The organism is Streptomyces sp. NPDC048523 (genome assembly GCF_043199815.1).
Classification (GTDB): Bacteria; Actinomycetota; Actinomycetes; order Streptomycetales; family Streptomycetaceae; genus Streptomyces.
In genome coordinates, this window is the sequence record NZ_JBICWQ010000002.1 from 622933 (window position 1) to 680603 (window position 57671).

Sequence of the window (57671 nt, forward strand, 5' to 3'; positions counted from 1 at the left end):
TTCTTCGGGAGGGGCCAGCCGATGCGGGCCGCGCGTTCCGTCAGCGCGTCCGCCGGATCGCCCCGGTGGCGTTCGGCCAGGAGTAACTCCATCAGGCGGCGCTGGAGACGCAGGCGCTCGCCCGCCTGCCTCGCCGCGGCCTCCGCGTAACCCCGGACCGACTGGTCGACCAGGCCGTCCAGGTACTCGTAGCCCGCGTCCACCAGCTCGTACATCGCCGGCGGCGGGATCTCCACGCGCTGGCCGATGTCGGCGAAACGGCGCCAGGCCAGGCGTACGCCCATGCGGTAGATCGCCTGGAGCGAGTCCAGGCTGCGGCCGTTCAGGCCCTCGCCGCGGCCGAACTCCTGGAAGACACCCGGGGGGACCGTCGGACGGCCCTCCGCCGTCTCCAGGTGCTGGACGAAGACCTCGATCGCGCGGCGGATGCCGACCAGCGCCATCGGTTCGCCGGACTCGTCCAGGACCACCGGCAGATGCGGGTACTCGCGGCGGATCTCGCGCAGGATCTCCTCCGCGAGGGCCGGCGCCTCGGACATGGCGATGGCCGCGAAACGGCGGACCTGGAGGCGCGGAACGTCATGCCAGGCCGAGCGGGCGTTCACGGCTGCCGGGCGGGCGGCCACGGGTCAACTCCCCTGGTCCGTCTGCTCGTAGGTGATCAAGGGTGTGTTGGGCTGCTCGGGCGTCGCCTCCAGCAGCGCGACGATGCCGAGCGCGGCACCGAGGGCGAGCAAAGCGGCGACCACCACGGTCAGTGCGGCGGCGAGCAGTCTGGACATCGCAGGGGCGCCTCTCTCGAGCGGCTCGATCCGGCGTACGTCCCCACCCGGAACGCGGAACCCATCGGGTTCCCCGACCCGGCACCCACCCTGCCTGTCGGCCCAGTCTCGACAAGAGACTGACAATCCGTCAAGACGTTGACACCCCGCGCTGAAACGCCATACGGTCTCCGGCCCAAGGGCCCTGTCGTCACACTCCCGCCTGCCGAGCGACGCCTGGCACGCCCATCTGCGGCGTTGTCGTCGGTTGCCGACGCTCCGCGTCGACGCCCTCCTCCGCCTTGCAGCTGCACGCACCAGACGCCGCTCGGCCCGCCCTACGGGCGGACGACGGGAGTGTGACGACAGGGCCCAGAGCGGCCCGAACTCCGTCATCTCACGCCCCTGGAGTGTCCGGATGCGCCGTACAGCCTCTCCAATCTCCCTGATTCTGCTGGGACTCGGCACGTTCTTGCTGGTACTGGCGCCGTTGCTCGCGTGGTACGTGGCACCGCGGGCGGCCGTGAATCCGATCAACATCGACCAGACCGCGGTCTACCGCGGGACGGGCAGCGTCTTCGACACCGAGAAAGTGAAGACGGTTCCCGATCAGCGGATCACCGTCACCCAGCGGGTGCGCGCCGACGTCGAGGACAGTGAGCGCAGCGACGGAGCCGCGGTGTGGGACGTCACCACCACCGTCGACACGGACAAGTCGCTGCCGGCCTCCGACCCGCACGACGCGCTGGAGTTCGTCCCGCACCGCTGGGTCATGGACCGCAAGACCAACAAGCCGGTGCACTGCTGCGGCGAGAAGCCGTACATCGAGGGCGAGGCCTACCTGAAGTTCCCCTTCGACGTGCAGCGACGCTCCTACCAGTGGTGGGACAACTCGCTCGGTTCGACGGTGACTTTGCGTTACCAGGGTACGAAGAAGGTTCAGGGGTACACGGGTTACCGGTTCACCGGCACGGTCGCCCCGGCGAAGGTCGGGACACGGCTCGTGCCGGGCACGATCGTGGACCAGCCCGGCCGGCCGCAGGTGCTGGCCGAGGAGTGGTACTCCAACCACGGCATCGAGCTGGTCGTCGACCAGCGCACCGGCCGGGTGGTCTACGCACAGGTGGGCCCCAAGCGCACCCTGCGGGCGCCCGGCGCGAAGAAGGACGCCGTGGTCCTGCTGGACAGCCCGAAGATCGCGTTCACCACCGCGACCCAGAAGGAAGCGGTACGGCTGGCCAAGCGGGACAGCGGTCAACTGCGCGCGGTGGGCGAGACGTTGCCGATCGGGACTGCTGTGGCTGGATTCGTACTGGCTGCCGTGGGGGTCGTTTTGGTGGTACGGGGACGCAGGCGCCCCGAGTCCACCGATATGAGCGGTACGCCCGAGCCCGTCCTCACGAAGTGACTGGACGTCAGCTCTAATAAGCCCGGAAATTGTCACGTACGTGAGTAGCCACGGCGTACGGGTGGGCGAAAACTGTGCCACCCCACCCAAGCACAACCCGTCCACACCCTCCTCCTAGGAAGCACTCAGTCCCCCCACAACCAGCCTGAAAGACACTGCTGAGTTCCGCACCCTGAGACGAGTTGGAGCACCCATGCCCCAGCACGTGCCCCACCAGCTGCGCAGCGCGCTTCCCCAGGCGTCGCAGCTGCAACCCTCTTCGCACGGCCCGCACCACTCTTCGGCGCTCCCCCCACCTCCGCGCCGAATCGTTTTTCTCGCCCATCGTGACCTCGACAATCCGGCCGCCGGCGGCTCCGAGCTCCTCGTGGACCGGCTCGCCGACGGACTGACCCGCCTGGGCCACCAGGTGACCCTGCTGTGCGGCGGCCCGGCCTCCTACCGGGACTACCGGGTCGTGTCGGCGGGTGGCGAGTTCGGCCACTACCTGCGCGCCCGTACCGCCTTCGCCCGCCAGGTCGGCGAGACGGACCTGCTGGTCGAGGTCTGCAACGGCATGCCGTACCTCGCGCCCCTGTGGCACCACGGCCCCACGCTGTGCCTGGTCAACCACGTGCACACCGACCTGTGGAAGATGCGGTTCGGCGGGCCCCTGGCGCCGGCCGCCCGGATCGGCCGAAGACTCGAACACTGGGCGCTGGCCGGTGCGGCGGCCCGGCACCGGAGTCTGCTGGTCGCCGTGTCTCCCTCGACGGCACACGCCCTGCGGGCGATCGGTGTCGAGCGGGACCGCATCCGGGTCGTGCACAACGGCGTCGAGGAACCGGAACCGCTGGTCCGCCGCTCGCCGGAACCGCTGTTCGTGGCCGTGGGCCGGCTCGTCGAGTACAAGCGGATCGATCTGCTGCTGAGACTGTGGGAACGGGTGCGGCCGGTCACCGGCGGCCGTCTCGTGATCGTCGGGGACGGCCCCGAGCGGTCTCGGCTGGAACAACTCGCCGGTCCCGGCGTCGAGTTCACCGGACACGTCACGGAGGCCGAGAAGCACCGGCTGCTGTGCGAGGCATGGCTGCTGCTTCATCCCTCCGCCGTCGAGGGGTGGGGACTGGTCGTCACCGAGGCCGCCACCCGCGAGACGCCGACCATCGCCTTCGACGTCCCCGGACTGCGGGACTCCGTCGTGGACGGGGAGACGGGTGTGCTCGCGCGGGGTGAGTCCTCGTTCGCCGCCGCCTGGTGCACCCTCGCCCTGTCGGGGCACCGCCGTGAGCTGATGGGCAAAGCTGCCCGGGACCGGGCGGCCCGGTACCGCTGGGACCGGACCGTCAGACAGTTCCGGGCCGTTGCCGCCGAGGCGGTGAGGGGCTGGGGACCGTGACGCGGCCTCGGGCGAAGGACCCCTCTCTTCGGCGTTCCCTCACTCTCTTCCGGGCCTTCCTCCACGAACAGGACGACCCCGAGTCCTGCTACGCGCTGCTCGCCCGCGACGCCGTCGACCAGGTCGAGGCCTACGACGGTCCCGTCGCCGGCCGTACCGTCGTGGACGTCGGCGGCGGGAGCGGGTACTTCACCGAGGAGTTCCGCAGACGGGGGGCCGACGCGTTCCTCTTCGAGCCGGACGCCCGCGAGCTGGGTGAGAAACCGCCCGACTCCACCGTGATCGCCGACGGTTACCTGCTCCCCCTGCGGGACGGCGCCGCCGACGTCACCTTCTCCTCCAACGTCCTCGAGCACGTGGCCGATCCGGAGATCTTCCTGAGCGAGCTCGTCCGGGTGACCCGGCCCGGTGGGCTGATCTACGTGTCGTTCACCAACTGGCTGTCCCCGTGGGGCGGTCACGAGTGGGCGCCCTGGCACTACCTGGGTGCCGAGCGGGCCCGCGCCCGCTACCGGCGCCGTACCGGAAAGGCCGCCAAGCACACCCTCGGCGAGAACCTGTTCGCCGTGCACATCGGCCCGACCCTGCGGCTGGTGCGTGCCCGGGACGACGTCACGGTCGTCTCGGCGCGCTCCCGCTACTGGCCGTTCCTCGCGGAGACCGTCGTACGGGCTCCCGGCATCCGCGAGATCGCCACCTGGAACCTCCTCCTCATCCTCCGGCGGTGTCCACCATGACGACGTCCACGGTCCAGGCCCCTCCTCCGGCAGCCGTGCCCAGCACCGCGGTCATGTCGGGTCCTCCCGAGGGCCCGCGGTCGCGGAGCTGGCTGCTGGGGTTCTGGGCCGTGGTCTTCGTGCTGTTCCTCGCGGTGCACCCGGGCCGGCAGACCTTCGACACCAAGCTGGGCGTCACCACGGACCCCGGGCGGTTCCTCGCCGACCTGGGGCAGCTGTGGCACGACCAGGGCTCCTTCGGCGGCATCCAGGACCAGTACGTCGGCTATCTGTGGCCGATGCTGCCGTTCTACTGGCTGGGCCACGCCCTGCAGTTGCCGGTGTGGCTCGTGGAGCGGCTGTGGCTGTCGCTGATCGTGTCGGTCGCCTTCTGGGGCGCGCTCCGGCTGGCCGAACGGCTGCGCATCGGCAACGGTCCTGGAAGGCTGCTGGCCGCCGTCGCGTACGCGCTGTGGCCGACCTTCACCATCGTCATCGGCTCGACCTCCGCCGCCGCCCTGCCCGGCGCCTTCCTGCCCTGGGTGCTGCTGCCGCTGACGAACGAGCGCCACAGCGCCCGGATCGCGGCCCTGCGCTCGGCGCTCATCATCCCGTTCATGGGCGGGGTGAACGCGGTCTCCACCCTGGCCTCTCTGCTGCCCGTCGGGCTGTATCTCCTGTCCCGGCCGCCCGGACCCCGGCAGCGCAAGCTGATCGCCTGGTGGGTGCCGGGCGTGATCCTGGCGACGGCCTGGTGGGTGATCCCCCTCCTGCTGCTCGGCCTCTACGGCGAGAACTTCCTGCCGTACGTCGAGAGCGCGCACACCACGACCGAGACGATGTCGGCGACGGAGGCCCTGCGCGGGGCCGGGAACTGGGTCGCCTATCTGCACCTGGGGGAGGCGTGGCTGCCGGCCGGCTGGACCGTGGCCTCCTCGGTGATCGTGATCCTCTGCTCGGCGTTCGCGGCCGGGCTCGGTCTAGCGGGGCTGGCGCGGCGGGACCTGCCGGAGCGGCGGTGGCTGGTGCTGACCGCGCTGACGGCCGTCCTGGTGCTGCTCGCGGGGTACGGCGGCGCGTTCGGCGCCCCCTTCCACGGGGTGGTGCAGGACTGGCTGAACGGCGGTCTCGCGCCCTTCCGCAACATCTACAAGTTCCAGCCGGGGCTGGCGCTCGCCCTGGTGCTCGGCCTCGCCCATCTGGTGGGGGTGGCCTCCGAGCCGCGCGGGGCGAGAGCGGTCAGGGGCCGCCGGTACGCCCCGCTGATCGCGGCGGTCCTCGTCCTGCCCGGCCTGATGTGGCCGTATCTCAACGGCTCGATCCTGAACCCGGGTTCCTTCCAGGAGCTGCCCAGGTACTGGCACAGCACGGCCGACTGGCTGGAGAAGTACTCCCCCGACTCGCGCGCCCTCGTCGTCCCCGCGACCGCGCACGGCATCTACACCTGGGGCTCCCCCATCGACCAGCCCCTCGACGTCCTCGCCGAGTCCCGCTGGGCGCAGCGCGACTACGTCCCCTTCGGCACCCCCGGCAACCGGCGCGCGACGGACGCGGTCGAGCAGGCGCTGCTGACCGGCGGCGAGATCCCGGGCCTCGCCGACTACCTGAGCCGGGCCGGCGTCTACTACGTCGTCGTCCGCAACGACCTCGACCCGGACCAGATCGGCACCGTGTCGTCCTCGGTCGTCAAGCTGGCCCTCGAACAGTCCGGCTACGAGCGGGTGACGGGCCTCGGGCCGCTCATGACGGGCGGGAAGATCGCGAACGACACCCCGCTCCAGATCGAGGGGCTGTACCCGAGGCAGCGGGCGGTGGAGATCTACCGTCCGGCGAGCGAGGACGTGCCGCGGCCCGGACAGGCCGGCCTGCTGCCGGTCGCCGACACGGCCCAGGTGTCCGGCGGCCCCGAGTCACTGCTGCCGCTGGCGACCGAACTGCGCGGCAGGGCCACGGTGTTGACCGGTGACAACCACCCCGGGCTCGGCACCCCGGCGCTCCAGATCGTCGGTGACGGACTGCGGCGCGCGGACACCCGCTTCGGGCTCGTCAACGCGAACACGTCGTACACGTACACCAGCGACGAGCGCAACGCCTCCGGGGCCGCCCAGGACGCCGGTGAGAAACCGCACCAGATCCTGCCGACGACGGGCCAGGACCACCAGACGGTGGCGGAACTGCGCGGCGCCCGCTCGGTGACGGCGTCGTCGTACGGCAACTGGCTGTTCCACCTCCCGCAGTTCGACCCGGTCAACGCCTTCGACGGCAACCCGGACACCGCCTGGGCGGAGGGTGTCGCCGGCTCGCCGGACGGGCAGTGGCTGCGGATCGGGTTCTCCGATCCGGCGTACGACATGCCCTCGTCGTTCAAGGTGACGCCGTTGCCGCAGGACAGCGTGCGGTCGGCGGCGACCAGGGTGCGGGTGGAGACGGAGAACGGCTCGCGCACCAGCCTCCTGCGGGCCGACGGGTCGACTCAGAGCATCAAGGCCCCTCCGGGTACGACGGGTTGGATGAAGCTGACGATCGTCGACTCGGTCGCGCGGCGGACCGGGCTCGCCGGGGCCGGGTTCTCCGAGATCGACCTGCCGGACGTGCAGGTGACCCGGCTGCTGCGGCTGCCGGCCGATGCCGACGCCGCGGACTCCGCCGCCGAGGTGGTCTCCCTGCACCGGGTCCCCGACCCGGCCGGGATCTCCCCGACCGGCACCGAGGCCGGCCTGCACCGCCGCTTCACCACGGCGGCCTCGGGCACGTACTCGGTGACGGCGAGCGCGGTGCCGATCTCCGGGGAGGAGCTCGACAGGCTGCTGTACGAGGTCGCCCCCGACCAGCGCAACCGCATCACCGCGACCGCCGACTCCACGGCGACTCTCGGCACCGGCCTGTCCGCCCGCAACCTCACCGACGGCGACCTCACGACGGCCTGGATCGCGGGCGACCGCCCCACCATCCACCTCAGCTGGAACGGCAAACAGCCCATATCCGAGGTGGTGCTGGCGGCCGCGGGCGGCCTCTCCACCCGGCCCACCGAGGTCGACATCACCTCACCCGACGGCGCGACGGTCGCCGGGGTCGACGAGAACGGCGCGGTGCGTTTCCCCGCGATCACGACCGACCGCCTCGACATCACGATCACCAAGACGGCCCCGCTGGTCCTGCACAACCCGGTCGCCGACGAGGACCTCCAGCTGCCGGTGGGACTGACGGAGGCCTACCTCCCGGCCCTCGACCAGTACCGGACCCCGCAGCCGAAGGCCGACCGGACGTTCTCCCTGCCGTGCGGCAAGGGCCCGGTGATGGCCATCGACGGGAAGCTCTACCAGACGGGCGTGTCGGGCCGGATCCGCGACCTGACCGAACGGCGGGAACTGACCGTGACGCTCTGCCAGTCGGGCCGTTCTGGCGCCGAGCTGTCCCTCCCGTCCGGTGAGCACGTCGTCGAGGGCGGGGACGCCGGCCCGCTCGCCCTGACCGACATCACCCTGACCCGCGGCACGGTTGCCGAACCGACCTCCCTGTCAAGGGAGTTGCGGATACGGGACTGGCTGGGCGACCGGCGCGAGGTGAACGTGGGCTCGGGCGCCGCCTCCTACCTCACGACGTACGAGAACTACAACGACGGCTGGAAGGCCACGCTGAACGGCAAGTCGCTCACCCCGCTGCGGCTCGACGGCTGGCAGCAGGGCTGGCGCATCCCCGCGGGAGCGGGCGGCACGGTGAAGCTGTCGTACGAGCCCGCGACGACGTACGACGGCGCGCTGATCGGCAGCGGGGTCGCACTGGTGGTACTGGTGGGCCTGGTGCTGTGGCGCAGGCGCTCCCCGAACCCCGACGAGCCGCAGCCGGTGCCTCCGGCGCCGGGGGTGTGGCTCGGGGTGGTGGCGCTCACTCTGGTGGGCGTGGTGATCGCCGGGTGGTTCGCGCTGCTGGTGCCGGCCTTGGCGCTGCTCGCGTCCCGACGGCACGGGTTCCTGGTGCCGATCGCCTTCGCGGCCCTGGCGGGGGCGGGCATCGCCGCGGCGGTGGGCGCGGGAGAGCCGGTGGGCGCTTCGCACGGGGCGTTCGGGCACGTGGCCCAACTGCTGGCGCTGATCGGCCTGTTCGCGGCGCTGGTGAGCGTGGGTGAGCGTGAGACAGCCCCCGAGTCCGAGGCGCCGACACAGCAGCTGCCGCCGGTCGAGGCGAGCAAGGGGAGGACGGAACCGACATGACCCCACCGACACGCATCCCGTTCCCGGTGGTCGACGAGGTCTCCCGCCACTGCCTCCAGGAGGAGGAACCGGAGACGGTCCACATCGAGGTGCACCTGCCGGGACGGCTGGACCGGTCACGGCTCCGGAAGGCGTTCCTGGAGGCCCTGCACCGGCACCCGCGGATCCTGATGCGGGAGGCGCCGGGGGGCCGGTACCGCCGCCGCTACGAGTGGGAGCTGACGACGGAGCCGGATGTGGAGGTGGTGAGCTTCCCGGAGCCGGGGCGAGATGCATTGCGGGACGCGCGCACAAGGGCCCTGGTGGAGGCGCCTCCGCTGTCACTGTCCCCACCGATACGCCTGGAGGTGGTGGAGGGGGCGGGCCCGGCGGAAGGCAGCGAAGCAACAGACCTAGTTGGGCTGCACCCACTCAAGGGGCGCGGGGAACGGCGCGACCAGCCCCCGCCTGGCCGCAGCCAAAATACGACCGTCCTCTTCCTCACCATCAACCACACCGCCCTCGACGGCCCCGCCTGCCTCCGCATACTCGCCACGGCAGCCGAAATCTACGGCGGCAAGGACAACTCCCCGACACCCGCGCCCACTCGCCCACAAGAACCCCCCGCACCCCCCGAGAACGCCCCCTCCAATTGGTCCCGCCCCGCCCGCGTGGCGCAAGGCACTCCCGAGAACTCCCCCGGCAACGGCCTCCTCGTCACCGAACTCGCCCTCCCCCACCGCCCCAAGGGCTCCCCCTACACGGTCAACGACCAGCTCATGGTCACCACGGCCCTGACGATCGCCCACTGGAACAAGGAACACGGACAACCACCCCGCCCCCTCCGCATCACGATGCCCGTCGACGACCGCCCGAGGGACACGACGATGCCGATAGGGAACGGCACCCGCCTGGTGGAAGTCCCCTTCGCGCCGGACGAGTTGCGGCACGGCCCCGACGACATGCCCGCGTTCCTGCGCCGCACGGCACAACGCACGCGCGCCCTCAAGTCCCTCACCCGCCCCCAACTCGGCCACGGTGCGGGCCTGCTGACCGCCCCGGTCACCCCGGTGGCCTGGCGGGCGGCCCTCACCCGGGGCCTGCGCAGAGCCGCCGCCCCCTGGACCTCCACCACGCTCCTCAGCAACATCGGCCGCATCCCGTACCCCTTGGACTTCGGTGAGGAGGCCGGGCGCGCGCACGCCGTGTGGTTCTCGGCACCGGCGAGGATGCCCCGCGGCCTCACCGTCACGACCGCCTCGACCGCGGGCCGGCTGCACCTCGCCCTGCGCTGGTCACGGGCCCTGCTCAGCCACGGCGACGGCGCCCATCTGCGGGACCTGTTCGAGCACTACCTGCACACCACGGAGGTGGCCCCGTGAACACCACCGCACCCCCGCGCCGCAGCCTCAGGGACTTCTACGAGGACCCGGCCGTCCCGGTCGCCTCCGGCACCCCCCGCTCCCTGCGCCAGGCCCGCATGCTGGCCGGGGCCCTCGGCACGGCCGGAACCGCCGCGCGCACCGTCCTGGACATCGGCTGCGGCGACGGCACCGCGGCCGCCACCGCGGCCCCGCTCCTCACCGGCCACCGCATCGTCGGCGTCGACTGGTCCCAGGATGCCCTCAAGCGGGCCCGCAGCAGGCTGCCGTACGCCGTCCGCGGTGAACTCACCGGCTCCGGGCTGCCGTTCAAGGACGCCTCGGTCGACGCCGTGCTGTTCAGCGAGGTCGTCGAGCATCTCGTCGACCCGGACTCGGCACTGGACGAGATCCGCCGCATCCTGCGCCCGGGAGGCCATCTCATGCTGTCCACACCGAACCTGGCCGCCTGGTACAACCGCGGACTCCTGCTGGCCGGGGTCCAGCCCGTCTTCTCGGAGGTGAGCCTGCGGGCGATCCACGGGCGGCCGGGGCGGGAGGTCGTAGGGCATCTGCGGCTCTACACGGCCCGGGCGCTGCGGGAGTTCGTCGCGGCGGCCGGCTTCGAGGTCGTACGGCTGGAGGGGGCGCCCTTCCACGGGGTGCCGCGTCCGCTGCGCGCCCTGGACCGGCTGGCGTGTGCCAGACCGTCGCTCGCGTCGATCCTGCTGCTGCACGCGCGCAAGACCTAGGGGGCGTGGACCATGTGGTGGGGAGTGGCGGCGGCCCTGTTGGCGAACACCCTGTACAGCGTCGGATTCGTGCTGGAGAAACGGGCGCTCACCGCCCTGCCGGAGGTGACGATCCGGCAACCGGTCAAGCTGCTGGGGCTGGTGCTCCGCAGCCCCCTGTGGATCGGCGGCTCGCTCTCGCTGGCGGCCGGGTTCGGGGCGCAGCTCGCGGTGTACCGGACGCTGCCGATCGCGGCAGCGCAGGGCATCTTCGTCTCCGGTCTGGTGCTGCTGGTGCTGCTGTCGGCGCGGCTGCTGGGCGAGGAGACGACCGGGCGGGAGCGGTACGCCCTGGGCGCGATCCTCGCCGCGCTGCTCATGGTCGTGCTGTCCCTGAAGGAGGGTTCCGAACACGTCAGCCGGGACGCCCCGTACCAGCTGATCCTGCTGGTGTGCGTGCCGTCGCTGGCGGCGGGCGTGTGGCTGTACGGGTCCGCCGAGCGGCGCACGAGACACCGGCACCGGATGCCGACGACCGGTGTCGAGTACGGCGTGGCGGTGGGTCTGCTGTACGGGGTCAGCTCGCTCGCGATCAAGGGCGTGTCGAGTTATCTGACCTCAAGTGGGCTCGGCGGCGCGGTAGTTGAGCTGTTGGCCTCTCCGTATCCGTATCTCCTGTTGTTCACCGGGGCGTTCGGTCTGGTGATGTCGCAAGCGGCGCTGCAGCGCTGCCGGGCCTCGCTGATCGTGCCGGTGTGCACGACGGTGACCTGCCTGTACACCGCGGTGCTCGGCACGCTCTCGTTCGGCGAGTCCCTGCCCCACGATCCGCTGCGGCTCACGCTGCGGCTCGCGGGCACGGTGCTCGCGGTCGGCGTACTACTGAGCATGCCCAAGCACGATCCGGCGCCCCAACCGCCCATCGGTGCCAAGGAGTTGACGCCCCCATGAACCCCGACGACCCGCTGCTGCAGATCCTGGCGTGCCCGCTCGACAAGGGCCCCCTGCACCTCGTACCGCCCGACGACGTCCTCTACAACCCCCGGCTGCACCGCCGTTACCCGATCGTCGACGGCATCCCGCAGCTGCTGCCGGCCTCCGGTGAGCAGGTGACGGACGACGAACACGAAGACTTCCTGAAACGGATGACTCCATGACCGCAACGGCCCGTACCCTGGCGGCGAGAGTGGCCCCCCATCTGCCCACCCGGCTCGTCGCCGCGGCGGCCCGGGCGGTGTATCCGCGCTTCGAGCCGGAGCTGGCACGCCTGGCCGAGCTGTGCCCGGCGGACTGCCGGACGGCGGTGGACGTGGGCGGCTGGTACGGGCCGTGGACGCGCCGGCTGGCCGGGCGGGCGCGGCAGGTGGTGACCGTCGAGCCGGTCCCGCATCTGGCCCGGCTGCTGACCTCGGCGGCCCCGGCGAACGTCCAGGTCGTCCAGGCCGCCGCCACGGACCGCCCGGGCACCGCCCGGCTGTGGCTGCCGCCCGGCGACGAGGGCGACCGCGGGGTGTCCTCCCTGGTCCGGCGGGACATCCACGGCCGGGCGGTGGACGTCCGCTGCGTCACGCTGGACGAACTGGGCCTGAAGGACGTCGGTTTCATCAAGATCGACGTGGACGGGAGCGAGCTGGCGGTGCTGCGCGGGGCGACGGGAATCCTCGCGCGCGACCGACCGGCGCTCTTCGTCGAACTGGAGTCCCGGATCCAGCCGATCGCGCCGGTGGTGACGTACTTGTCCCTCCTCGGCTACGACGGCTGGGTGCTGCCCCGCGCCACCTGGGTCCCGCTGTCGGGCTTCCCCCTGGAGGCCCACCAGGAGACGGCCTCGTACGTCGTCGACCAGGGGCTGTTGCGCCGGGTCCTGCCCTTCGTCCAACGCCCGCGGTACATCAACTCGGTGCTCTTCCTGCCCGACGGCCGGCGCCCGGGTGTCAGTGCGGTGGGGGACGATGGAGAACATGCCCTCCGGAAAGCCCCCGGCTAGCCCCTTCACCGTCCACGACTTCCAGCTGGTCCTGCTGCGCCGCATGGCCGACCACAACCCCGACCTGGTGGAGGGCGCCAGACACACCCTGGGCGCGTCGATCGCGGACATGCGGGAGGCAAACAAGCGCTGGCAGGCGATGGTCCGCTCCCCGCGGGCCCGGGCCGCCGCGTCCCGGTACCGCTCGGTCCTCGGCACCCCCGAGACCGTCCTCACCCGCACGGTCGGCGACCTGGAGTGCGAGGCCTGGCTCTGGCCCGTGCCGCTCTGGCCCGACCACCGCTTCGAGATCCTGCTGGCCCCGAACGGCTCGACGGTGTGGAACGAGTGGCTGGTCAGGGCGCCGGAATCCAAGGGCCCCGACCTGCGCACCCTGGAAGACCTCACCCCCTGGTCCTGCACGGTGGACGAGGCGGCCCGGGCCTTCCCCCCGGCCCGCCCCCTGGAGGGCACGGCCCCGACCCGCTGGGGCCTGACGTTCACGGCCCCGGACGGGAAGGGCGTGCGCCGGGAGGTGGTGGCGGAGTTCACGTGGGGCTTGCTGCAGAGGCTCGCGGTGCGCTGATCGCCCCTTCAGGACAACTGTGAAGTCGTCGATCACGATCCTGCCGCCCGGGGTGAGGAGGCGGGCCGGGTCGGCCGGCGTGTCGTCGGGGGCCTTGCCGGTGCCTCCGCCATCGAGGACGAGGAGGCCGTAGGGGCCGTGATCCCTCGATGCGCCGCCAGTCGCCCTGGAGGATCCGCACGCCGGGGCGGTCGGCGAACACCTCGGCGGCGACGCGGGCCCGCGCTTGCTCGCGCTCGACGCTGAAGAGCCGTACCCCTTCCCGTGCCCCCGAGGCCGGCCACGCCGTGCCCACCCCTCAGCCTGTGCCCGGGAGCGGGCGAGTCAGGTCGTCGTCTTCACCACGTCCGCCACCACGCAGCTGACGTTGTCCGGGCCGCCCGCGGTGTTCGCCGCGTCGATCAGGGTGTGGACGGCCGTGTCGGGGGCGGGGGCCGTGGTGAGCAGGTCGCGGATGGTGGTGTCGGGGACGACGGCCGAGAGGCCGTCGGAGCACAGGAGGTAGCGGTCGCCGGGTTCGGCGTCGTGCAGTTTCAGGTCCGGGGTGCCTCCAGCGGTCGTGAGTGCCTTGAGGAGCAGGGCGCGCCGGGGGTGGGTGACGGCCTCCTCCGCCGTCAGCCGGCCCTCGTCGACCAGGGACTGGACCACCGTGTGGTCGTGGGTGATGCGGAAGAGGGCGCCGCCGCGCAGGAGGTAGGCGCGCGAGTCGCCGATGTGGACCAGGGCGAGGCGGGAGCCGGTCCAGAGCAGGGCGGTCAGGGTGGTGCCGTTCTCGTCGGTGCCGTCGGCCACGTCCCGCACCGCCTCGCTCGCCCCGTGCACGGCGTCGGCCAGGAGGTTGAGGACGTTGCCGGCCGGGAGCTCCGCGCTGTCCAGGAACCGCAGTGCCGCCACGGCCGCGCTGCTCGCGGGGGCGCCCGCCGGGCCGTAACCGTCGGCGACCGCGAGGAGGCGGGCGCCCGCGTAGGCGGTGTCCTGGTTGGCGGGGCGGACCCGGCCGGGGTCCGAGTGGGCGCAGTAGCGCAGTTCGAGCATGGTGGTGTCCTTCCTCGGCGTCGCCGTCAGCTCGTCGACGAGGAACGCGGCGAGGTCCCGCCGTACGGCCGTCTCCGCCTCGACCTGCGCCCAGTACGCGCGGATCTCGCCGGCGGCGGCAGCGGGCGGGAGCGCGCACACGGTGCGGATGCGGGCCAGCGGCATGCCGAGCCGCCGCAGCCACGCCACCAGCCGGGCCTGTTCGAGCTGGGCCGGGGTGTAGTAGCGGTAGCCCGTCTCCGCGTCGACGCGTGCCGGGCGCAGCAGCTCCAGCTCGTCGTAGAGCCGCAGCGCCTTCGGCGACAGACGGCACGCCCGCGCGAAGGCCCCGATCGTCAGCCACTCCATACGGCGTCCTCCGTTCCTCGCTCCTGATGGTGGGGCTTCACCGAGGGGGAAGGTAAACGGGTTGCCGCGGTTTCCCCCGCTGCGGTTAGCCTGCGGAACGAGCCTCCATGGGAAAGGACCCCCGCCGTGCCCCGAGTCGCCCTCGTCACCTACGACCCCCACCCGGAGCCCAGCAAGGACGCCGACCTGCCCGTGCTGGTGGCGGCGCTGCGCGAGGCCGGAGCGGAGGCGGACGCCGTGTTCTGGGACGACGGCGGCGTCGACTGGGCCGGCTACGACCTGGCCGTCATCCGGTCCACCTGGGACTACACCTGGCGGGCGGCCGAGTTCGTGGCGTGGGCGGAGCGGTGCGGCAAGGTGACACGGCTCGCCAATCCGGCCCAGGTCGTGCGCTGGAACACCGACAAGCGCTACCTCGGGGAGCTCGCGGAGGCGGGGGTGCCGGTGGTGCCGACCCGCTACCTCGCGCCCGGCGACCCGGCCGACCTGCCCGCCGACCACGAGTACGTCGTCAAGCCCACGTCCGGGGCGGGCGCGCGGTACGCCGCCCGGTACACGCCGGACCAGCACGACAGTGCCGTACGGCAGCTGGAGCGTATGCACGCGGAGGGGCTGACCGCGATGGTGCAGCCGTACATGCGGGCGATCGACGCGGGCGGGGAGCGGGCGCTGCAGTTCTTCGGGGGCCGGCTGCTGCACGCCAGCCGCAAGCGGGCCGTCCTCGCCCCCGGTACGGCCTTCGACGCCACGAAGGTCGCCCATCCGGGGCTGGAGCCCTGGACGCCGACCCCGGCCGAACGCGCCGTCGCCGAGCGCGCCCTGACCGCCGTACCGGACGCGCCGGAGCTGCTGTACGCGCGCGTGGACCTCGTCGACGGGGAGGACGGGCAGCCGCGGGTGATGGAACTGGAGCTGGTCGAGCCGAACCTCTTCCTTTTCCTGCACCCGCAGTCGCTGCGGCCGGTGGTGGAGGCGGTGCTGGCGGCCGCCCGAAGGTAGACCGGGCAGGCTCCCGACCGCACCCCGAGCAGCAACGACAGTCAAGGAGTACGACGCGTGTCCTCTCTCTTCCCGGCCCTGACCGGTGCCGCGGCGGACCGTCCCGCCCTGCGGTTCGGTGACCGCTCCCTGACGTACGCGGAACTCGCCGCCGCGACCGGTGCCCTGGCCGGTCGCCTCGCCCGGTACGACCGGGTGGCCGTCTGGGCGACCGCCGAGCTGGAGACCGCGGTGGCCGTGGTGGCGGCGCTGGAGGCCGGTGTCGCGGCGGTGCCGCTCAACCCGAAGTCCGGCGAGAAGGAGCTGGGGCACATCCTGGGCGACAGCGCGCCGGGCCTGCTGCTCGCCGCACCGGGCACCGAACTCCCTTCCGCTGTCGGCGACTTGGCGCGCATCGACATCGACGTGCACGCCACGGGCGAGCCCGCCCGCGACAACTCGGCGCAGGACGGCGACCCCGCCCTGGTCGTCTACACCTCCGGCACCACCGGCCCCCCGAAGGGCGCCGTGCTCCCCCGCCGGGCCGTCGCCACCACCCTGGACGCCCTGGCCGACGCCTGGCAGTGGACGTCGGACGACACCCTCGTGCACGGCCTGCCCCTGTTCCATGTGCACGGCCTGGTGCTGGGCGTCCTCGGCCCGCTCCGCCGCGGCGGCTCGGTCCGTCACCTGGGCCGTTTCAGCACGGACGGGGTCGCCCGCGAGCTGAACGACGGCGCGACCATGCTCTTCGGCGTCCCCACGATGTACCACCGCATCGCCGAAACCCTCGCGCATGACCCGGAGTTGGTGCGGGCCCTGGCCGGTGCCCGTCTCCTCGTCTCCGGCTCGGCGGCGCTCCCCGTGCACGACCACGAGCGCATCACGGCCGCGACCGGGCGCCGGGTCGTCGAGCGCTACGGCATGACGGAGACCCTGATGAACACGAGTGTGCGTGCGGACGGCGAGCCGCGCGCCGGGACCGTGGGCGTACCGCTGCCGGGTGTGGAGCTGCGGCTGGTGGAGGAGGACGGGGCGCCGATCACGTCGTACGACGGTGAGACGGTGGGCGAGATCCAGGTGCGCGGGCCGAACCTGTTCACCGAGTACCTCAACCGGCCGGACGCGACGGCGGCCGCGTTCACGGCGGACGGCTGGTTCCGTACGGGGGACATGGCGGTGCGGGACGCGGACGGATACGTGCGGATCGTCGGCCGGAAGGCCACCGACCTGATCAAGAGCGGCGGTTACAAGATCGGGGCGGGCGAGATCGAGAACGCGCTCCTCGAGCACCCGGGGGTGCGGGAGGCGGCGGTGACCGGGGAGCCGGACCCGGACCTGGGCGAGCGGATCGTGGCGTGGATCGTCGCGGCGAACCCCCAAGCACCGCCGTCGCTCGACGAGTTGGCGGACCATGTGGCCCGCCGCCTGGCCCCGCACAAGCGGCCCCGGGTCGTCCACCACCTCGACTCCCTCCCCCGCAACGACATGGGGAAGATCATGAAGCGGGCCCTGCATGGCTGAGCGTCTGTCCGCCCGCGAGACGGTCGCGCTGCTCACCGACGATTTCTCCGAAATCCCTTACCCCGAAAGGCAGTCCAGGCCCGACGGGCCCCTCGCCTGGCAGGGCTACGACGCCTCGCGCGCCCGCGCCGCCGGACGTACCGGCGAGCAGGAGTCGGTCATCTGCGGCACCGCGCGCGTCGAGGGCACCCGGGCCGTCCTGATCGCCTTCGAGTTCGGCTTCCTCGGCGGTTCGCTGGGCGAACGCACCGGTGACCGGCTGGAGGCGGCGTACCGGTACGCCCGCGAACACCGCCTGCCGGTCGTCCCGTTGGTGGCCACGGGGGGCAGCCGGATGCAGGAGGGCATGCTCGCCCTGACCCAACTCCAGCGCGTGGCCCGCGAGTCGGCCCTCACCCGGGCGGCGGGCCTCCCCCAGATCGCGGTACTGCGCGACCCGACCACGGGCGGCGGCTGGGCCACCCTGGGCGCGGGCGCCGACGTGATCCTCGCCCTCCCCGGCGCCCAGGTCGGCTTCGCGGGCTCCCGGGTCCGGCCTCCGGACGCGGACCCGGCGGCGTACACGGCGGAGGCGCAGGTGGCGGCGGGCGCGGCGGACGCGGTCGTACGGCCGGTCGCGCTGCGGGAGACGCTGGGCAGGTGGCTGCGCCTGCTGGCGAGACAGTCGAGCGGAGACCTCGGCGACGGGACGGCGGACGGTCATAGCGTGGCGGCGTCGGGTCGCCTCGGCGACAGGGCCGCGGCCGGTCAGACCGCCACGCCGCCGAGCACACCCCACGACGGCGCCGCGCACAGTCGTACCGCCAACTCGGCGCCCGTCCCAGCGCCCCCGGCGCCCCCCGCGCTGCCCGCGCTGCCCGCGCTGCCCGCGCTGCCCGTCGAGCCTGCCCCCGTTCCGGACCCGCTCGGCACCACCGACCTTCCCCCCACCGGGTGGGACGCGGTCCGTCGGGCCCGTTCCGCCGAGCGCCCCCGCGCGGAGGCGTACCTGGACGCCTACTTCACCCACCGCGCGGCCGTGTCCGGTGACCGTTGCGGCGGTACCGACCCGGGCATGCTGTGCGGCTTCGGTGAGCGCGAGGGCCGCACCATCGCCTACGCCGCCCAGACCGGCACGGCGACCCGGCCCGCCGGCTACCGCACCGCCACCCGTCTGATCCGCCTCGCGGACCGGCTCGGCATCCCGGTGCTCACCCTGGTGGACACCCCGGGCGCGGCCAACGACGCGGAGGCCGAACGCCAGGGCGCGGGCGCGGCCATCGCCGACCTGTTCACCACGGTCGCCTCCGCCCGGGTCCCGATCACCACCCTCCTCATCGGCGAGGGCGGCTCCGGCGGCGCCCTCGCCCTGGCGGCACCCGAGGCCACGTACGCCACACCGGACAGCTACTTCTCCGTCATCGCACCGGAACTGGCGGCGGCGATCCTGAAGCGAGCACCGGAGGAGGCCGAGTCGACGGCGGACCAGTTGCGGATCCGGCCGCAGGATCTGGCGGAGCTCGGGGTAATCGCACCACCCGAGAAAGACCTCGGCCGTGAGCGACCCCCGGCCCCCTGACTCCGTATCACCCACCTTTACGGGACGCTTACATAAGACACAAGCGACAGAAACCCCCCATTCAGCCGCACCCCGCCCGGCCCCCTAATACAGGCGCCCCCTCCCCCACCCCCGCACGATGCCACTAAGCCCCGCCACCCGGCGGGGCCCACGGTCTGTGCTCTCGGGAGGACCTCCATGACCGCCAGTCTGGAGCAGCTGCGCCGCTGCCACTTCGCCGTCGACCTGGGCGCGGCGCGGACGCGGGTGTACGTGAAGGGGGCCGGACTCGTCGTCGACCAGCCGTCGGCCGCCGCCGTGAACACCCGTACCGGCGCGCTGATCGCGGTCGGTGAGTTCGCCGAGAAGATGACGGGCCGCACCCCCGACTACATCCGCGTCGTGCGGCCCGTGTCCGGCGGCACCGTCGTGGACATCGAGATGGCCCAGCGGATGCTGCGCCACCTCCTCGGCGACAAGATCCGCCGCAATCTGCGCCGCAAGCCCCGCCTGCGGGCCGCCGCCTGCACCCCGCACGACGCCGACCCGCTGGCCCAGCGTGCGGCGATCGAGACCCTGGTGGGACTCGGGGCGCGGCGCGTGGAGCTCGTGGACACCCTCATCGCCGCCGCCGTCGGCTGCGGACTGCCCGTCGAGCGGCCCGAGGCCACCATGATCATGGTGTGCGGGGCCGCCGCCACGCAGGTCGCCGTGCTCTCGCTCGGGTCGATCGTGACCGCCGAGCGCGTCCCGGTGGGCGGCGAGGCCGTCGATCACGCGATCGTCCAGCACCTGCGTCACGAGCACGAGCTGATGCTGCCCAGTCAGTCCGTACGACCGCTCCAGCTCGCCCTCTCCGGCAACGGCCTCACCCCGCAGGGTCCCGCCTCCACCGAGATCCACGGCCGGGACGTCGCCACCGGCCTGGCCCGTTCCGTGCGAGTCGACACCGCCGCCGTACGGGACGCGATCGAGACCCCGCTGACCGCCGTGCTCGACGGCATCGGCCGGGTGCTGCGCAACTGCCCGCCCGACCTCGTGGCCGACCTCGCCGACCGCGGGATCATGATGGTCGGCGGCTCCGCCCTGCTCCCCGGGCTCGACCAGATGCTGCGGCAGGCCACCGGGATGCCGGTGCACATCGCCGAGCGGCCCGACGTCTGCGCCGTACAGGGTCTGGGGTACATGCTGGAGGGCCGGATCGAGCCGATGTCGCTCGACCCGCTGGCCACCTGAGGCACGACGGGCGCCACGGCCCGCGCCCCCGTGAGACCCCGCCAGACCCCGTCAGACCATTTCGGGCACCAACGCCGTGCCCTCGGGATGGAACCGTTCCAGTCGTCGCGGCGGCACGATGCTCGGCAGCAGCATCTCCCACATGAGGGTGGTCTCCTCGGTCAGGCCGGCCCGCCCGCTGAGGACCTGGGAGCTGAGCTGCAGTCCGGTCCAGGAGCCGACGATCAGCCGGGCCACCCGCCCGGGGTCGAGGTCCGCCTTGACGTCCCCGCGCTGCTGGGCCTGGACGAGGCACTCCCGGAAGAGCTCGATCCACCGGGTGTACGGCTCGCTGACGATGCCCGTCCTGGAGCTCTGGTCGACGACCAGCCGGATGCCGGCCCGCACCCGGACGTCCGCCACCAGCCGCCGGGCCATGGAGTGCACGATGTCGATGACGGTCTGCACCCCGGGTCTGCCCGTGTCCGTGACGGACTCCAGGGCGGAGAACTGCTCGTCGACGAGGGCCTGGGCGAGCTCCTCCTTCGAGCCGAAGTGGAAGTACAGCGCGCCCTTCGTCACCCCGGCCTCCTTCACGATGTCCCCCAGCGACGTCGCGTGGTACCCCTCGGCGTCGAAGGCACGGGCCGCCGCGTCGAGGATGGCCGACCGGGTGACCTCCGCGCGTTCCTGTCCGACCATGCGTCCCACCCCTGCCTGTGTCACGACGTGCTCTGGTGATCAGTTTGTCTTCCCGGCTCCACAGGAAACCAACCGACTGGTACTTGGGAGTCGTCGGCGCGCACGCCGGGCGGGACGGGGTCGCACCATCCCTCTCCCGGCACTCACGGCGCCAAACGATTTTCGCCGGACCGCGTCCGACGAGCCCGGTGTGAGCAGGTGCGCCCCTGCATGCTCCCCGCCGGTCGCGCTACGGTGGAGTTTCCGACGGCTGGGGGAGGCTCTCTCGTGACGAGCGGAACCGCGACGACCCGACAGGCCGCAAGCCGTCCCACCGTGACCACGCCGGCTCCTGTCTCCGTCACCCGGATCGGCGTGACCGGCCACCGCTCCATCCCCGGACCGGTCCTGCCGGGCGTACGGGCGGAGATGCGCGGACAGCTCGGCGGCGGCGCCCTGGAGGCCTTCACCTGTCTCGCGGCCGGCGCCGACCAGATCTTCGCGGACATCGCCCTGGAGAGCGGTGTCCCGGTGACGGCGGTGATCCCGGGCATGGACTACGAGGCCCACCTCGACGACGACGCGGCACGCGCCGGGTACCGCAGGATCCTCGGCGCCTGCGCGCACCGCGTCCAGCTGCCGCCCGAGCCGACGCACGAGGAGGCGTACTTCGCGGCGGGCCGCTGGATCGTCGACCACTGCGACCGTCTGGTCGCCGTGTGGGACGGCCGCCCGGCCCGGGGCCGGGGAGGCACCGGCGACGTGGTGGCCTACGCGCGCCGGACGGGAGTCCCGGTGACCGTCCTGTGGGAGCCGGACGTGCGCCGCGAGCCCTGACGGCGCGTTCCCTGACTGCCCGTCAACTTCCGAACCTGCCCAGCCAGTCCGAGTGCTGCGGTGACACCAGCCGCTCCGCCTCGGCCACCGCCAGGGCCCACCGGTCCTCGGTCACGGTCGTGCTCATCTCGACCCGCAGGGTCTCCAGATCCTGCTCGACGAGCGAGTGCGCGTAGGTCAAGGGCCGGTGCCGGCGCACCTCCTGCCAGGCCACCCCGGCCGCCGCGGACGCGCTGAGCACCCCGGTCAGGTCCCAGCCGCCGAGCATTCCGGCCGCCCTGAGCACGGCGGCGAGCAGGGCCAGCAGGGTCAGTACGGCGGTCACCGACGACCACTGCACGGAGGCGCGGTGGGCCTGCGCGGCACGACGCCGGTACCAGGCGTGCTGTTCCATGAGCCGCTCGCGCAGATAGACGTCGCGCCGCACCGCGAAGGGCTTCGCCCGCACCCGCCGCATCACCGGCGTGATCTGGCCCTCGCCACGAGCGTGGGCGCCGTTCCTGGAGTCCTCCCAGCCCACCTTGCGCATCTCCCTGAGCCGTTCCTCGACCCGCTCCGCGAACAGCGCGTCCGCGTTGGCCACTTGGGAGTGGAAGATGCCCCCGTGCACCATGTACTGCCACGCCAGGGACTTCAGCATCTCGGCGACGGCACGATGGGCCTGCCAGCGTGCGCGGGCACGGCGGCGCGTGGTGTGCAGACCGATGCCGATGGTCAGGGCGTACAACAGCGCGGCCAGGAGCGCCGGGACATGACTGTCCAGGCGCTCGGCCAGCATGGCCGAGGTCGTGGCGGCCAGCAGGACGACCAACTGGGCGCGGACGGCGCGGAAGGATTCACTCTGATGGGTGATCGCCAGTTGATCGTTAACGCGGAACAGCGGGGGGAGGTCGTCGTCGTTCCACGTGCCACCCGGCCCCGGAATACCGACCCTCATGGCCCACCCCCGACAACAGGCTCCCCCGGACATCCGAGTATGCGGGCGCGCGCGCCCCCCAGCCATGCTCCGGAGCCCGACAGCTGAGGTATCGTCCGCCTAAAACCGGGCTGTCTCTGTCTCATGATGCGCATCCGACAGTGGGCCTCTGGTCCCAGTGGGCCGGGGACATGCCGGTCCCCTGGAAGGAGACATCAGACAGATGAAGGCTCAGACGGTCACGGAACGCGCGACGGCCGCCGGTTCCGGCCCCCACGGTCAGCACACCCCGCTGGGTGCGATCGACTCCTCTGCCACGACGAAGGCCGCCGACCGGGTCACGGGTGGCCCGGGAAGGCGTCCCGCACCCTTCAACTCCGCACTGTAGGGCGGACAGTCCGGCCGCGACCGCGCGCTCCGTCCACGGCGGCGCGCGGTCGATCCGCCCGGGATTCGGGTCTGATACCACAACACACGTGTGCGGTAGCCCAATTGGCCGATTCAGGGCGTGCGGGGGTGACGGCGCGCGGTAGCGTGTGCTAAGTGACCGTTTCTCCGGGGGACCACCCACTCCAGCAACTCGTCCTGAAGATCCACAGTCGCTGTGATCTGGCGTGCGACCACTGCTATGTGTACGAGCACGCGGACAAGAGCTGGAAGACCCGCCCGGTCGTCATCGATCAGGACACGGTCCGTCGGACCGCGGCACGGTTCGCCACGTACGCGCGCGAGCACGACCTCGCCTCCGTCACCGTCATCCTGCACGGCGGTGAGCCCCTGCTGGCCGGTCCCGCCCGACTGCGGTCCATCTGCGCCGAGTTCAGTTCCGCACTGGCCGGCGTCACCGAGCTCGAGCTGAAGATCCACACCAACGGCATGCAGCTGAGCCGCCGTCACCTGGAGGTCTTCCGGGAGTACGGCGTCCTCGTGAGCGTCTCGCTCGACGGTGACCAGGCCGCCAACGACCGGCACCGGCTCGACCGCAGGTACCGGAGCAGCTACCACCGCGTCCTGCGCGCGATCGACCTGCTGCGCACCGAGGAGTACCGCCACCTCTTCGGCGGACTGCTCTGCACGGTGGACGTGGCGAACGATCCCGTCGTCGTGCACGACACGCTGTCCGCTCTCTCGCCGCCCCGGATCGACTACCTGCTGCCCCATTCCACCTGGGACTCCCCGCCGCCGCGCGGCTCGTCCGGTTCGGCGACCCCGTACGCCGACTGGCTGCTCGCCGTGTTCGACCGCTGGACGGAACAGGGCCGCAAGGTGCGGGTGCGGACCTTCGACTCGGTGCTCAGCACCCTGCGGGGCGGGCCGAGCCTGACCGAGGCCATGGGCCTGGCCCCGTCCGATCTGGCGGTCGTGGAGACGGACGGCTCCTTCGAGCAGGTGGACTCACTCAAGACGGCCTATGACGGCGCCCCCGCCACGGGCTACCACGTCAACGAGCACACCTTCGAGCAGGTGGCCCGGCATCCCGGCGTACGGGCCCGGCAGCGCGGCCTGCTCGGGCTGTCGGAGACCTGCCGCGAGTGCCCGGTCGTGCAGTCCTGCGGTGGCGGTCTCTACGCCCACCGCTACAGCAGCGAACGTGAGTTCGACAACCCGTCGGTGTTCTGCCGTGATCTTCGCGCTCTGGTCGACGGGATCGCCGAGCGGATCACCGACCGCGCCCTCTCGCCCGCCGTCCTGGACCCCGAGGCCCTGCGGTTCGCCCGGCAGGCACTGGACCGGACCCTCCTCGCCTACGCCAACGAGCGGCTGGCCGGACACCCCGACTGGGACGCGGCCTGGCCGGCACTGCTCCGGCTGGACGCGGACCGGAGCACCGCGGAGCACCTCAACCGGGTGCTGTCCCACCCCTACCTGCGGGCCGCCCTGCGCCATGCCGAGGCGGCCCACAACACCGCCGCCCGCTTCGCCCGCGTCGCGGTGGCCGCGGCCGTCCACGCGCACACCCCGCTGCGACTGACCTGGAAGCAGCCGGACCGGGAACTGCACCTGCCGACCCTGGGCACCCTGACCCTGCCCGCACCGGGGCGGGTGGAGGCCGTGGTGAGCGCGCGGGGTCTCGACGTCCGCACCGCCGACGGGGCTCTCCTCACCGTCGGCGACCAACCCACGGACGCCTGGCGGCCGTTGACGGTTCTCAAGGTGGCGGCCACCGAGCCACTGCTCATCGACGACGCCGACCCCCGCCGTGCGGTCTACCCGGCCCCCGTCACCGCCCCGCTGGACCCGGACGAGCTCGCCGCGTTCCGTGAGCGGTTGCGGACGGCCTACGAGCTCCGCGCGGAGCAGGGGGCCGCGGCCGACGACGACCGCAACGCCCTGCGTGTCGACGCCGTCACCCCGCTCGTCGCCGGAGCCGGGGTGCGGCTCGCCGTCGACGGTCTGGGCGGGCTCGGTGTGGCCGTCGACTTCGAACCCACCATGTTCGTCAGGGAGTTGCCGCGCCTCGGGCGCCGGGCCCGGCTGGCCGCCCTGCGCGCGACGACCGATCTGCATGTGCCGGGCAACCAGGCAGGGCGGGTGCTCACCGAGGCCGTCGACGCCCTGGGCGACGTGGCCTACTGGGGCCCTGAGACCCCCGAGGGCCTGCAGTCCCTGGCCCGGGCCGGACGCGCCCTGGCCGCCCTGACCGAACTGCCCTCCCGCGACCTCACCGAGAGCGGCGAGGTACTGGCCGCGGAGCTGCGCGAGGAGTGGACGGCGATCGCGGGGCGGTCGTGACGAACCAACTGGAGGACCTGCTGGCGGAGTTGCCCGTCCGCCCCGGCACCCCCCTCATGGTGCACGCCTCCCTGAGCGGTACCGGCCTGTCCCCCACCCGGGTCCGTGACGCGCTGCTCGACGCCCTCGGGCCGCGCGGCACGCTCGTCGTGCCCGCCTTCACGCCCGAGAACTCGGACACCTCCCGTGCTCACCGGGCCCTCGTCGCGCACCTGAGCGCGGCGGAGGCCGAGGCGTTCCGTGCGTCGATGCCCCCGTTCGAGCCGGACGCCACCCCCTGCCCGTCGATGGGCGCGCTGGCCGAGTGCGTGCGGACCACTCGGGGGGCCGTGCGCAGTGACCACCCGCAGACCTCGCTGGCCGCGATCGGTCCGCGGGCGGGCGAGCTGCTCGCCGGGCACGACCCGCGCTGCCATCTCGGCGAGCGCTCACCGCTCGCCCGGCTCTACGCCGCCGACGCCCAAGTGCTGTTGCTGCGCGTGGGGTTCGAGGCGTGCAGCGCCTTCCATCTCGCCGAGTACCGCATGACCCCGAGACCGCCCCGGCGACTGTACCGCTGCGTGGCGGGCACCAAGGGAAACTGGTTCACGTACGAGGATGTGGCCTTGGACGACGGCGACTTCGCGGAGGCGGGCGCGCGGCTTCCGGAGGAACTCCTCGTACGGCGGGAATGGGCCAAAAAGCCGGTCACGCTTTTCGACATGAGGGCCGTCGTCGATGACGTATGCGATCAACTGTCCAGATATCGCTCCCGGAATGACCTGAATTAAGTGAACCGCCCGGGCCCTCGGTCGGGCACATTGTTCTTCCGGTTCCAGGTGGCTCGGGCCACGGGGTCATCGACGCGCAGGGGGGCGTGTTGGACATACCTGACGGGGAGTGGGGGCAGGCCCCGGCCGCGGGGCAGCCCTATTTCTTCCTCAGTTACGCCCACACCCCGCCGTGGGGGTCGGGCGGCGGCGACCCCGACCACTGGGTGCACCAGCTCTACCGGGACCTGTGCAACCACATCATGGCGCTGACCGACCTGCCCGCCGGTGCCGAAGTCGGCTTCATCGACCGGGAGATGGGCTCCGGCGTGGGCTGGCCGAGGAAGCTCAGCGAGAACCTGGCCCGCTGCCGTGTCTTCGTGCCGCTGCTGTCCCCGCGTTACTTCACCAGTGAGATGTGCGGCCGGGAACTGTTCGCGTTCAACGAGCGCCTCCTGCATGCCAGGGCCGTCGGCGGACGCGAGGTGTCCGCGATCGTCCCGGCCCTGTGGACGCGCGTCGACTTCCACCAACTGCCGGACTCCATACGCCACATCCACCTGGACCGCACGACCTTCGGCGACCGTTACGCGACCAACGGCTTCTACGGGCTCATCAAGCTCAGCAGACTGCGCGACGAGTACGAGGAGACCGTCCTCACCCTCGCCCAGCGCATCGTCCAGGTGGCCGAGGAGTCTCCGCTGCCGCCCGGCCGGCTGCGCGACTACGAGACGACCCCGAGCGCGTTCCGGCCGCGCGGCGAGGAACCCCGGCACATCCATCTGACGGTGGCCGCGCCCACCCTCGACAGCGTCCCCGAGGACCGGGACTCGCGCCCGTACGGCGAGGACCCACTGGACTGGAACCCGTACCACTCCGAGTCGACGCGCCCGCTGCCCGCGCTGGCGGAGGAGCTGATCCGCTCGCTGGACTACCGGCCCACGGTCTCCTCCTTCGACGACGAGGACACCGAGGGCCCCCTGACCGCCGACCCCGGCGCGGAGGGCGGCAAGACGGGCCGCCCGCGCATCCTGCTGGTCGACCGGTGGACGCTGATGAACGAGGAACAGCGGCACCGATTAAGGGCGTTCGACGCCCAGGCCCAGCCGTGGGTGAGCGCGGTCGTGCCCTGGAACCGCGCCGACGCGCAGTGTCACAGCGACGAGGCGGAGCGCCTGACCATGGAGTTCGAGCGCACGCTGCCCGTACTCCTCGAGCGCGGCAGACGCACCGACTGCCGTAGCGCGGTCAACGGCGTCCCCACGCTCAAGGCGTTCACCGACGTGCTGCCCACCGTCGTGGCGCACACCACCCGGCAGTACCTGAAACACGCGGAGGCCCATCCGCCGCCGGGTCCGCTCGTGCCCAGGCCCCGTCTGCTGGGCCCCATCCAGCCGCCGTACCCGCAAGGCGGACCCGACCACGGAGGAGAAGCATGACGGGCCCGCGCGACGGACGTGTCATCACTTTCTATTCCTACAAAGGCGGTACGGGCCGCACCATGGCGCTGGCCAACACCGCCTGGATCCTCGCCGCCAACGGCAAACGGGTCCTCGCCGTCGACTGGGACCTGGAGGCACCGGGCCTGCACCGCTTCTTCCACCCGTTCCTCGACCCCAAGGCGCTGTCCGCGACCCCGGGCGTCATCAACATCATCCAGGACTACGCCTGGGCCGCGACCACCGGAACCCAGCGCCCCGACGACTGGCACCTGCCCTACGCCCAGGTCGAGCAGCACGCCGTGTCCATCCGCCCCGAGCGCTTCGACCTGCACTTCCCCGAAGGCGGTTCCCTGGACTTCCTCTCCGCGGGCCGCCAGGACCGGGCCTACTCGGCGGCGGTCACCTCGTTCGAATGGGACAACTTCTACGAGCGCCTCGGCGGCGGCACCTTCCTCAGGGCGCTCAGGGCCGGCATGAAGGCGACGTACGACTACGTGCTGATCGACAGCCGTACCGGCCTGTCGGACAACGCCGACATCTGCACCATGGAGATGCCCGACGTCCTGGTGGACTGCTTCACCCTGAGCGACCAGGCGCTGGAGGGCGCGGCGGTCGTCGCCCGCAGTGTCGAGGAGGGCTACCGGCCGCGCCGGATACGGGTGCTGCCGGTGCCGATGCGCATCGACGAGGGCGAGAAGGAGAAGGTCGACGCCGGTCGCGCGCTGGCCCGGATGCGGTTCGAGGGGCTGCCCAAGGGGGCGGACGGCCGGCCGCTGAGCCAGGAGGAACTCAGCGCCTACTGGGGCAGCGTCGAGATCCCCTACCGCCCCTACTACGCCTACGAGGAGACGCTCGCCACCGTCGGCGACGAGAGCGGCATCGCCAACTCGCTGCTGTCCGCCTTCGAGCGGCTCACCGCCGTCATCTCCGACCGCGAGGTCACCTCGCTGCCGCAGATCCCCGAGCCGGTCCGGCTGCGCTGCCGGGACGCGTACCTCAGGCGCCGGCCGCTGACCAGCGTGGCCGACGTCGTGGTCGCCTACGCGGCCGAGAAGCGGATGTGGGCCGACTGGGTCGAGCACCTCCTGAAGCGGGCGGGCTGCGAGGTCACGCTGCACGAGATCTCCACCGGTCCGGTCGAGCCGGCGGAGACCACAGCCCACACCGTGGTGCTGCTGTCGAAGACCTTCCAGGAGTCCCGGTACGCCGACTCCGTCTGGCGCGCCATCGGCGAGCGGAGCCCGGACGGCGCCCGCGGTTCGGTGGTGCCGCTGCGCGTCGAGGAGGTCCCGCTCCCGGAGCCGTGCACCGACCTGCACCGGCTCGACGAGACGGAGTGCGTGGCCGCGCTCCAGCGCGCGCTGGAACTCCCGTTGCAGCAGGCGGAGAGCAGCCCGACGGCCCCGCGCTTCCCGGGCATCACCCCCGGCATCTGGAACGCGCCGCAGCGCAACACGACGTTCACCGGCCGGGCCCCGATCATGGACCGGATCCGCACCCAGCTGGGCGAGCTGTCCGGGCCGCCGCAGCCGCAGGCGCTGTTCGGACTGGGCGGCGTGGGCAAGACCCAGCTGGCCATCGAGTACGTGCACCGGTTCATGGCCGACTACGACCTGGTCTGGTGGATGTCCGCCGAGCACACCGACGACGTCGTCGCCTCGCTCGCCGAACTCGCCCCGCTGATAGGCGCGACGGGCACCGAGGAGGACATGACGAAGGCCGGCCAGGAAGCCGTGCAGCGGCTGTCCCGGGGGTTGCCGACCAAGCGCTGGATCCTCGTCTTCGACAACGCCGGTGATCCCGCGGAACTGGCCCGCTACTTCCCCACCGGGGACGGCGGGCACATCCTCGTCACCTCCCGCAACCAGGCCTGGTCCCAGCACGGGGCGTCCCAGCAGATCGACGTCTTCGAGCGCCAGGAGAGCATCGAGCACCTGACCCGGCGCACCGAGGGCGGCCTGACGGCCGAGGACGCCGACCGGGTGGCGGAGGCCGTCGGCGACCTGCCGCTGGCGGTCGAACAGGCGGCGGCCTGGCTGGCCGAGACCGCCACGCCGATCGAGGACTACCTGCGGCAGCTGGCCCGCCAGACCACCGAGGTCCTGGACCTCAACCAGCCGCCCGACTACCCGCGGACGGTCGCGGCGACCTGGAACGTCTCGATCGAACAGCTGGAGAAACGATCACCCGCGGCGGTACGGCTGCTGCAGCTGTGCGCCTTCCTCGCGCCCGAGCCGATCTCCCAGCAACTGCTCTACAGCAAGGAGATGATCACGGCACTCAAGCCGTACGACCCCTCGCTCCAGGAGAGCCTGCTGCTCGGCCGGGTCATCCGGGAGATCGGCCGGTTCGCGCTCGCCAAGGTCGACCAGAAGACCAACAGCCTCCAGGTGCACCGGCTGGTGCAGGCGGTGATCCGCTCCCAGATGCCCGAGGAGAAGCAGCGGGAGGCCCGGCACGCCGTGCACACCGTCCTGGCGGGCACCCGGCCCGACGGAGACGAACCCATAGACGACCCGACCACCTGGCCCCGCTTCGCCGTCATCTGGCCGCACCTGGCCGCCTCCGACGCCCGCAACTGCCGTGAGCCCGACACCCGCAGGCTGCTCATCGACCGGGTCCGCTACCAGTGGAAACGCGGTGACTTCCTGGCCGCGAGGCGCCTCGCGGAGGACCTGCTCCAGGACTGGAAGCCGGTGCTCGGGGAGGACGACGTCTACTACCTCTACCTGCGCTTCCACCTCGCCAACGTGCTGCGCTCGCAAGGGCGTTACGTGGAGGCCCGGGAGATCGGCGAGGACCTGCTGGAACGCCAGCGCCGGGAGCTGGGCGAGCAGCACCCGCACACCTACGCCACCATGTCCGGGCTCTCCAGCGACCTGGCGGCGCTCGGCGAGTACACCAAGGCGGTCGAGCTGGCCAAGGAGGCGCACACCGGCTTCAGCGAGATCTTCCACGAGTCGCACCGACGCACCCTCAGCGCGGCCAACAACCTTGCCCTCGCCCTGCAGATGGTGGGCAAATACGGCGAGGCACGCGGCATCAACCAGGACACGCTCGACCGGCGCATGGCCGTCCTCGGTCCCGACCACCCGTACACGCTGGCCTCGGCCGAACGCCTCGGCCGCGACCTGCGGGAGGTCGGGCGGTACGCGGAGTCGGTGTCGATCCTGTCGCGCGCGTACGCGGCCCACAAACGGATCCTGACCAAGGAGTTTCCCGGCACCCTGCGCTGCGCCAAGTCCCTGGCGGTGTCGCTGCGCCGCAACGGCCAGCTGGAGGACGCCCGCCGGCTGACCGAGGCGACCCGCAAGCAGTACAAGGACCAGTACTCGGCCGCGACCCCCGACTCGCTGGCCTGCGAACTGAACCTGGCGGCGGACCTGTTCGCGGCCGACGAACGGGACCGGGCCCGCGAGGTGGCCAGGGAGGTGCTCGCCGAGTACATGAAGGTGCCGGGCGAGGCCCACCCGTACACCCAGGCGGCGTTGAACAACCTGGGGATCTTCCACTGGGGCTGCGGAGACCTGGACGAGGCGGAGGCGGTGTTCCTGAAGGTGCTGCCCCGCATGGCGGAGGTGCTGGGCGCGCACCATCCGCACGCCGTGTTCGCCAGTGTGAACTACGCCAACGTCCTGTACGACCAGGGCCGTTTCGAGGAGGCGCGGGAACGGGACGAGGCGGCGCTGCCGGTGCTGCGTGAGGCCCTCGGCGGCCATCACCCCGAGACCCTCGCCGTGGTCACCAACCTGGGGCTCACCCTGCGGGCCCTGGGCCGCGACAGCGAGGCCTGGTCCCTACGGGAGGAGGCGATGGCGGAACTGCGCCTGCTGCTCGGAGAGGACAACGGCATCACCCTGCTGGCAAGCCGCGAACGACGGATCTACCGGGACCTGGAGCCCTTGTCGGTGTGACCCCGCGCGAGGCGGTGCCGCCGGTCATCGGGTCCACAACGCCAACACACCGGCCCGGGCATGCGCCCGGGCCGGCATCCCACGGGGGCGACGGCACCCCACCGGTCAGCACACCGGCCCGGGCAGGGGCCCGGCGTGGCAATGCACCCGTGTAGGCGCGCCCCCGTCTGCCCACCCGCGCGAACACGCACGGTGTGGCGGCCCACCCGGCAGGGCTCCCGCGCGGGCATGCACTCGGCCGGGCAACACTCCCGCGTACACCCACGTGCCCACCCTCAGCGCACCCGCGCGGGCATGCACCCACGCCGCAGTCGCCCGCCCTCAGCGCGTTCGGGTGTCCGCGAGGAGCCAGTCCAGGACGGCCGGTAGGGCTCTCAGTGCGGCGAAGTGGGCCGATGTGGGTTCCAGGACGGCCGTGGCACGGGGGATGCGGTCGGCGAGCCAGGAGGCGTGGGAGGCCGGGGAGAAGGCGTCGTCCTTGCCGTGCCACAACAGCACCGGCACCTTGATCCGCGCCGGGTCGAAACCCCAGGACGCGGTCAGGGCGAGGGCGTCGTCGATCCAGCCGTACGGTGAAGTGCGCAGCGCCTCGCGGTAGTTGCGCAGCAGCATCGAGCGGATGGTGTTGTCCGAGACGATCAGCCGGTCGTCGGCGGTGAGGTCCTCGCGCAGCTCCTCCAGCAGGCGCGCGGGGTCGCTGCGGATGGCGGCGGAGCGCGGGATGATCCCGGCGGCGAAACGCTCGGGGTCGGTGGCGGCCGCGCTCAGGGCGGCGACGTTGGACGGCGCCATTCCGGCGTACCAGTCCAGTCCCTCGGCGTCGCGCGGTGCCCAGCCCACCATCGCCGCCGCCCTGGTGACCCGGTCGGGCAGCAGCGCGGCGCAGGCCAGGGCGTGCGGGGCGCCGGCGGACCGGCCGGCCACCGCGAACCGGTCCAGCTCGAGGGCGTCGGCGACGTCCGCGACGTCCTGGGCCACGTCCGCCACCCGGCGGCGCGGCATGCGGTCCGAACCGCCGTACCCCGGCCGGTCGTAGCTGATGAGGCGGGCGCCGCGCTGGTGGAGGAACATCGAGCGGGGTTTGGGCCCCACCCGGCTGCCCGGCATGCCGTGCAGGAGGAACACGGGGCGTCCGTGCGGATCCCCCGAGACCTCCACCCGTAACCGTCGTCCGTCCGCCGTACACACTTGGTCGGGCACCGTCGCGCTCCCCCCACCAGAGGCCTTGACCGGGCCACGCTGCCCGAACCCTGCCCACGCGGGCGTACGGCGAAACGAAATCGCAGGTCAAAGGGGGCTGGGACCCGGAAGGACCGGCGCAGTTCGGCCAGAGCGGTGACCGTGGTGTGCGGGCCGTCAGAAGGCGAACCAGCAGCGGACCGTCGTGCCGTCCGGTCCGGTGTGCACCCGCACCAGGTCGGCGACGAGGTTGACCATGAGGAGGCCGCGGCCGCCGAACTGGTCCCGGGCGGGCGGCCGGCGCCCGGCCAGCGGGTCGGTGAGGTGTCCCCGGTCGCGGACCTCGCACACCACGTGCCCGTCCTCGGCCCACACTCGCAGCAGACCCGAACCGCCGCCGTGCACCACGCTGTTGGTGGTCAGCTCGGCGACGGCCAGCGCGAGGTCGTCGAGCCGGGGCCGCACGAGCCCGAACCGCTCGGCGGCGTCGGACGCGAAGTGCCGGATCTCGCCGAGCACATCGGAGACGAAGGCGTGGGCGGCGACGTCCGGGGCGGGGGGCAGCGGGGCGTTGTAGCGGGCGTGCACGCCCTCGAAGTCGTACCGTCCGCTCTCCTCCCGGCGCCCGGAGCCGGCGTCGAGGACCACGGGGTGGGTGGCGTAGGCGTCGGCGACGGCCTGCGGGTCCAGGCGCCGGGTGTCGTACGGGCACAGGATGGTGACCGCGCGGCCCTGGAAGGCGGCGTTGATCAGCGCCTCGTGCTGGACGCACGCGGGGTACTCGGTGGCCGAGCGGCCGGCCCAGATCGGTTCGCCGACGATCCGCACCCGGGTGCCGGGCGGCTGGGCGTCGGCGAAGGCGCGCAGCACCCCCGGGATGATCCGGCCGGGGTTGCGCCCGGCCTCGCGCATGTCGAGGAACCGTACGGCCTTCTCGGCGCCGATCTCCGTCTTCAGCAGCCGCAGGTTCTCGGTCGGCACGGCCACGGCCACCGGTTCCCCGGCGTCGAGCGCCTCGTGCACGAACGGCACGACCGCGGCCAGATACTCCTGCTCGTCGCGGTAGAAGAGCGCGGGATGCACGAACGGATCCACGGCTTCGGCCACGGCGTTCACAGCGGCCGCACCGGGTTGCCGACCGCCCGAAGGCGGCGGCGCCGTGGTGCCTCGAACCCAGTCCTCACACCGACTCCCCACTGCCGAACCCGCTCCGTCCCCTTCGATACGTCTCCCCTCCCGAAACGTCTCGTGCCGATACCTGGTCCAGACCGCGTTTACCCCCGGAGTGCGCCCGTCACGCCCCGGCGGGCCGGGTGTACTCCCCGACCGGCCGGGCAGGCGCATCCCAGCACCGCCGGACCCCGCACCGCCACACCCACGGCCGGGGGCGGGATCCGGCGGCGATCGGTGACTCAACGTCGTGACGACTGTGGGGAGCAGCGAGGCGGACATGAGCTCAGCCACACACACATCGCTCGCAGGACGGCTGGACACCCTGGCCATCGACAGCAGCGTGGAGGGGGGCAGGGCCGTGCTCGTCCCCCGCGGCGATCTGATCCACGGCTGTGCGGACACCCTGACCAGGACCCTGGCCGGGCTGCCGGACGACACCGACCGGGTCGACCTGGACATGACCGGCGTGACCTTCATGGACACGACGGGACTGCAGTTCCTGGAGGTCCTCGACACCTACGCCCGCCGCCGTGGCACACGAGTGTCGGCGACCGGCTGGAACGACCAGCCGCGCCGCGTCCTGGAGATGGCCGGTCTGGACCCCGACGATCCGCTGCACGGCCCCGCGACGCGCCGCGAGCCGGTGCCCTCCACGGTGGTCCTGGAGCGCACCCGGCAGCTGGACCGGCTGCGCACGGAGGTCGAGCAGCTCCGGCAGGCGATCCTCACCCGCCCGGTCATCGACCAGGCGCGCGGGGTCCTGATGGCCACCCACGCCTGTTCCCCGGACGAGGCGTGGAACGTCCTGCGGGAGGCGTCACAACTCTCCAACACCAAGCTGCGCACGGTGGCCGCGGTGGTCACGGCCGGTGCCGGGAGCGGTGGCCCGCAGCCTCCGCCCGAGCTGCGCGAGGCGCTGCGGAGGGCCATCGACCGCTGTCTGAACTGACCGGCGGCCGGGTCCCGAGCGCCCGGTCCCGAGCGGCGTCAGTACGGCAGCAGCCGTCCCGAGGGGGTCCTGCGGTCGATCTCGGGCTGCCGGGTGTCACGGGAGGACGAGGGTTGACGGGTGACGCGAACGCGGATCTGGCGGTTCATGGCGCCCTCCTCGGGCCTGGATTCATGTTCCCCGACACGGACCAGCCTCGTCTGCGAGACCCGCCCGCACATCGTGCCCACGGAGGCACCTGCCCTGCCTCTCCGGGACGACCGCACCGCCTTCCGCTACTCCCGGGGGAGGACAACTACCCCTGAGAACGCCCGATCACGCCTTGTCCGGCAGGAAGCGCAGGAACACCGGGCCGCGCACGAGGCGCACACTGGAGGGACGCGGCGCCCGGAAGCCGGTTCGCGCGAGGGCCTGGCGAGGGAGCCCGGGCCGTCAGGGACGCCAGGAGGAGCCATGCGCACAGGCACAGCTCCGGACCGGCCCGCGCCCCGAGCGGCACAGTGGCCCGGTGTCCGACGGTGGCTCGCCGCCGTACGACTGCTCGCTGCCGCACGGCAGTTCTCGGCCATGGGCTCACACCGGCGCCCCGCCCCCGTCGGCCCCTCGCGCCCCGACCAGTTGCGGGCGCTCGTCGCCGTGCTGGACGAGGCGGTGGCCGCGCAGAGGCCGGCCGACGAGGCGGTGGCCGCGTGCGGCGAGCCGGGCCCGGTGTCACGCGGGACGGCACGCGACTGCGGGCTGCAGAGCATCACCGTGCACCGGCTGCGCACCCGCCTCCAGGACCTGCGCACCACCGACCCGGACCTGGTGGCCGCACAGGCCCGCGCGGCCCGGCTGCTCGCCTACGACCTGTGGATGCTGCGCGCCTCGATGAACCTGGCCTTCACCGTCCGCCCCGTCGACCGCACCGAGACGGCCCGTCTGCGCCTCAACGGCCTGGGCCGCCCCGCGGACGACCTGCGGCGACTGCGCGACACCCTGCGCGCGGAGCTCCGGGACGGTTAGGGCCCTCTTTCGGCAAACCCGGTCAAGACTTCCCAATGAACGCTTGTGAGTGTGTGGGGCCGCGCCGATCATTGGCCGAATTCCGCCTGTCCCGCTCATCCGCAGGAGCCCCCGGTGACCGCTGGCCCCATCACCTCAGAGCCGGCCGACGCGCCGCCGGCAGCCCGGTCGGAACGCGAGAAGCTGCGCAAGCACTTCGGCCGCTTCGACATCCTGTTCTTCCTGCTGTGCACGATCGTCGGCGTGGACACCATCGGCTCGGTGGCCTCCCGCGGCGCGGAGGCGTTCACCTGGCTCATCGTGCTGGCCGTCGTGTTCTTCGTCCCCTCGGCCCTGCTGACCGCCGAACTCGGCGCCGCGTTCCCCGACGAGGGCGGCCCCTACATCTGGACCAGCCGGGCCTTCGGCCGCCTGGCCGGCGCGGTCAACAACTTCCTCTACTGGATCACCAATCCGGTCTGGCTCGGCGGCACCCTCTCCGTCTCCGCCGTCACCGCGTACACGACCTTCTTCAACGACGGCAAGGACCTGAGCACCCCGGCCTTCTACGTCTTCACCCTCGCCTTCGTGTGGATCGGGGTCCTCGCCGCGATCCTCTCCTTCGACGTCGGCAAGTGGATCCCCACCGTCGGCGCGTGGAGCCGCTTCCTCCTGCTCGGCCTGTTCACCGCCACGGTCGTCGTCTACGGCGTCCAGCACGGCCTGCACGGATTCGGACTCGGTGACTTCTCCCCGACGTACGCGGGCTTCGTCGGCCTGGTGCCCGTCCTGATGTTCAACTACGTCGGCTTCGAACTGCCCAGCACGGCGGGCGACGAGATGACCGACGCCCAGAAGGACGTGCCGTACGCCGTCTTCCGCAGCGCCGCCCTCTCCGTACTCCTGTACGCCCTGCCGATCCTCGGCATCCTGCTCGTGCTGCCCGTCAAGGCCATCAGCGGTCTCGGCGGGTTCATCGACGCGATCCGCCAGGTCTTCACGGTCTACGGCGGCCATGTCGCCGGCGACGGCACCGCCACCCTCAGCGGCGCCGGGAGCGTGCTCGGGGACCTGGCCGCGGTCCTGTTCATCCTCACGGTGCTCTCCTCGGGCGTGACCTGGGTGATGGGCTCCGACCGCGCCCTGGCCGTCTCCGGCTACGACGGCGCGGCCCCCCGCTTCCTGGGGGTCATTTCCAGCCGCTTCGGCACCCCGGTCCGCGTCAACATCCTCAGCGGTGTGGTCTCCACGGCCGTGCTGGTCCTGGCCCACGAACTCACCTCGGGCAGCGCGGCGAAGCTCTTCGGCGCGGTCCTGGGCCTGGCGATCTCCACCACCCTGGTCAGCTACCTGGGCATCTTCCCGGCGCTCGCGGTGCTGCGGTACAAGGCCCCGGGCGTGCCCCGCCCGTACAAGGCGCCCGCGCCCCTCGCCATCAGCATCGTCCTCACCGTGCTCGTTCTCTTCGCGAGCGTGCAGCTGGTCGCCCCGGGCCTGGGCGACCACTGGTTCGGCAAGGGGTACGCGCCGGACGGCTGGCACCACCACGAGCGGGTGAAGTACCTCCTCACCGAGGCACTCCCACTGCTCGGGTTCATGCTCCTCGGCGTCCTGTTCTGGGCACTGGGCAGGCCGACGCGCAGGGCGGCGAAGGGTGTGTAGCCGCCTGTTCCGCACCGGCTGTCAGTGCGGGTCGAGGCGGGTGGCGAGGTCGTGGGCGGTGGCGCCGGTGAGCTCTCCGATGGCGGGCCCGACGATCTCGATACGGCCCCCGGTGATCGAGGCGCTCACGTAGGGCATGCCCCAGAGCTTGCCGTCGATGACGATGGCGATCGCGTTGCGCGGAAACGAGGCCGGCGCGATGGAGCCGGTGAGGGCGGCGAAGCGGGCCCGGTCGGTGGCGTCGAGGGTCACCTCGACCTGCCAGGTACCGTCCACGCCGCTCTTGTCGGCCTTCGCGGAGGCGACCTGAACGTCCGTCATGCCCTTGGCCCGGTCGGCCTGGACGCAGGACTGCGGGTGATTCGCGCTCGCGGGCACGGGGTAGCCGTCGCTGCCCTGCTTGCAGGCCTGCTCGGTGGCCGAGGTGACCGGCAGGAGGGAGAGCAGGGCCGCCTTCCCGGTGTTTCCGGTGCTGTCGCCCCCCGCGGGCCGGATCACGTTCGCGCGGGGGGTCGAGTCGTCCGCGACGGCCACCCAGGCGGTGGCCACCGCCGCGGCGGCGACGATGCCGACCCCGGCGCGGGCCAGCCGCTGACGGCGCCGGGCGATCCGCAGGGCGCCGTCGGCGAGACCGGCCAGCTGGACACCGGCGTCACCGCCGTTCTCCCGGACATGGGCGTGCAGGGCGTCGTGCAGCGGGTGTTCGGTCGAGTCGTTCATGCGACGAAGCCCCTTCCGGAGGCGGTGGAGGAGGAGGCGGCCGACGGCCCCGCCTCGGCCAGGGCGGAACGGAGAGAGGCGAGGGCCTTGTGGGTCTGGCTGCGGACCGTCCCCTGGGCGACCCCCAGAATCGTGGCGATCTCCGCGTCCGGCCGGTCCTCGAAGTAGCGCAGCACCACCACCGCGCGCTGGCGCTTGGGCAGCCGCCGCAGCGCGGCCATGATGTCCTGCCGCTGGACCACGGTCTCGGCCCAGTCGGTGCCCTGCGCTGACGGCCCGTCCGGCACGGTGTCGGTGACCGTCTCCCGTCCCCAGCTGAGCAGCCGGAAGCGGTCCACCTGGGCGTGGTACAGGGCCCGGCGCACATAGATCTCCGGCTGCTCCCGGTCCCGCAGCTTCGACCAGCGCCGGGCGGTGGCGGCAAGCGCGGTCTGGAGCAGGTCCCGGCCCTGTTCCCAGTCCCCGGTGAGCAGGTAGGCCGTGTGCAGCAGCGATCTCGACCGCGCCGCCACGAACTCGCGGAACTGGCGTTCCTCGTCGGCGTTCAATGCGCCCTCCCTCGTTCCCCCGTAGAGACGGGTGCGGAGGGAGGTTCGACTGCCTTCGCCGTCCAACTTTTTCGACCCCTCGTCCGGTCGGACGAGAGGGACCCGCGGGACGGGGTTGTGCAAAACGTTTTGGATCCTTAGCGTCCGGTTCGGACGGAAGGATCCGCATGATGCGCCGACTGATCGTGACGTCCTGTTCGGTGCTTCTCGTGCCCGAGCAGGGCCCCTGCCGGGTGGAGACCGAGCAGGACATCCTGGTGGAGGACGGGGTGATCGCCTGGCTGGGTCCGGCGGGCTCCGGGCCGGACGCGACCGGGGCCGAGACCGTGGACGGCACGGGACTGATCGCCGTGCCCGGGCTGGTGAACGCCCACACGCACGGGCCGATGACGCTGATGCGCGGCGCCGCCGAGGACGTGAGTGTCGAGGCCTGGTTCAACGAGCGGGTGTGGCCCATGGAGGTCAACCTCACGCCGGCCGACGTCGGCCTCGGCGCGGAGCTGGCCTGTGCGGAGATGCTGCTCAGCGGGGTGACCACGTTCGCCGACCACTACTTCCACGCCGAGCGGATCGCCGACGCCGTCGTACGGACCGGCATCCGGGCCGACATCGCGCCGACCTACTTCAGCAGCCGGGGCCGCGCCGCCCTGGAGGAGAGCGCCGGGACCGTCGCCGCCCTGCACGGCTCGGGCGACGGACGGATCACCGCGTCTCTGGGCCCGCACGCGCCGTACACCGTCGAGGACGCGGACCTGGTCCGGGTCGCGGAGCTGGCCCGGGACCTGGGCGTACGGATCCACCTGCACGCCGCCGAGCACCTGGAGCAGACCGAGTCGAGCCTGGCGCGGCGTGGCATCACGCCCATCACGGTGCTGGAGCGCACCGGTGTGCTGGACGCGGGCGCGCTGATCGCGCACGGGTGCGGCATCGTGCCGGACGACCTGCCGACGCTGGCGGCACACCGGGACCGTACGGGTGTGGCCTGCTGCCCGAAGGTGTATCTGAAGCACGCCCTGCATCCGCTCACGCCGGTGCGGAGCCTGCTGGACGCCGGTGTCGCCGTCGGAGCCGGGACGGACGGGGCGGCCGGACACAACACGCTGGACGTGTGGGAGGCGATGCGGCTGGTCGCGCTGACCCAGAAGCAGGCCGAGCGGGACGCCACCTGGATGACGGTCTCCGACACGGTCCGGCTGGCCACGCGCGGCGGGGCCCGGGCGCTCGGGCTCGGGGACCGGATCGGCGCGCTGGAGCCTGGCCGGGCCGCGGACATCGTGCTGGTCGACCTGGGCGGAGCACACTGCCGGCCGGTGCACGACCCGGTGGCGGCCCTGGTCTACAGCGCGCGGGCGAGCGATGTGCGCACGGTCCTGGTCGACGGACGGGTCGTCGTGCGCGACGGCCGGCTGCTGACGGTGGACCTGCCGGACCTGCTGACCGAGATCGAGGCCCGCGTGCCCGCACTCCTGGACACCTCGCACGGCAGGGCGGTGCAGCACTATGACCCGTGAGCAGGACGAGGACGGAGGGCGCCGCCGGTTGCGGCGGCCCGCGTCGATCAAGGACGTGGCCGCCGCCGCCCGGGTCAGCCCGACCACGGTGTCGCACGTGCTGAGCGGCAACCGGCCGGTCGCGGAGGAGACGGCCGAGCGGGTCCGCGCGGTCGTGAGCCGGCTCGGCTACGTACCGGCCTCGACGGCACGCAATCTGCAGGCCGGTTCGACCAACGTCATAGGGCTGCTGGTGCCCGACATCACCAACCAGTTCTTCGCCGAGCTCGCCAAGGGCGTCGAGGACGCCGCCCATGACCTGGGCTACGGGGTCATCCTGTGCAACACCGAGTTCGACCCCGACCGCGAGGACCGCTATCTGGAACTGCTGCGCGGCCGGTTCATCGACGGCATGGTGTACGCCTCGGGGTCGCCGCCCTCCCACGGCCGGCTGGCCTCGCTGCTCGGGCGGTTCCCCATCGCCCTGGCCGACGAGGTCGTCCCCGGGCTGCTGGAGCAGACCATCCTGGTCACCGCCGACCACCGCGCGGGCGGCAGGCTGATCGGGCAGCACCTGAGGGAGCTGGGCCACCGCCGGGTCCTGGCGATCAGCGGCCCGGTGGACCTGGTCAGCAGCCTGGAGCGGATCGCCGGTTTCCGGGAGGCGTTCGGCGACGCGGGGGTCACCGAGGTCGAGGGCGCCTTCGTCGAGCGGTCCGGCTACCACCTGGTCGCCGCGGCCCTGAAGGACGGCGGCCCGAGCCCCTTCACCGCGGTGTTCGCCGCCAACGACCTCATGGCCCTCGGCGCGGTCGCCGCCCTGGAGGACGCCGGGCTGCGCGTCCCCGACGACGTCTCGGTGGCGGGCTTCGACGACATCATGCTGGCCTCGCGGGTCCACCCCCGCCTCACCACCGTCCACCAGCCCGCCTACGACGTCGGCCGCACGGCCGGCGCCCAGCTGCTGAGCTACGTCCACCGGGACGAGGTGCCCCCCGCCTCCCGGCACATCCTGCCGGTCCGGCTGAAGGTCCGTGACAGCACGGCACCGGCACGGCCACCCCGCTGAACAGGGCCCCGCACCACTCAACACCCCTCACCCGAAAGGTCGTTCCGCGATGCCCCATGTCCTCGTCGTGGGTGAATCCTGGTTCATCCACTCCGTCCACCAGAAGGGGTTCGACTCCTTCTTCACCTCCGAGTACGTCGAGGGCGCGCAGGTCTTCCTCGACGCGCTGCGCGAACGCGGCCACACGGTGACGTACGTCCCCGCGCACGAGATACCGGGCAGGCTGCCCGCCACCGCCGAGGGGCTGGACCTCTACGACGTCGTGGTGATCAGCGACGTCGGCGCCAACAGCTTCCAGCTCACGCCGGACACCTTCGCCCGCTCGGTGCCCACGCCGGACCGGACGGAACTGCTGCGGGCCTACGTCGAGCGCGGCGGCGGCCTGTTGATGGTGGGCGGCTATCTCACCTTCACCGGCATCGACGCCAAGGCCCGTTGGGGGCGCACCCCGCTGGCGGCCGCGCTGCCGGTAGCTCTGCACGACCGGGACGACCGGGTGGAGCTCCCGGCCGGGGCCCGACCCCGGGTCGTGGCCCGGCACCGGATCGTCGACGGACCGGACCTGGAGGGTCCCTGGCCGGATCTGCTCGGGCTCAACGAAGTGACGGTACGGGACGGGGCGGAGCTGCTCGTCGAGTGCGCGGGCCATCCGCTGCTGGCCGTGGGCGGCTACGGTGCGGGCAGGTCGGCGGCCTTCACCTCGGACCTGGCGCCGCACTGGGCCCCGCCCGCGTTCCTGGACTGGAAGGGCTATCCCGAACTCTGGGACCGGCTGGTTGGCTGGCTGGCGCGGAGCACGGCGAGCGAGGCCGGCTGATGGTCACCCCCCACCTCTCGGCCGCCCCCGGTGACTTCGCGCCGAACGTCCTGATGCCCGGCGACCCGCGCCGTGCGCGCCGTATCGCCGAGACGTTCCTCGACGACGCACGGCTGGTCACCGACGTGCGCGGCATCGAGGGCTACACCGGAACACACCGAGGCGTCCCCCTGTCCGTCCTGGCCTCGGGCATGGGGATGCCGTCGGTCACGATCTACGCCACCGAGCTGTTCCGGTTCTACGGTGTGCGCAGCATCGTGCGGGTGGGCACCGCGGGCGGCATACCCGAGTCCGTGGGGCTGCGGGACGTCGTCGTGGCCACCGCCGCTCATACCGACTCGGCGATGGGCAGCCGTCGTATCGACGGGGTGCATCTGAGCCACGCCGCCTCGTTCGGTCTGGCCGCGGCCGCCGTACGGGCCGCCGGGACCGGAGGGCACGTCCATGTCGGGCCGGTGTTCACCACCGACCACTTCTACCTGGAGCGCCCGGCGCTGTTCGAACGGCTGGAGGCGCACGGCACGCTGGCCGTGGAGATGGAGGCCGCGGGCCTGTACGCGACCGCCGCCGCCGAGGGCGGCCGGGCGCTCGCCGTGCTGACGGTCAGCGACCATGTGCGCCACGCGGAGGCGCTCACCGCCGCCGAGCGCGAGACGGACTTCGACCGCGCCGTCACCATCGCGGCCACCGCACTCCTCGCGGAAACAATTCCCTAACACGACGGCCATAGCCAAAACGTTTTGCATTGCATAGCTTTCGGCCAATGGAAAGAACGGCCCCCGCTCGAGAAAGAGATCAAGACGATGAGCAAGATCAGAATGCTGGGGGCCGTAGCGGCGCTCTCCCTCACCCTCGCGGGATGCGGTGCGTCGACCGCCACGGACTCCGCCTCGTCCGGGAAATCCGGAAAGCTGAGAATCAAGTTCGTCATCAACGGAAACCTCGGTGACCGTTCCTTCTTCGACTCCGCGTACGCGGGTCTGCAGAAGACGCAGAAGGACCTCGGCTACAGCCTGAAGGTCGTCGAGCTGGGCAGCGACCGCACCAAGTGGTCCTCCGGCTTCGAGGACGCCGCCGCCGGTGACGATTACGACGTGCTCGCCGCGGGCACCGTGGACACCGTCGACTTCGTCTCCAAGCTGGCCCCGGAGTACCCGGACAAGAAGTTCTGGCTTTTCGACGGATCCGTCGACTACTCGGGCAAGAGCGGCTGTTCCAACAAGTGCGCGAATGTCTACTCCGTGACCTTCAAGCAGAACGAGGCCGCTTACCTGGCGGGATTCCTCGCCGACAAACTGGTCGCCGCCAAAGCTCTTCCCGGCAGTGCCGGAAACGGCAAGGTGGGCGTGATCGGCGGAGTGAAGATCCCGGTCATCGAGGACTTCGTCGTCGGCTTCCAGGCAGGTTTCAAGGCGGCGGGCGGAAATCCGTCCTCCGGTGTCCTCGTGCAGTACGTCGGCGGCGACAATCCGTTCGGCGACCCGGCCAAGGGAAAGCAGATCGCCTCGGCGATGTACGGGCAGGGAGCCGAACTGGTGTGGCCCGTCGCCGGGTCCTCGGGACTCGGGGTGTTCGAGTCGGCCGTCGCCGCCAAGCGGTACGCCTTCGGCGTCGACTCCGACCAGTACAAGACGCTGACCGACGCGGCCCAGCGGCAGACCGTCGTCACCTCCATCCTCAAGAACGCCGGCAACGCCCTCTACCTGGCGGCCGAGGCGAACAAGGCCGGCACGCTCGCCTACGGCAAGCCCGCCGCCGTGGGCCTGGCCGAGGACGGGGTGGGCTACGTGGACAACGCCAACTTCGACAAGCTCGTCCCGGCCGCCGTGCGCGCCGAACTCGAAGCGCAGGCCGCGAAGGTCAAGTCCGGTGCCGTCAAGGTCCCTTCGGCCTTCTGACCTCCGAGGAACGCTGGTGGACCCCATGAAGAAAACCGACGCAACCCTCGCTGGAGCCCCTCCCGCCCTGGAGGCCACCGGCCTCGACAAGACCTACCCCAACGGCACCCGCGCCGTCCGCGACGTCGACCTCGTCGTACCCGGCGGTGAGATCAGGGCGATCGTCGGCCAGAACGGCGCCGGGAAGTCCACCCTGATGAAGCTGCTGTACGGACTGGAGCGGCCGTCGGCCGGGCACCTGAGCGTGCACGGACGGCGCGTCAGGTTCGACGGGCCGCAGGACGCCATCGCCCTCGGGGTGGGCATGGTCCACCAGAACCTCATGCTGGTCCCGTCGTTCACCATCGCCGAGAACGTCGTCCTCGGCGTCGAGCCGGGCCGGGCCGGCCGGGTCGACCGCGCGGCCGCCGCCGAACGTACGGCCGCACTCGCCGAGGAGGCGGGGCTCGCCGTCGACCCGGAGGCCAGGGTCGACACGGTGTCCGTGGGAATGCGTCAGCGCGCCGAGATCCTCAAGGCCCTGCACCGCGGCGCCCGCATCCTGATCCTCGACGAGCCCACCGCCGTGCTCACCCCCCAGGAGACGACCGACCTGTTCACCGCGGTCCGCCGGCTGCGCGACGCGGGCATGACCGTGCTGTTCATCTCGCACAAGCTCAAGGAGGTGCGGGAGATCAGTGACCGGGTCACCGTCATGCGCTCCGGATCGGTGATCGGCACGGTGCGCACCGAGGACGCGACGCCCACCCAGCTGGCGACCATGATGGTCGGCCGGGAGATGTCCCTCGACGTGCCGAAGCCCCCGGCACGGCCCGGGGCGAACGTGCTGCGCGTGCGCGGGCTCACGGGTCCGGCGGTGCACGGCGTCTCCTTCGACATCGCGGCCGGGGAGATCGTCGGGCTCGCGGGCGTCGAGGACAACGGCCAGACGGAACTGGTCGAACTCCTCGCCGGACTGCGCCGCCCCACCACCGGCGCGGTCACCGTGGACGACACCGACGTCACCCACCTCGACGCGGCGGGCCGGCGCCGGGCCGGCGTCGCCCACGTGCCCGAGGACCGGCTGACCAACGGGGCGGCCCTGGACCGCTCCCTCGCCGACAACCTGATCGTCGACCGCCACGACCGCCCTCCCGTCGCCCGCCGCGGCATCCTGCGCACCCGCCGCATCCGCGAGCTCGCCGAGGACCTGATCGGCCGCTACGAGATCCGCGCCCCGCACCCCGACGCGGCGGCCGGGGCGCTGTCCGGCGGCAACCTGCAGAAGGTCGTCGTCGCCCGCGAACTCTCTGCCCGGCCACGCCTGTTGCTGGCCGCGCAGCTCACCCGGGGCGTCGACATCGGCGCCATGCACTTCATGTACGAGCGGCTCCTCGAAGCCCGTGACGCGGGCGCGGCGGTGCTGCTGGTCTCCGCCGATCTCGGCGAACTCCTCGCGCTCTCCGACCGGTTGCTGGTGATCAAGGACGGCCGTCTCGTCGCCCGCTTCGACGACCCGGCCGGACTCACCGAGGAGACCACCGGCCTGTACATGCTCGGTGTGGAGCGGCATCCGGACGAGCGGATCGCGGCGGGTGTCCGATGACCTCGACCCTGGAACCGGCCGCGCAGGAGCAGCGGCGGCCCGAGACGCAGGGCCGCCGGGAGTTCCTGGCCACCCGGCGCCGTACGGTGGTCGTCGAGCTGACGATGACGGTCCTGACCGTCGCCGTGGCCGTCCTCATCGCCTTCCTGGTCGTCCTGGCCACCGGCAAGGACGCCACCGGCGCACTGAACGCCCTGCTCACCGGCCCGCTGGAGCGCACCCCGCGCATCGGCCGCTGGCTCGCCGACGCAACCACCCTGGCGCTGCTGGGCCTGTCCGTCGCGATCCCCTTCCGGGCCCGGCAGATCAGCCTCGGCGCGGAGGGCCAGGTGTACGCCGGTGCCCTGGCGAGCGCGCTGGTGGCGATCAACCTCCACCTGCCGCCCGTTGCCGCCGTGCTGGTCCCGCTGGGCGCCGCCGCCCTCGCCGGGGCCACGCTGGGCGCGGTGCCGGGGGTGATGAAGGCCCGCCTCGGCGCCAACGAGATCGTCGCCACGCTGATGCTGAACGCCGTCGTCGTACGGGTCTTCGACTATCTCCTCACCGACCATCTCAAGGCACCCGGCAGCAGCGCCGTGCAGTCCGCCCCGGTACGCCCCGACTCGGCGCTGCCGCTGCTCTCCGACTTCTTCGGCGTCCCCCTGGACCAGGCGAACATCGGCCTGTTCGGCATGCTCGCGGTGGCCGCGGCCGTGTGGTTCCTGCTCGCCAGGACCCCCCTCGGCTACCGCATCCGGATCACCGGTTCCAACCCGGACTTCGCCCGCTACGGCGGCCTCGACGTGCCGCGCACCATCGAGTGGAGCTTCGTCATCGGCGGTGCGCTGGCCGGCCTCGCCGGGGCGCACCTCGCGCTCGGGATCTACGGCGGGCTCCAGCCCGACATGGCCGGCGGCCTGGCCTTCGAGGGCATCGTCGTCGCCCTGCTGGGCCGCAACAACCCGGTCGGGGTGGTCGCCGCCGCGCTCCTGTACTCGTATCTGCGGGTCGGCGGCGATGTGATGGAGCAGCAGACCGATGTCGGCTCCGAGGCCGTGACCATCATCCAGGCGGTGATCGTGCTGCTCGTGACCGCCCGGGCGCTGCCCGAACTCGTCAAGCGGTACCTCGCCCGAAGGGAGGCCCGCTGATGGGTCCGGTCCTCGATGTCGTGCTCAGCACCGGCTTCCTCGCGGCGATCCTCGGGGTGTCGACGCCGTACGTCCTCGCCGCCCTCGGCGGTCTGCTGGCCGAGCGGGCCGGGGTGCCCAACATCGCCCTGGAGGGCTCGATGCTGTCGGCCGCCTGCACCGGTGCACTGGTCGCCGGGTACAGCGGCTCGGTGTGGGCCGGGGCCGTCTGCGGGATCGTGGCCGGCGCAGTCCTCGCGCTGCTGCTCGGCGTACTGCATCTGTACCTGGGCGCGGACGCCATCATCGCGGGCATCGGCCTCAACCTCCTGGCGGCGGGCGCGACCGCGTACACCGTGTACGCGCTCCTCGGCGACAAGGGCGGGACGAGCCGGCTCCACAGCGGCGCGCTGCCCTCGGTCCGGCTGCCCCTGGTCGAGGACGTCCCCGGTATCGGCGCGGTACTGAGCGGGCAGAACGTGCTGACCTGGGCCGCCCTCGCCGCCGCCCCGGCGGTCGCCTGGCTGCTGTACCGGGCGCGGTTCGGCTTCCACCTGCGGGCGGTCGGCGAGCACCCCGAGGCGGCACGCTCGGTCGGCATCCACGTCCACCGGGTCCAGTTCCGCGCCCTCGCGCTCAGCGGCGCGCTGGCCGGGGCGGCGGGAGTGTTCCTGAGCATGGGCGCCGTGTCCTTCTTCGTCACCGGCATGACCGCGGGCCGCGGCTACATCGCCCTGGCCGCCGTCTTCCTCGGCGCCCTGCGCCCCTGGGGCGTGTTCCTCGCGGCCCTCGGCTTCGGCACCGCCGAGGCCCTCGCCGTCCAGCTCGGCAACCTGGACATCCCGTCCCAGCTGGTCTCCGCGATCCCGTACGTCCTGACTCTGCTGGCCCTGGCCCTCTTCACCCACCGCCGCCGGAGTCGCACCGCACCGGTGTCACCTCCCTCGCCGCACACCACGTGAGCAACAGCGCCGCCCACGCCCCCTCACCATCCAGCCCGGCAACCTCCCGGGTCCCGGCGATCCCGTACGCCCTCACCCCGCCCTCCTTGGAGACCCCATGAGCATCCGCGCCGCCCGCCGTGCCCGGATCATCGCCTGCGCAGCGGTCCTCGGCTCCCTGCCCGCCCTCGTCGGCACTCCGGCCGCCGCCCACGACAGGGCCGTAGGGCTGGACTTCCTCGGCGAGCGTGAGCTGCCCGACGCGATGGCCTTCCAGGGCACCACCGTCGGCGGGCTCTCCGCGATCGGCTACGACGCCAGGGCGGACACGTACTACCTGATCAGCGACGACCGGTCACAGACGGGGCCCGCCCGCTTCTACACCGCTCACATCGACCTCGGCGAGGACGGCCTCACCGGCGTCGAACTCACCAGCACGCATCCCTGGTTGCGCCCGGACGGCACCGCCTTCCCGCCCACCTCGACCGCCACCTCCACCGTCGCGCCCGACCCGGAGGGCATCGCCGTCGACCCGCGCGACGGCACTCTGGCCTGGTCGAGCGAGGGCGAGCGCATCGTGCCGTCCGACGGGCCCGCCCTCCTCGGCGATCCCTGGGTCCGCCGTGCCACCACGACCGGCGGCTACCTCGGACAGCTCCCGCTCCCGCCACAACTCCACACGAACGCGCAGGAGTTCGGCCCGCGCAGGAACCAGACCATCGAAGGAGTCACCTTCACCCCGGACGGACGGCGGATCGTCACCGCCATGGAGGACCCCCTCTACCAGGACGGCGACGACCCCACCCCCGAGCACGGCGCGCTCAGCCGCCTCACCGTCCACGACACCCGCACCGGCCAGCCGTCGGCCCAGTACGCCTACCCCCTGGAACCGCTGTTCGCCACACCGCCGGCGGGCAGCACCGACACCAACGGCGTCAGCGACATCGTGGCGCTCGACCGCGACCGCTTCCTGGTCCTCGAACGCGCCTCGATCTACAGCGACAACGACTGGAAGGCCCGTATCTACCTGGTCGATCTGCACGGCGCCACCGATGTCCTCGGCCGCGACTCCCTCACCGACCCGGCCGCAGGGCCCGTCCGACCGGTCGGCAAGACGCTCGTGAGCGACCTGTCCGACGTCCCGGGGCTGCCCCGGGTCGACAACGTCGAGGGCATCACGCTGGGCCCTCGTCTCCCGGACGGCCGCCGCACCGTCGTCCTGGTCTCCGACGACAACTTCGCCGCCCGCCAGGTGACCCAGTTCATCGCCTTCGCGCTGCGCGACCGACCCTGAGAACGGGGCGCGTGGCCGACCCTGCGAGGTCACCCGACCCGAAGTCCTCCCAGGGACACGTTCTGGCCGACGCTGAGCACCATGCCGGGTTTCAGCTTCGCGTACAGCCACTTGGCGTCGGCCGTCCGCAGCCCGATCCAGCCCTGCCTGACATCGCTCCTGCCGGGTGCCTTCTCGTTCCAATGGAGAGCGACCACTAACTTGGCGGTCACGGTCATCAGCCCGGTCGGCGTGGGGTGTCGGGCAGTGCCCGACGAGACGGCGAGCTCGCGGCCGGCGATGGTCAGCAGCCGCCGGGAGAGGTCGACCGTGGCGGCGGGCCGCGGCGAGGGCGTGGCCGAAGCCGCCGTGGCCGGACGCTGCTCGCTGCCGCCACCGAGGCCGGTGGTGAAGGCGAGGACGACCGCTGCCAGGGCGGCGGCAACGGCGGTTCCGCGAACCCGGCGAACCCATTGGAGCCGCCCGAGCACCGAAGCGCCGCCGGCCTCGCCCTGGGGCGAAGCACGGCGGCGCCTGCGGTTCGGATCGGAGCCGGCGTCAGCTCCTGGTCCACTGCTGGTTGGTGCCGGCGTTGCAGTACCAGACGTCGACCGACGTGCCGTTGCCGGTGCCCGCTCCGGACGCGTCCAGGCAGAGCGCCGGGTTGGCGGCACTGGTCACGGAGAGGTCCGCGTTCACGTTCCACTGCTGAGCAGCCGCGCCGGTGCAGTCGCTGATGACCACGGGGTCTCCCGCCGTGGTTCCGGTGCCTCCCACCGTCATGCACTTGTTGCCGTAGACGGTGAGCTGCTTGTCCGCGTTCCAGTTCCAGGTCTGGTTGCCGCCGGCGTTGCAGTCCCAGAGGTCGAGCTGGGTGCCGTTGGTGGTGCTGAAGCCGGGTACGTCGACACAGCGGCCGGAGGCCACTCCGCGCAGGACCTCACCGGGAGGCGCGGGCGGCAGGTCGTTGACGGGCGGGGTCTTGCCGAAGCCGTAGCCCCAGCGCAGCAGGGCGACGCCGGTGGCGCTGTTGTCCACCAGGTTGCCGTCGGCGTCCAGCGACTCGATCGAGTAGGAGTCACCGAAGCGCAGGCCCGGCCAGTACACGAGCCCCATCCCCTTGCTGCGGGCGGTGTTGGCCACGGAAGCGAGGTACGAGGTGTAGATGTTGCCGTTCCAGGCGCCGTAGTTCAGACCGATGGTCATCGGGGAGCCGGCCTCGTCGATGATGGTCCGGCCGGTGTACTTGCCGAGGCGGGCCTCGAGGTCGGCGGTCCAGTCCGACTGCTTGGTGTAGCTGTTCCAGAAGCCGTAGAAGTGCAGCGACAGCAAAGTTCCGCGCAGTGCGGGCGCCGCGCCGACGCCGGTGACGTTGTCGTTGTAGCCGGTACCGCTGATCACGACACGGCCGCGCGGGACGTCCTTGTGCTGCTTCAGCCAGCCGCTGGTGACGGACACCCACTGGTCCAGGGTGTAGCCGTGCGGCTCGTTCATGGGCTCGAAGTAGACCCGCGGGTTGTGCTTGTACTCCCGCACCACGGTGTTCCACATCTTCGTCCAGGCGGCCGTGTCGTCGACCAGGCCGTCCTTGCTGGTGTCGGCCTCCCAGTAGCTGACGATGACCTTGTCACCGCTTGCCGTGGCCGCGTCGATCGTCGCCCGGTACGACTTCCACCAAGTGGTGCCCACGGACGCCGGGTTGATCGGCAGTCGCAGCGTGTTGGCGCCCAGGTTCTTCTTGAAGCCGCGCACCATCTTGTTCGTGGTGCGGTACACGGTGCGGTAGTTGTCGGTCACCGACAGCCCGCTCGGCACCACGGCGTCACTGGCGTAGTTGTCGCGCGGGTCCGCCCAGTTCACGCCGCGGAAGTCACTGGTACCGCCCTTGCCCTTCGGCGCGGGCTTCTCCGACACGTGAGAGGCGGGCGAGGCGGCCTGCGTCTCGGGGGCCTGCTGGGCGAGGGCGGGGCCGGGGGCAGTCAGCACCATGAGGGTCGCGCCGAAGCCGGCCATGAGCACACTGGCCAGTCGTCTCGACCTCGTCGGGGTCTTGGTCATGTCGTTCTCCAGTGACGGGAAGCGCGGAGGGCGGAGTGCGGGTTCGTCACCTGAGCCGCGTCAGTGAGGAACCAGGGCCCGGATACAGACACTCGGACCCGTGTAAACCGGCCATGGTTACGTAACCATGGCCGGACACTGACACGGTGCCGACCCCGGTGACAAGAGATGTGACGCTTCCGAAATGCCACGGACTTGTTGATCCGGGGGTGCCGCGGTGGCCACGGCTCCACTTACAGGGGCCATCTGACGGGCCGCGCTCGCCGACGACCCGGTTCCGCTACGGGCCGTCCCGCACCTGCCGGTGGCCGCCTTCCCTAGACCCGGATGACGACCACGGCAACAGGGCCGTCGCCTGGGCCCAACGGGCCCGACCCCTCAACCGCGGTCACGTCGGGACGGAGCCGGGCCGCTGCTCTCCCGCACGATCAGTTCCGGCTCGGCCCACAGGGGCAGGGCCGGGGCCGTATCGGGCTCGAGGAGCCGGTGGAGCAGGCCGAAGCAGCCCCGGCCGAGGCCTTCGAAGTCGAGGCGGACGGTGGTCAGGGCGGGGTGGGCGTACGCGGAATGCGGGGCGTCGTCGAAGCCCACCACACTCAGGTCGCCCGGCACATCACGGCCCGCCTCCCTGGCCGCGCGGAGGACGCCGAGTGCCAGGTCGTCGTTGCCGCACAGTACGGCCGTGACCGACGGGTCGGCCAGCAGCGAGCGGGCGACGAGGTAGCCGGAGCGAGGGCTCCAGCCGGCGGCCAGGGGTTCGGGGACGGGCTTGCCGGCCACCCTCAGGGCGTCGCGCCAGCCCTCGCCACGCTGGCCGATGCGAGTGGTGGAGGACGGAATCGCCAGGTAGTGCACGGTCTCGTGGCCGAGGCCGAGGAGATAACGGGTGGCCTGGGCCGCGGCCGCCCGGTCGTCCAGCCAGAGCTCGGGCCGGTCGCCGGGGCGGCCGTCCTCGGGCCGTTCCACGGCCGCCGCTGCCGGGAACGCCGCGGGCAGTGCCTGCCATGCCGATACGCCGGGTGCGTCGAAGGCGATCACCAGCACCGCCTCCCCCGGCCGGCTGATCCGGGCCGCGACATCCGCGGGCTGCTGGACCGAGCCCGCGTCGAGCACGCTTATCCCGACCGCGAAGCCGGCCGCCCTCGCCGCCTCCTCGATGCCCTTCAGGGTCGTCGAGGCACCGTACAAGGAGGTGTCGGAGGTCAGCACGGTCACCGAACGCACCGCACCGCCGGCCAGCGCCCGGGCCATCCGGTTGGGCGTGTAGCCCAACTCGGCGATGACATCCAGGACTCGGGCCCGGGTCGACACCTTGACCTTGGGGTCACCGTTGACGACCCGGGAAACGGTCTGGTGCGACACGCCCGCCTCTTTGGCGACGTCCCGGATGCTGACGGCCTTCGACGCCTGCGGTCCCCCGGCCGGGCGGGGGGCGGGGGTCACTTCGTGCATGTGGGGAGGGCTCCTCGTATGCCTGTCACCCGAACCGGACCGACTGCCCGAACGGGCAAGGACCTTCACTCTGCGTGTGGACGACGAGGTGGTCAACGGGTAGCCGACCGTAGCCCACCGAGGGGCCTCGAGAGGAAAGTTCGCGAGGAGTATTGCGGAGGGCAAATGTTACCGTTCACACTACCCCTGCATCACCGACGCGTCACAGGCGACGACGGGGGCCGACGGGGCGCCCTGTTCCCCGAGTCCGCCTCGTGGCCGCCCTGATGCAGCAGCCTTGCTGCAGCTCTCCGCCACTCCCGCATCACCTCCCCCCACCACATCGTCCGCCGTCGGGCCCTCCCGGAGCCCAAAATTGTGAACGGTAACATTTCTGGGTCCTGGAGAGCGCTCCAGCCGTCAGGTGGCCGTGGGCCCCTGGGCCCGGACCGGGCGAATCTCCACCTTCCCATCCGCGCCGGCTCTCGGCACACGCCTGGACAAGGCGTTGCCCGTACATCCGCAGCTGCCACCGTTCATTTCGCATGAGGAAAGGGTTGATCCCGTGTCATCAGGGAGAACCGCCGTGTCCCACTGGGCACGACGTGTGGCCGTCCAGGCATCGGTCCTCGGCCTGGCTTTCGCCGGGCTGATGGTCATGGGCGGTGGCCGGACGGCGTCGGCGGACCTGGGCCGGACCGAGCCGCTGGCGGTGACGACCAACCAGGTCGCGGTTCCGTCGGCCCCGATGGGCTGGGCCTCCTGGAACAGCTTCGCCAGCAGCATCGACTACGCCACCATCAAGGCCCAGGCCGACGCCCTCGTCTCGTCGGGCATGGCGTCCGCCGGCTACAAGTACGTCAACATCGACGACGGCTGGTGGCAGGGCGCCCGCGACAGCAACGGCAGGATCGTCACCGACGAGAGCCTGTTCCCCGGCGGCATGAAGGCCATGGCGGACTACATCCACAGCAAGGGCCTGAAGGCGGGCATCTACACCGACGCCGGCAAGCAGGGCTGCGGCTACTACTACCCCACCACCAGGCCCGCGGCGCCCAACACCGGCAGCGAGGGCCACTACCAGCAGGACATGCAGACGTTCCAGGAGTGGGGCTTCGACTTCGTCAAGATCGACTGGTGCGGCGGCAACGCCGAGGGCCTCGACCAGGAGGCGACGTACAAGGCGATCAGCGCCGCCAACGGCGCCGCCGCCGCGGTCACCGGCCGCAAACTGGTCCTGTCGCTCTGCGAGTGGGGCACCGGCAACCCCTGGAACTGGGGCGCGGGCACGGCCCCGATGTGGCGCACCAGCACCGACGTGATCTTCTGGGGCAACAGCCCGTCCACGGCCAACATGCTGGCCAACTTCGACAAGACGCTGCACCCCTCGTCCCAGCACACCGGCTACTACAACGACCCCGACATGCTGATGGTCGGCATGAACGGCTTCAGTGCCGCCCAGAACCGCACGCACATGGGCCTGTGGGCGATCTCCGGCGCCCCGCTGCTGGCCGGCAACAACCTCGCCACCATGAGCTCCACGACCGCGTCGATCCTCAAGAACCCCGAGGTCATCGCCATCGACCAGGACGCCCGGGGCCTTCAGGGCGTCAAGGTCGCCGAGGACACCAAGGGCCTGCAGGTCTACAGCAAGGTCCTGTCGGGCACCGGCAAGCGGGCGGTGCTGCTGCTCAACCGCACCTCCGCCGCCGCCCCCGTCACGGCCCGCTGGGCCGATCTGGGCCTGACCTCGGCCTCCGCCGCCGTACGCGACGTATGGACCGGGACCGACGCGGGCAGCTTCGGGACCGGTTACACCGCCGGCGTCCCGGCCGGTGAAGCGGTACTCCTCACGGTCTCCGGCACCGAGGCCTCGGGCACCACCTACGAGGCGGAGTCCTCGTCCAACACCCTTGCCGGTACCGCCGCCAACGCCACCTGCGCGAACTGCTCGGGCGGCTCGCTGGTCGGCTGGATCGGCAACGGCTCCGCCAACGCCCTGACGTTCAGGAACGTCAACGCCCCGACGTCCGGCGTGAAGCTCGCCACCATCGCCTACGTCAACGGCGACAGCACCGCCCGTACGGCGACGCTCCAGATCAACGGCCAGCAGCCCACGGTGGTCTCGTTCCCGCCGACCGGCTCCTGGAGCACCCCCGGCACCGTCTCCGTGCAGGTCGGTATGGCCAAGGGCGCCAACACCATGAAGTTCTCCAACAGCGGCGGCTGGTCGCCCAACCTCGACGCCGTCCTCCTCCAGGGCATCACGGGCACCAACGGCAACGAGATCGCCGGAGCCGGCTCCGGCCGGTGCCTCGACCTCGCCAAGAACTCCATCACCAACGGCACCCAGGCCGCCCTCTGGGACTGCGTCGGCGGACACAACCAGACCTTCACGTCCACGTCGCGCGGCGAACTCGTGGTCTACGGCAACAAGTGCCTCGACGCCGACAACAGCGGCACCACCAACGGCACGAAGGTCATCATCTGGGACTGCACCGGCGGCACCAACCAGAAGTGGACCGTCAACGCCAACGGCACCCTCACCAACAACCAGTCCGGGCTCTGCCTCGACGCCGCCGGCAGCGGCACCGCCAACGGGACGAAGATCGACCTGTGGACGTGCAACAGCGGGAGCAACCAGCAGTGGACGCTCAACTGACGGACTGACGCGCCGCGCGCCCCCCATCGGCGGACGGACCGGATTCGCCGGCCCGTCCGCCGACGCATGCCGACCGACCACGAGGCTCCGCCTCGCGAGCAACCGACGCCACCCGCGACCCCTCCGGCGCAACCCGTGACAGCAAATACTTGGCCAGCCACATGTTTGCTGTTACCTTGGTTATGTGTCCAGCCACCTAAATGGGTGGCGACACGAGAGGAGTCGTCATGAAGGCCATCCTGTTCGACCGTTTCGGAGGCACGGACGTGCTGCACGAGGCGGACATCGAGGTCCCGCAGCCCGGCCCCGGGCAGATCCGCGTCCGCGTCAGGGCGGCCGGGCTGAACGCGCTGGACGGCAAGATCCGCTCCGGTGCGATGGAGGCCGCGTTCCCCACCCCGCTCCCCGCCGTCCCCGGTGCCGAACTCGCCGGCGTGGTGGACGCCCTGGGTGAGGGCGTGAGGGACGTGCGGGTCGGTGACGAGGTCCTGGGCTGGTCGGACACCGGCTCGTACGCCGAGTACGCGCTGGCCACCACCGTGGCCCCCAAGCCCGCCGGCCTCGACTGGCAGCACGCCGTCGCCCTGCCGGTGGCGGGCGAGACGGCCGAGCGGGTGCTGAACCTGCTCGGCGTCACCGCCGGGGAGACCGTGCTGATGCACGGCGCGGCCGGCGCGGTCGGAACCCTGGCGGTCCAGCTCGCCACGGCCCGCGGAGCGCGCGTCATCGCCACCGCGGGCCCCGCCAACCAGGACTACCTCACCTCGCTCGGCGCCACCGCGACCCTCTACGGCGAGGGCCTGGTCGAGCGGGTCCGGGCACTCGCCCCCGACGGCGTGGACGCGGTGTTCGACCTGGCCGGGAAGGGAGCCCTGGAGGACTCCATCGCCCTGCGCGGCGGCACCGAGCGCATCGTCACCATCGCCGACTTCCGCGCGCACCAGCTCGGCGTCACCTTCTCCACCGGTGGCCAGGAACGCTCGGCCGTCCGCCTGGCCGCCCTGGCACAGGACGCCGCGACCGGCAAGGTCGTCACCACCGTCACCGCCTACCCCCTCGCCGAGGCGGCCACGGCCCAGCAGGTCAGCGACGCCGGCCACGGCCGCGGCAAGCTCGTCCTCACCGTCGACTGATCACATCCGACACCGCACCCGCCACCCCACCGACCACCCTCACCACCCTCACCACCCCAAGGACCATTCATGCTGAACGCCCTGTGGACACCGACCACCGTCGGCGGCATCTCCCTCTCGCACCGCCTGGTCATGGCCCCCATGACCCGTGACCGCTCCACGCCGGAAGGCGTCCCCACCGAGCTCAACGCCGAGTACTACGCCCAGCGGGCCTCGCACGCGCTCATCATCACCGAGGGCACCCAGCCCAACGCCGACGGCCAGGGCTACCTCCTGACCCCCGGCATCCACAACGACGAGCAGATCGCCGGCTGGCGCAAGGTCACCGACGCCGTGCACGCGGCCGACGGCCGGATCGTCATCCAGCTGATGCACACCGGCCGTATCTCCCACCCCGACAACACCCCTCACGGTCGTCAGCCGGTCGCCCCTTCGGCGGTCCAGCCGCAGGGCGTGATGTTCACCGCGTCCGGGCCCCAGGAGATGCCGACGCCCCGTGCCCTGTCGACGCAGGAGGTCGAGTCGACCGTCGACGACTTCCGCCGCGCCGCAGCGGCCGCCGTCGCGGCGGGCGCCGACGGTGTCGAGATCCACGGCGCCAACGGCTACCTGGTGCACCAGTTCCTCGCCGACAACACCAACCGGCGCACCGACCAGTACGGCGGCTCCCTCGACAACCGCATCCGCTTCGCCGTAGAGGTCGCCGCCGCCGTGGCCGACGAGATCGGCGCCGACCGCACCGGCCTGCGCATCTCCCCCGGCAACCCCTACAACGACGTCGCCGAGTCCGACACCGCCGAGCTGTACCCGGCACTCCTGCGCGCCCTCAGCCCGCTCGGCCTGGCCTACCTCCACGTCCTCCACGCGGGCGACGAGGAACTGCTGGGCACCCTGCGCACCCTCTGGCCCAGCACGCTGATCCTCAACCGGGCGGGCACCGACCTGCCCACCCGCGCCAAGGACATCGACCACGGCACGGCCGACCTCGTCTCCGTCGGCGCCCTCGCGCTCGCCAACCCCGACCTGGTCGAGCGGCTACGCTCTGACGCGCCGCTGAACACCCCCGACCCGTCGACCTTCTACGGCGGCGGAGTGGCCGGCTACACCGACTACCCCACCCACACCGTCTGAGGAACCGCTCATGCCCCGCTCCACACACCGCACCCCCAGCACCGCCGGCGAGGGGCCGATGAGTTACGCGATCTTCCAGCTCGCCCGCGCCCACCGCGCCCGCGCCGCCGCCATGCTCCGCGAGATGGACCTGCATCCCGGACAGGAACTGCTGCTGATGCAGCTCCTCGACCGGGACGACCAGACCCAGTCCGAACTGCTCGAAAGCGTCGGCCTGGACCACTCCACCGTCTCCAAGTCCCTGCGCCGCATGCAGGAGGCGGGCCTGCTCGTCCGCGAGCCGGCCGCGCACGACCGGCGTGTCATGGTCGTCCACCTCACCGACAAGGGCCGCGCCCTGCGCGAACCCCTGGCAGCCATGTGGCGGACCCTAGAGGTCGCCTCCGCACGGGACCTGTCGGCGGAGCAGGCGGAGTCCTTCGTCCGTATCGCCTACGCCATCACGGACGCGATCAACAGCAGCGGCCCTGCGGCGGAAAAGTCCGAGTAACTCGACTACACAGTGCGGCAGTTGACGAAGGCCCGTACTGAACGGTGCCACGCGCCCCAACTCCCCCCGTACGCCGGGAGCACGGGGGTCGGTGCCTCAGCGTCAGGGGCAGGGCTGCGGCTCTTCCCCGCCGCGGTCGGGCCTCACATCGAGGACAACCGCATCGCCCGCGTCCCGGGCGCCTTCGCCCCCCCGCCCCCAAGCTGCGGGCCGGCCGTGCCCCCACCGCGGATCCGCCCACCACAGGCCCGCCCGTGAGCCCCCCGGGCGACGGCATCCCCCCCCCACTGACCTGATGGAAATGAGGCCTCCATGGCCACCACCGGCTCTACCCCCCTCCCCCTCCCTGTCCTCGTCGTCGGC

General features: G+C 72.0%; 49 protein-coding genes (2 of these 49 only partly in view). 37 read left to right on the plus strand and 12 right to left on the minus strand.

Features of this window, described 5'->3' with window-relative positions:
• Both ACGFWE_RS11830 and ACGFWE_RS11835 read right to left on the minus strand, forming a co-directional pair.
• Positions 1–626, minus strand: the 5' portion of a protein-coding gene (locus ACGFWE_RS11830) for a helix-turn-helix domain-containing protein (RefSeq protein WP_352383520.1). It extends 598 nt beyond the left edge of the window; 626 of the gene's 1224 nt are visible here — the first part of the coding sequence; the start codon lies at positions 624–626; its stop codon lies beyond the left edge, outside the window.
• A 3-nt stretch (positions 627–629) separates the two neighbouring features.
• Entirely contained in the window at positions 630–782 is a 153-nt protein-coding gene (locus tag ACGFWE_RS11835) for a hypothetical protein (protein WP_020116177.1), read from the minus strand.
• Between the two features lie 397 nt (positions 783–1179).
• On the opposite strand from ACGFWE_RS11835, the gene ACGFWE_RS11840 reads away from it, so the two are divergent.
• From ACGFWE_RS11840 to ACGFWE_RS11885, 10 genes are all read left to right on the plus strand, one after another.
• Positions 1180–2169: a DUF3068 domain-containing protein gene (locus tag ACGFWE_RS11840; RefSeq protein WP_352383522.1), complete on the plus strand. Its 990-nt coding sequence runs from the start codon at positions 1180–1182 to the stop codon at positions 2167–2169.
• 193 nt (positions 2170–2362) lie between these two features.
• The gene (locus ACGFWE_RS11845) at positions 2363–3547 is read left to right on the plus strand and encodes a glycosyltransferase family 4 protein (RefSeq protein WP_352383524.1); all 1185 of its coding nucleotides are present in this window, start codon (positions 2363–2365) and stop codon (positions 3545–3547) included.
• Complete coding sequence (locus ACGFWE_RS11850; protein ID WP_352383526.1) at positions 3544–4284, plus strand: class I SAM-dependent methyltransferase; 741 nt, start codon at positions 3544–3546, stop codon at positions 4282–4284. The genes ACGFWE_RS11845 and ACGFWE_RS11850 overlap by 4 nt, the downstream gene beginning before the upstream one ends.
• The gene (locus ACGFWE_RS11855) at positions 4281–8474 is read left to right on the plus strand and encodes an alpha-(1->3)-arabinofuranosyltransferase family protein (RefSeq protein WP_393600195.1); all 4194 of its coding nucleotides are present in this window, start codon (positions 4281–4283) and stop codon (positions 8472–8474) included. Before ACGFWE_RS11850 ends, ACGFWE_RS11855 begins: the two co-directional genes overlap by 4 nt.
• A complete protein-coding gene (locus ACGFWE_RS11860) occupies positions 8471–9835 on the plus strand; it encodes a condensation protein (RefSeq protein WP_393599574.1) in 1365 nt (454 codons plus the stop codon). Before ACGFWE_RS11855 ends, ACGFWE_RS11860 begins: the two co-directional genes overlap by 4 nt.
• Positions 9832–10566 carry a methyltransferase domain-containing protein gene (locus ACGFWE_RS11865; RefSeq protein WP_393599576.1) on the plus strand — a complete coding sequence of 245 codons (735 nt, stop codon included), beginning with the start codon at positions 9832–9834 and terminating at the stop codon, positions 10564–10566. Before ACGFWE_RS11860 ends, ACGFWE_RS11865 begins: the two co-directional genes overlap by 4 nt.
• Before the next feature lie 24 nt (positions 10567–10590).
• A complete protein-coding gene (locus ACGFWE_RS11870) occupies positions 10591–11496 on the plus strand; it encodes a hypothetical protein (protein ID WP_393600196.1) in 906 nt (301 codons plus the stop codon).
• Positions 11493–11702 carry a Trm112 family protein gene (locus tag ACGFWE_RS11875; RefSeq protein ID WP_352383532.1) on the plus strand — a complete coding sequence of 70 codons (210 nt, stop codon included), beginning with the start codon at positions 11493–11495 and terminating at the stop codon, positions 11700–11702. The genes ACGFWE_RS11870 and ACGFWE_RS11875 overlap by 4 nt, the downstream gene beginning before the upstream one ends.
• The gene (locus ACGFWE_RS11880) at positions 11699–12532 is read left to right on the plus strand and encodes an FkbM family methyltransferase (protein ID WP_352383534.1); all 834 of its coding nucleotides are present in this window, start codon (positions 11699–11701) and stop codon (positions 12530–12532) included. Before ACGFWE_RS11875 ends, ACGFWE_RS11880 begins: the two co-directional genes overlap by 4 nt.
• Positions 12498–13097 carry a hypothetical protein gene (locus tag ACGFWE_RS11885; RefSeq protein WP_393599579.1) on the plus strand — a complete coding sequence of 200 codons (600 nt, stop codon included), beginning with the start codon at positions 12498–12500 and terminating at the stop codon, positions 13095–13097. Before ACGFWE_RS11880 ends, ACGFWE_RS11885 begins: the two co-directional genes overlap by 35 nt.
• A 324-nt stretch (positions 13098–13421) precedes the next feature.
• On the opposite strand, the gene ACGFWE_RS11890 is transcribed toward ACGFWE_RS11885, so the two are convergent.
• Positions 13422–14480 (minus strand): MerR family transcriptional regulator, encoded by a 1059-nt coding sequence (locus ACGFWE_RS11890; protein ID WP_393599581.1) that lies wholly within the window; start codon positions 14478–14480, stop codon positions 13422–13424.
• Between the two features lie 126 nt (positions 14481–14606).
• Here ACGFWE_RS11890 and ACGFWE_RS11895 point away from each other — a divergent pair, with 126 nt between their 5' ends.
• The 4 genes from ACGFWE_RS11895 (at position 14607) to ACGFWE_RS11910 (ending at position 19755) form a co-directional block, all read left to right on the plus strand.
• Positions 14607–15479, plus strand: a complete 873-nt coding sequence (locus ACGFWE_RS11895) for a RimK family alpha-L-glutamate ligase (RefSeq protein ID WP_393599583.1) — start codon at positions 14607–14609, stop codon at positions 15477–15479.
• A gap of 57 nt (positions 15480–15536) precedes the next feature.
• On the plus strand, positions 15537–16982 hold the full coding sequence (locus ACGFWE_RS11900; RefSeq protein WP_393599585.1) for an acyl-CoA synthetase: 1446 nt from the start codon (positions 15537–15539) through the stop codon (positions 16980–16982).
• Entirely contained in the window at positions 16975–18540 is a 1566-nt protein-coding gene (locus tag ACGFWE_RS11905) for a carboxyl transferase domain-containing protein (protein ID WP_393599587.1), read from the plus strand. The genes ACGFWE_RS11900 and ACGFWE_RS11905 overlap by 8 nt, the downstream gene beginning before the upstream one ends.
• A 177-nt stretch (positions 18541–18717) precedes the next feature.
• Positions 18718–19755 (plus strand): rod shape-determining protein, encoded by a 1038-nt coding sequence (locus tag ACGFWE_RS11910; RefSeq protein ID WP_352383545.1) that lies wholly within the window; start codon positions 18718–18720, stop codon positions 19753–19755.
• Between the two features lie 51 nt (positions 19756–19806).
• Here the strand turns inward: ACGFWE_RS11910 and ACGFWE_RS11915 are convergent, their stop codons facing one another.
• The gene (locus tag ACGFWE_RS11915; RefSeq protein WP_393599589.1) at positions 19807–20436 is read right to left on the minus strand and encodes a ScbR family autoregulator-binding transcription factor; all 630 of its coding nucleotides are present in this window, start codon (positions 20434–20436) and stop codon (positions 19807–19809) included.
• A 315-nt stretch (positions 20437–20751) separates the two neighbouring features.
• On the opposite strand from ACGFWE_RS11915, the gene ACGFWE_RS11920 reads away from it, so the two are divergent.
• The gene (locus tag ACGFWE_RS11920; RefSeq protein ID WP_352384351.1) at positions 20752–21252 is read left to right on the plus strand and encodes a hypothetical protein; all 501 of its coding nucleotides are present in this window, start codon (positions 20752–20754) and stop codon (positions 21250–21252) included.
• Between the two features lie 22 nt (positions 21253–21274).
• Here ACGFWE_RS11920 and ACGFWE_RS11925 read toward each other — a convergent pair whose 3' ends face one another.
• The gene (locus tag ACGFWE_RS11925; RefSeq protein WP_352383549.1) at positions 21275–22189 is read right to left on the minus strand and encodes a DUF4231 domain-containing protein; all 915 of its coding nucleotides are present in this window, start codon (positions 22187–22189) and stop codon (positions 21275–21277) included.
• A gap of 202 nt (positions 22190–22391) precedes the next feature.
• On the opposite strand from ACGFWE_RS11925, the gene ACGFWE_RS11930 reads away from it, so the two are divergent.
• From ACGFWE_RS11930 to fxsT, 5 genes are all read left to right on the plus strand, one after another.
• A complete protein-coding gene (locus ACGFWE_RS11930; RefSeq protein WP_393599591.1) occupies positions 22392–22556 on the plus strand; it encodes a hypothetical protein in 165 nt (54 codons plus the stop codon).
• A 155-nt stretch (positions 22557–22711) separates the two neighbouring features.
• A complete protein-coding gene (gene fxsBH, locus ACGFWE_RS11935; protein ID WP_393599593.1) occupies positions 22712–24901 on the plus strand; it encodes a radical SAM/SPASM protein FxsBH, inactivated beta-hydroxylase extension form in 2190 nt (729 codons plus the stop codon).
• Between the two features lie 56 nt (positions 24902–24957).
• The gene (locus tag ACGFWE_RS11940) at positions 24958–25671 is read left to right on the plus strand and encodes an AAC(3) family N-acetyltransferase (RefSeq protein ID WP_393600197.1); all 714 of its coding nucleotides are present in this window, start codon (positions 24958–24960) and stop codon (positions 25669–25671) included.
• 86 nt (positions 25672–25757) lie between these two features.
• Positions 25758–27089: a TIR-like protein FxsC gene (locus tag ACGFWE_RS11945; RefSeq protein WP_352383555.1), complete on the plus strand. Its 1332-nt coding sequence runs from the start codon at positions 25758–25760 to the stop codon at positions 27087–27089.
• Positions 27086–31006 (plus strand): FxSxx-COOH system tetratricopeptide repeat protein, encoded by a 3921-nt coding sequence (fxsT, locus tag ACGFWE_RS11950; protein WP_393599595.1) that lies wholly within the window; start codon positions 27086–27088, stop codon positions 31004–31006. The genes ACGFWE_RS11945 and fxsT overlap by 4 nt, the downstream gene beginning before the upstream one ends.
• Before the next feature lie 321 nt (positions 31007–31327).
• On the opposite strand, the gene ACGFWE_RS11955 is transcribed toward fxsT, so the two are convergent.
• A complete protein-coding gene (locus ACGFWE_RS11955) occupies positions 31328–32206 on the minus strand; it encodes an alpha/beta hydrolase (protein WP_352383559.1) in 879 nt (292 codons plus the stop codon).
• Positions 32207–32362: 156 nt separating this feature from the next.
• Positions 32363–33292 carry an anti-sigma factor RsbA family regulatory protein gene (locus ACGFWE_RS11960; RefSeq protein WP_393599598.1) on the minus strand — a complete coding sequence of 310 codons (930 nt, stop codon included), beginning with the start codon at positions 33290–33292 and terminating at the stop codon, positions 32363–32365.
• Positions 33293–33635: 343 nt separating this feature from the next.
• On the opposite strand from ACGFWE_RS11960, the gene ACGFWE_RS11965 reads away from it, so the two are divergent.
• From ACGFWE_RS11965 to ACGFWE_RS11975, 3 genes are all read left to right on the plus strand, one after another.
• Positions 33636–34307 (plus strand): ANTAR domain-containing protein, encoded by a 672-nt coding sequence (locus ACGFWE_RS11965; RefSeq protein WP_393599600.1) that lies wholly within the window; start codon positions 33636–33638, stop codon positions 34305–34307.
• Positions 34308–34760: 453 nt separating this feature from the next.
• Positions 34761–35312 (plus strand): hypothetical protein, encoded by a 552-nt coding sequence (locus tag ACGFWE_RS11970; RefSeq protein ID WP_352383565.1) that lies wholly within the window; start codon positions 34761–34763, stop codon positions 35310–35312.
• A gap of 114 nt (positions 35313–35426) precedes the next feature.
• Positions 35427–36953, plus strand: a complete 1527-nt coding sequence (locus ACGFWE_RS11975) for an APC family permease (protein WP_393599602.1) — start codon at positions 35427–35429, stop codon at positions 36951–36953.
• 21 nt (positions 36954–36974) lie between these two features.
• Here the strand turns inward: ACGFWE_RS11975 and ACGFWE_RS11980 are convergent, their stop codons facing one another.
• Both ACGFWE_RS11980 and ACGFWE_RS11985 read right to left on the minus strand, forming a co-directional pair.
• Positions 36975–37673 carry a hypothetical protein gene (locus tag ACGFWE_RS11980; protein WP_352383569.1) on the minus strand — a complete coding sequence of 233 codons (699 nt, stop codon included), beginning with the start codon at positions 37671–37673 and terminating at the stop codon, positions 36975–36977.
• The gene (locus ACGFWE_RS11985; protein ID WP_393599604.1) at positions 37670–38221 is read right to left on the minus strand and encodes a SigE family RNA polymerase sigma factor; all 552 of its coding nucleotides are present in this window, start codon (positions 38219–38221) and stop codon (positions 37670–37672) included. The genes ACGFWE_RS11980 and ACGFWE_RS11985 overlap by 4 nt, the downstream gene beginning before the upstream one ends.
• A 167-nt stretch (positions 38222–38388) precedes the next feature.
• On the opposite strand from ACGFWE_RS11985, the gene ACGFWE_RS11990 reads away from it, so the two are divergent.
• From ACGFWE_RS11990 to ACGFWE_RS12030, 9 genes are all read left to right on the plus strand, one after another.
• A complete protein-coding gene (locus tag ACGFWE_RS11990) occupies positions 38389–39732 on the plus strand; it encodes an amidohydrolase (RefSeq protein ID WP_352383573.1) in 1344 nt (447 codons plus the stop codon).
• Positions 39722–40780: a LacI family DNA-binding transcriptional regulator gene (locus tag ACGFWE_RS11995; protein WP_352383575.1), complete on the plus strand. Its 1059-nt coding sequence runs from the start codon at positions 39722–39724 to the stop codon at positions 40778–40780. The genes ACGFWE_RS11990 and ACGFWE_RS11995 overlap by 11 nt, the downstream gene beginning before the upstream one ends.
• A gap of 49 nt (positions 40781–40829) precedes the next feature.
• Complete coding sequence (locus ACGFWE_RS12000) at positions 40830–41597, plus strand: glutamine amidotransferase (protein ID WP_393599607.1); 768 nt, start codon at positions 40830–40832, stop codon at positions 41595–41597.
• The gene (gene deoD / locus ACGFWE_RS12005) at positions 41597–42313 is read left to right on the plus strand and encodes a purine-nucleoside phosphorylase (protein WP_352383579.1); all 717 of its coding nucleotides are present in this window, start codon (positions 41597–41599) and stop codon (positions 42311–42313) included. The genes ACGFWE_RS12000 and deoD overlap by 1 nt, the downstream gene beginning before the upstream one ends.
• Before the next feature lie 87 nt (positions 42314–42400).
• Positions 42401–43495 carry a BMP family protein gene (locus ACGFWE_RS12010; RefSeq protein WP_393599609.1) on the plus strand — a complete coding sequence of 365 codons (1095 nt, stop codon included), beginning with the start codon at positions 42401–42403 and terminating at the stop codon, positions 43493–43495.
• Positions 43496–43520: 25 nt separating this feature from the next.
• Positions 43521–45080, plus strand: a complete 1560-nt coding sequence (locus ACGFWE_RS12015) for an ABC transporter ATP-binding protein (protein ID WP_393599611.1) — start codon at positions 43521–43523, stop codon at positions 45078–45080.
• Positions 45077–46210: an ABC transporter permease gene (locus ACGFWE_RS12020; RefSeq protein WP_352383585.1), complete on the plus strand. Its 1134-nt coding sequence runs from the start codon at positions 45077–45079 to the stop codon at positions 46208–46210. Before ACGFWE_RS12015 ends, ACGFWE_RS12020 begins: the two co-directional genes overlap by 4 nt.
• Positions 46210–47151 carry an ABC transporter permease gene (locus ACGFWE_RS12025; RefSeq protein WP_393599613.1) on the plus strand — a complete coding sequence of 314 codons (942 nt, stop codon included), beginning with the start codon at positions 46210–46212 and terminating at the stop codon, positions 47149–47151. Before ACGFWE_RS12020 ends, ACGFWE_RS12025 begins: the two co-directional genes overlap by 1 nt.
• A gap of 97 nt (positions 47152–47248) precedes the next feature.
• Positions 47249–48424 carry an esterase-like activity of phytase family protein gene (locus ACGFWE_RS12030; RefSeq protein ID WP_393599615.1) on the plus strand — a complete coding sequence of 392 codons (1176 nt, stop codon included), beginning with the start codon at positions 47249–47251 and terminating at the stop codon, positions 48422–48424.
• Between the two features lie 29 nt (positions 48425–48453).
• Here ACGFWE_RS12030 and ACGFWE_RS12035 read toward each other — a convergent pair whose 3' ends face one another.
• The 3 genes from ACGFWE_RS12035 to ACGFWE_RS12045 form a co-directional block, all read right to left on the minus strand.
• Positions 48454–48894 carry a L,D-transpeptidase gene (locus ACGFWE_RS12035; RefSeq protein WP_393599617.1) on the minus strand — a complete coding sequence of 147 codons (441 nt, stop codon included), beginning with the start codon at positions 48892–48894 and terminating at the stop codon, positions 48454–48456.
• A 67-nt stretch (positions 48895–48961) separates the two neighbouring features.
• Positions 48962–50461, minus strand: coding sequence for a ricin-type beta-trefoil lectin domain protein (locus ACGFWE_RS12040; RefSeq protein WP_393599619.1), 1500 nt, complete (start codon positions 50459–50461; stop codon positions 48962–48964).
• Between the two features lie 378 nt (positions 50462–50839).
• On the minus strand, positions 50840–51913 hold the full coding sequence (locus ACGFWE_RS12045; RefSeq protein ID WP_393599621.1) for a LacI family DNA-binding transcriptional regulator: 1074 nt from the start codon (positions 51911–51913) through the stop codon (positions 50840–50842).
• Positions 51914–52544: 631 nt separating this feature from the next.
• Here ACGFWE_RS12045 and ACGFWE_RS12050 point away from each other — a divergent pair.
• The 5 genes from ACGFWE_RS12050 to ACGFWE_RS12070 form a co-directional block, all read left to right on the plus strand.
• On the plus strand, positions 52545–54554 hold the full coding sequence (locus ACGFWE_RS12050; protein ID WP_393600198.1) for an RICIN domain-containing protein: 2010 nt from the start codon (positions 52545–52547) through the stop codon (positions 54552–54554).
• Positions 54555–54781: 227 nt separating this feature from the next.
• Entirely contained in the window at positions 54782–55687 is a 906-nt protein-coding gene (locus tag ACGFWE_RS12055) for an NADP-dependent oxidoreductase (RefSeq protein ID WP_393599623.1), read from the plus strand.
• Between the two features lie 69 nt (positions 55688–55756).
• Complete coding sequence (locus ACGFWE_RS12060; RefSeq protein ID WP_352383597.1) at positions 55757–56818, plus strand: alkene reductase; 1062 nt, start codon at positions 55757–55759, stop codon at positions 56816–56818.
• Positions 56819–56828: 10 nt separating this feature from the next.
• Positions 56829–57308, plus strand: a complete 480-nt coding sequence (locus tag ACGFWE_RS12065; RefSeq protein WP_393599625.1) for a MarR family winged helix-turn-helix transcriptional regulator — start codon at positions 56829–56831, stop codon at positions 57306–57308.
• A 312-nt stretch (positions 57309–57620) separates the two neighbouring features.
• On the plus strand, positions 57621–57671 hold the 5' end (the start) of the coding sequence (locus tag ACGFWE_RS12070; protein WP_352383601.1) for an SDR family oxidoreductase. Its footprint extends 876 nt past the window's final position; the window shows 51 of its 927 coding nt (coding positions 1–51); the start codon lies at positions 57621–57623; the stop codon falls past the right edge of the window.

Bases quoted from the DNA above. Each gene is read 5' to 3' on its own strand.
- ACGFWE_RS11995 (WP_352383575.1), top strand. From the start codon at position 39,722: ATGACCCGTGAGCAGGACGAGGACGGAGGGCGCCGCCGGTTGCGGCGG.
- ACGFWE_RS12055 (WP_393599623.1), top strand. From the start codon at position 54,782: ATGAAGGCCATCCTGTTCGACCGTTTCGGAGGCACGGACGTGCTGCAC.
- ACGFWE_RS12025 (WP_393599613.1), top strand. From the start codon at position 46,210: ATGGGTCCGGTCCTCGATGTCGTGCTCAGCACCGGCTTCCTCGCGGCG.
- ACGFWE_RS12010 (WP_393599609.1), top strand. From the start codon at position 42,401: ATGAGCAAGATCAGAATGCTGGGGGCCGTAGCGGCGCTCTCCCTCACC.
- fxsT (WP_393599595.1), top strand. From the start codon at position 27,086: ATGACGGGCCCGCGCGACGGACGTGTCATCACTTTCTATTCCTACAAA.
- ACGFWE_RS12045 (WP_393599621.1), bottom strand. From the start codon at position 51,913: ATGCACGAAGTGACCCCCGCCCCCCGCCCGGCCGGGGGACCGCAGGCG.
- ACGFWE_RS11855 (WP_393600195.1), top strand. From the start codon at position 4,281: ATGACGACGTCCACGGTCCAGGCCCCTCCTCCGGCAGCCGTGCCCAGC.
- ACGFWE_RS12030 (WP_393599615.1), top strand. From the start codon at position 47,249: ATGAGCATCCGCGCCGCCCGCCGTGCCCGGATCATCGCCTGCGCAGCG.
- ACGFWE_RS11970 (WP_352383565.1), top strand. From the start codon at position 34,761: ATGCGCACAGGCACAGCTCCGGACCGGCCCGCGCCCCGAGCGGCACAG.
- ACGFWE_RS11990 (WP_352383573.1), top strand. From the start codon at position 38,389: ATGATGCGCCGACTGATCGTGACGTCCTGTTCGGTGCTTCTCGTGCCC.
- ACGFWE_RS11965 (WP_393599600.1), top strand. From the start codon at position 33,636: ATGAGCTCAGCCACACACACATCGCTCGCAGGACGGCTGGACACCCTG.
- ACGFWE_RS11905 (WP_393599587.1), top strand. From the start codon at position 16,975: ATGGCTGAGCGTCTGTCCGCCCGCGAGACGGTCGCGCTGCTCACCGAC.
- ACGFWE_RS11910 (WP_352383545.1), top strand. From the start codon at position 18,718: ATGACCGCCAGTCTGGAGCAGCTGCGCCGCTGCCACTTCGCCGTCGAC.
- ACGFWE_RS11930 (WP_393599591.1), top strand. From the start codon at position 22,392: ATGAAGGCTCAGACGGTCACGGAACGCGCGACGGCCGCCGGTTCCGGC.
- ACGFWE_RS11880 (WP_352383534.1), top strand. From the start codon at position 11,699: ATGACCGCAACGGCCCGTACCCTGGCGGCGAGAGTGGCCCCCCATCTG.
- ACGFWE_RS12065 (WP_393599625.1), top strand. From the start codon at position 56,829: ATGCCCCGCTCCACACACCGCACCCCCAGCACCGCCGGCGAGGGGCCG.
- ACGFWE_RS12040 (WP_393599619.1), bottom strand. From the start codon at position 50,461: ATGACCAAGACCCCGACGAGGTCGAGACGACTGGCCAGTGTGCTCATG.
- deoD (WP_352383579.1), top strand. From the start codon at position 41,597: ATGGTCACCCCCCACCTCTCGGCCGCCCCCGGTGACTTCGCGCCGAAC.
- ACGFWE_RS11835 (WP_020116177.1), bottom strand. From the start codon at position 782: ATGTCCAGACTGCTCGCCGCCGCACTGACCGTGGTGGTCGCCGCTTTG.
- ACGFWE_RS11885 (WP_393599579.1), top strand. From the start codon at position 12,498: ATGGAGAACATGCCCTCCGGAAAGCCCCCGGCTAGCCCCTTCACCGTC.
- ACGFWE_RS12000 (WP_393599607.1), top strand. From the start codon at position 40,830: ATGCCCCATGTCCTCGTCGTGGGTGAATCCTGGTTCATCCACTCCGTC.
- ACGFWE_RS12060 (WP_352383597.1), top strand. From the start codon at position 55,757: ATGCTGAACGCCCTGTGGACACCGACCACCGTCGGCGGCATCTCCCTC.
- ACGFWE_RS11875 (WP_352383532.1), top strand. From the start codon at position 11,493: ATGAACCCCGACGACCCGCTGCTGCAGATCCTGGCGTGCCCGCTCGAC.
- ACGFWE_RS12020 (WP_352383585.1), top strand. From the start codon at position 45,077: ATGACCTCGACCCTGGAACCGGCCGCGCAGGAGCAGCGGCGGCCCGAG.
- ACGFWE_RS11940 (WP_393600197.1), top strand. From the start codon at position 24,958: ATGGTGCACGCCTCCCTGAGCGGTACCGGCCTGTCCCCCACCCGGGTC.
- ACGFWE_RS12015 (WP_393599611.1), top strand. From the start codon at position 43,521: ATGAAGAAAACCGACGCAACCCTCGCTGGAGCCCCTCCCGCCCTGGAG.
- ACGFWE_RS11915 (WP_393599589.1), bottom strand. From the start codon at position 20,436: ATGGTCGGACAGGAACGCGCGGAGGTCACCCGGTCGGCCATCCTCGAC.
- ACGFWE_RS11980 (WP_352383569.1), bottom strand. From the start codon at position 37,673: ATGAACGACTCGACCGAACACCCGCTGCACGACGCCCTGCACGCCCAT.
- ACGFWE_RS11890 (WP_393599581.1), bottom strand. From the start codon at position 14,480: ATGGAGTGGCTGACGATCGGGGCCTTCGCGCGGGCGTGCCGTCTGTCG.
- ACGFWE_RS11925 (WP_352383549.1), bottom strand. From the start codon at position 22,189: ATGAGGGTCGGTATTCCGGGGCCGGGTGGCACGTGGAACGACGACGAC.
- ACGFWE_RS11845 (WP_352383524.1), top strand. From the start codon at position 2,363: ATGCCCCAGCACGTGCCCCACCAGCTGCGCAGCGCGCTTCCCCAGGCG.
- ACGFWE_RS12050 (WP_393600198.1), top strand. From the start codon at position 52,545: ATGGTCATGGGCGGTGGCCGGACGGCGTCGGCGGACCTGGGCCGGACC.
- ACGFWE_RS11860 (WP_393599574.1), top strand. From the start codon at position 8,471: ATGACCCCACCGACACGCATCCCGTTCCCGGTGGTCGACGAGGTCTCC.
- ACGFWE_RS11840 (WP_352383522.1), top strand. From the start codon at position 1,180: ATGCGCCGTACAGCCTCTCCAATCTCCCTGATTCTGCTGGGACTCGGC.